The following is a 55810-nucleotide window of genomic DNA, read 5'->3' as shown; positions in this document are numbered from 1 at the left end:
CTCGGCGAAACGAAGAACCTGGAAGCGGAACACCCCGACAAGGTCGAGGAACTGGTGCAGGAGCTCGTCACCCTCATCAACAATGGCCGCACCACCCCCGGCCCGAACCAAGCCAATCATGGCCAGATCCCCTTTCATCCAGGACTGCTTGAGCGCTTCCCCGCCCTCGCCAAATCCGAGGAGGTCAAAGCGCAATGATCACAGGCGTGGGTGGTCCCGACAAGCTGGACGCCGGAGGCGTCGCATGACGGTAGCCGGTGGTTGAGCGAGGAACGAGCGACACCACCGGATTCCCGCCCGCCGGAAAACCGCATGCTGGAGGCATGCCATGGGACCCGGAAATGCCTGCCCTTGGGACTCGAAGCGCCCCCACCATGGCACCCCTCCCGGGGTGCAACTCTACTTTCGACGAATCCGGGGGTGGTCGTCCGCTGCGCGGACTCGACCCCCGGCTGCCATCATGCGACGCCTCCGGCGTCGGCCTCACGTCACCCACGCGAGACAATCACCTGCGACCGATCCACGGGTCCTTCCGACGACACGGTGTCGATGCCCGACTTGCGCACCTCCCGGCCCCCATCAATGATCCACCGCCATGGAAAGTCTCGAGCTGACCCTTACCCGCAGCCGGATCGCGCTGCTGGTCTGCTTCGCGGCCTCGATCATCCTGCTCATTCCCGCCCACCAATTCGTGCTCGGCGGGCTCTTCTTCGTCGCCACGGTCGTGCTGCTGGCGAGGGACCCGGAAAAGCGCCTGCGGCTGCGTCTGGGCGTGCTGCTCGGCTGCGTCCTGCTGCTCGGCATCACCGACATCACACCCGACCTTTCCAACGAGAACTTCATCCGACTCGGCATCGTCTTCATGCTGGTCCTGATCGTTCCCCTGATCGTGCAGCGGTGGGACGACGCCAGGATCATCCGCTACCGCTTCAAGCCGCTGCGCTGGCGCAAGGCGGACATCATCTACACCATTCTCTCCGTCCCCCTCGCGTGGATGGTCCTGCGCGGCTACGAGTGGGGCAACCTCGCACTCTTTGACAACGAGCTGTTCCGCCAGTGGAGCATGCCCGCCGAGGCCGACGACAGCGAAATCCGGCGGCTGTTCATCGGGATCAATCTCGTCGGCATCTGGGATGAGTTGTTCTTCATCAACACCGGCTACGCCCTGCTCCGGAGCCTGTTCTCCTACCGCGTCGCCAATGCCCTGCAGGCCGTGCTCTACACCGCCGTGCTCTACGACATGGCCTTCGTCGGCCTCGGTGTGGCAGTGGTCTATCTCTTCGCCCTCACCCAGGGCGCGATGTACGAAAAATCCGAGGGGCTGCTGTGGGTCCTCATCGTCCACCTCGTCGTCGACTACTTCCTCGTCGCCTTCATCGTCCAGACCTACTACCCGACCTACGGGATGGACTTCCTGTGGCGGAAGGGTTTCTGAGAAAAAGCCCCTTTGGGGCTCTCACCGAGGCGGTGGTGAACCCGCCGGCCCGAGCTCGCCATGACAGCTCCAGCACTGGGCGAAGGTGCCCGGCGATTCCTCGCCACAGGCCGGGCACTTCACCAGTTCGTCGGGATTTCCCGACGGTGCCTCCTCGAACTCCCGGATCAGCTCCAGCGCCCGCTGGTGGTCGCCTTCATCCATGATGCACAGGGCCGGCGAGAAGACCGGCAGGGTCGGCTCGGTCACCGAGACATGCTCGTTGCGGATGAAGGTCCGGATCCCTGCCGCTTCAAGCATCTGGCTCAAGGGGGCAATGCGAATCAGGTCCGGCTCGCGGAGAATCTCAATCATCGGTGAAGACCATCGATCATTTCCCGGGCTCGACAAGAAGGACCTCGTCAGAGCCGGACCTCGTAGGTCTTCCGGGCGGTGAGACCGGAGTCGGGCCGGCGATCCAGTCTCGAGCGGCGATGGATGCCGCAGAGCAGGCCCACGGAAGCCAGCGTGAAGACCAGGTTGGTGCCACCGTAGCTGACGAAGGGCAGCGGCAGACCGGTATTGGGCAGCACCGCCGTGGTCACGGCGATGTTGATCATCGCCGGCACCACGATCACGGCGGTCAGACCGATCGCGAGGCATCGGTTGAAGACGTTCGAGGCATTCAGCGCGATGCCGATGCCGGCCACGGCGATGACGACGTAGCAGAGCACCGTCGCGAGCGTGCCATAGAGTCCGAGTTCCTCGCCGATGTTGGGAAAGATGAAGTCGGTGTGGGCATAGGGCATGTGGCCGAACTTCTCGAAGCCGTTGCCCAGCCCCTGCCCTTTCGTTCCGCCGTTGCCGAAGGCAAGCAGCGCCCGCCACTGCTGCAGGCCCTTGTGCATCTGGTGATAGGGATCCTCCAGATTCAACCACGCCTCGATGCGGCTCCAGCGGTTCTCGTTCGCGCGGACGAGCAGGTAGAACCCGGTCGCTCCGGCGAGGACGGTCGGAATCAGATAGATCAGGCGCACGCCGGCGGTGAAGAGGACCGCAAAGCCGGCCGCACCAAGACCGACGGCCGTGCCCATGTCGGTCTCGAAGAGAATCAGCGCGAAGGGCACTCCCAGCAGGATCCCGGGCACGACGAAGCCTTTCCAGAAGGTCGGGATCTCGGTCTGCCAGCGCGCAAACCACCCGGCGAGGCCGATCATCGTCAGGGCCTTGGCCACCTCGGACGGCTGGAAGCGGTTGACCACCGGAAAGTGGATCCAGCGCCGCTCGCCATTGATATCCGCCGCGACCCCGGGCACGTAGCACAATGCCAGCAGCAGGCAGCCGGCCAGCAGCAGCCACGGCCAGATCTTGCGCAGGTGGTCGGGATTCAGCGTGGCGAGGAAGAACGCGCCGACGACCCCCGCCACCGCCATCCAACTCTGCCGCACGAAGAAGTAGTAGGGTTCCTCCGCCCCCTTCACCCAGGCACTGGTGCTCGCCAGCATCACCAGACCCAGCGCCACCAGCGCCGCCACGGCGGTGCAGAGAGCCAGGTTCAGGTAACGGGTCACGGTCGAGGTTCAGAGTTCAGAGTTCAGAGTTCAGCATTTCAGCTCTTACTCAGGGAAGCTTCAGGTCCATGCCGACGCGCAGGCGCTTCGGATCATCAATACCGTTCAGGGCCATGAGTTTATCAACCGAGGTGCCGTGTTTCTGGGCGATCGCCCAGAAGGTGTCGCCGGGCTTGACCTTGTAGCCCCCGGTAGAAGTCGTGCTGTCCGGAACGTCCTCGCCCGCCGCCCGGGCATCGACCTGGCGCGCGGCATCGGTGACGACCAGTCCGGCTGCCGGAGGCGCGGACGACCCGGTCTCCTGCACGACCGGTGCCACCGGCTCGACGCGGGTCGGCTGCCCACCGGCACGGATCTCGGCAAATTCCGCCGGCTCGACCGCGGTGATGGTCTTCGGCGGGATGCGCAGGTAGCGGCCCTGGCGCAGCGGAATGTTGTCATTGGCCGAACGAAGCTCGGTTTCGTCGATGCCGAAGCGTGAGGCGATGCCTTCATAGGTGTCTCCCGTGCCAACGGTGTAGAGCGAGTCGCCGGAGCGGATCTTCGGCAGGTCGGGCTCATCGGCCACTACGGCGAGAGCCGCCGGCTGGACCGGCTTGGCGGCGGGCTTCTGGATCATCTTGTCGTTCTCCCCCTCGAGCCAGTGGCTGTGGAAGAAGATGCCGGCGATCGCCACCACATGGATGGCAAGGATGACGATCAGGGCACGGGCGATGCCGAGGTTCGGCACGTCGCCCTCGAAATCCGCGCTACTCGCGGTGGTGGCGGCACGATGCCGCTTGTTCCTCTTCCTCGCGACGTTCGCGAAGAGCGTGGTCAGCCCCCTTTTGCGGGCCGAGCGTCGTTTCACGGTCAGGCGTTGTGTTCTCATGATTTCAGGGTGGTTAAAGGAGTTCCTTGACGAGTCTGCAGAAAGTGTCGCCGCGTTCCTCGTAGCCTCCAAACTGGTCGAAGGACGAGGTGCCGGGCGAAAAAAGAACGGTGCCGCCGCGAACGGCGCGGCCGCGGGCGGCGGGAACGGCGTCGGCAAGCGTCGGCACGCATTCGGTCGACACCGCCGAACCGAGGGTCTCGGCAAGCGCCGCCCCGATCTGGCCGAAGGTCACCACCGCCTGCACGCGCTCGCGCAGCATCGGCAGCAGCGGCGTGTAGTCGAGTCCCTTCTCCTTGCCGCCGGCGATCAGGACGAGCGGACGGTCCTGCGAGCGGAGCGCACTCTCCAGCGCGTGCAGGTTCGTCGCCTTCGAGTCGTTGAGCCACTCGACGCCGTCGAGCGTGCGAACCAGCTCGCACCGGTGCCTCGGGGGCGCGTAGCCGTGGAAGGCACGCACCACCGCATCACGATCGGCACCCGCGGCAAGCCCCGCCGCGATCGCCGCCATGGCGTTCTCGGCGTTGTGCATGCCCCGCAGGTGCGTGCCCTCGTGCAGATCCAGAATTTCCTCGCCGCGATGGAGGATGCGCCGGCCATCCGAGAACCAATCCGCATCGCCGGATTCGGTCGAGAAGGTCACCACCTCCGCCGCCAGTTCCGGAAGCGGCTCGCCATGGCGCACCACGGCCAGGTCTCCGGCCCGCTGGTTTTCAAAGATGCGCAGTTTCGCCGCGCGGTAGTCCTCGACGGTTTCGTAGCGGTCCATGTGGTCCGGCGCGAAGTTCAACCACACCGCCACGTCGGGCCGGAACGAGGCGACGGTCTCGAGTTGGAAGGAACTGGCCTCGAGCGAAAGCACCTCCGGTACCGGGTCGCGCATCACCACCTCGCAGACCGGCGTGCCGTAGTTGCCGCAGGCCACGGTGGTGAAACCGGAGGCCTTCACGACCCGTTCGACGAGCTCGGTGGTGGTCGTCTTGCCGTTGGTTCCGGTGATCGCAATGATACGGCCTTCATAGTAGCGGCTCGCCAGCTCGATCTCGCCGATGGTTTCGCCCGCCACCCTCGAAAAGGCCGCCACCAGCTTGCCGAAGGTCGGCACCCCGGGGCTGACGACGAGCAGATCACCCGGCTCCGCCGATTCGGGCGTGGTGCCGGGGTGAAGGGTCGCGCCCTCGACCGGCACATCGATGCTCTCGCGGCCGTCGAACACGTGCACGTCCGCCCCCTCGCGCAGGGCGAGCGCCGCCGCGGCCCGGCCGCTGGAGCCGGCACCGAGGATGTTCACGCGTTTTCCGGAGAGGGTCATCAGACGACTTTGAGAAGGGCGAGGCCGAAGAGGGCGAGCATGATCGAGATGATCCAGAAGCGGATGATCACCTGGCTTTCATGCCAGCCACGCAGCTCGAAATGATGGTGAATCGGCGCCATCGCGAAGATCCGCTTGCGGCGCAGCTTGAAGCTGCCGACCTGGAGCATCACCGAGAGAGCTTCCATGACGAAGACGCCGCCGATGATCACCAGCAGCAGCTCCTGCTTGACGCAGATGGCCGCCGTGCCGAGCGCGCCGCCGATGGCCAGCGAACCGGTGTCCCCCATGAAGACCTTGGCCGGATGGCAGTTGTACCAGAGGAATCCGAATCCGGCACCGGCCAGCGCCATCAGGAACACCGCGAGCTCGCCGACGAATCGATTGTAGGGAATCGTCAGGTAATCGGTGGCCATGAACATGTGACCCGCAAGATAGGCGAGGATGCCGTAGGCGAGCGAAACGGTGATCGTGCACCCGGTCGCGAGCCCGTCGAGCCCGTCGGTGAGGTTCACGGCATTCGAGCAGCCGATGATTATCGCCACGAAGAACGGGATGATGAGCCAGTGGATGTCGATGATCGGCGCCTTGATCAGGGGGAAGGTCACCTCACTGATCCGCAGCGGGAGCTCGCCGAGACGGAAGCCCGGCGCCGTCTTCGGGTCGGCCATCTCCGCCATGGTCGCACCGAAACCCGAGATCTCGGGCTTGAAGAAGATGAAGCACGACGCGACCAGCGCGATCAGGAACTGCCAGAAAAGCTTGGCCCGCGCGCTGATGCCGTCGGAGTTCCTAGCCTTGACCTTGGCGTAGTCGTCGCAGAAGCCGAGCAGTCCCATGGCCCCCATCGTGCAGGCACAGACGGCGACGAAGGGATTCAACGGCCGCGCGCAGACCAGCACGGTGATCAGCACCGAACCGAGGATGAGCACCCCGCCCATGGTCGGGGTTCCCACCTTGCCGCCGTGGAGCTCGGCGAGCTTGTGTACTTCGTCGGCCGTGCGGATCGGCTGGCCGACCTTCAGCGAGATCAGCCGGCGGATGACACGCGGGCCGGCGATCACGCTGAGCACGAAGGCCAGGAGGCAGCCGAAAGCCGCGCGGAAGGTGATGTACTTCAGCAGGTTGAGGAAGCTGAAGGTATGGGCCCAGCCCTCCACATTGGCCTGGTTCTCGGCCTTGAAGGCTTCATGCCACCATTCGTAAATCCAGTAGAGCATCAGTCTTGGGGAGGAAAGGCCTGGTTCATCACTTGTTCCATGGCGGCGCTGCGGCTCGCCTTGAAGAGCACGGCGTCACCCGGCCTCGTGCGACGCGCAATCTCGGTGGCCGCTTCCGCGGGGTCGGCGATCAGATCGGCATTCGCGCCTTCGGCGATACCTGCGGCAGCCTCGCCGACGGCAATCACGATCACCCCGGCCTCGGCGGCGAGCCGGCCGACATCGCGATGGGCGGCGGGGCCGTGGGAACCGAGTTCGCCCATCGGCCCGAGCACCGCGTAGCGATGCCCGCCGTTCGGAAGCGGCGTTTCGGCCAGGGTCTCGATTGCCGCGGCCATCGACTCGGGGTTGGCGTTGTAGGTGTCGTCGAAAACGATGACCCCGCCCGACTCATACTGGCGCAGGCGGCCACTGGTCAGGGAGGCGGACGACAGACCGGCGGCGATTTCCTCCGCATCCATGCCAAGCACCCATCCGCAGCCGGCGGCGAGCAGGGAGTTCTTCACCATGTGGCGTCCGAGGACCGGAAGGTCGACCTCCGCGGCCGAGTCATCCTCGATCACCAGGGTGAAACGGGTGCGGCCGTCGGCCTGCGCCAGGTTCTCGGCACGGATCAACCCCCGACCGTTCCCGACCGGCACCACGCGGGCCTTGGTACGGGATCTGAAGTAGTCGAAGAAATCACAGCCGGCCGGCACAAAGAGGGTGCCATCTCCGGGCAACGCCCGCGCCAGCGCCCCCTTTTCCTCGGCGATGGCCTCGCGGCTGCCGAGGTTCTCGATGTGAGCGGTGCCGATGTTGGTGATGATGCCGAAGCGCGGCATCGCAATCTCGCACAGTGGCGCAATCTCACCGGCATGGTTCATCCCCATCTCGACCACGGCCGCCGTGTGCGAATCGTCGATCGAAAGCACGGTCAGCGGCACCCCGATGTGGTTGTTGAGGTTCCCCTTCGTCGCCAGGACCGGTCCGCGGCGGGAAAGGACCGCCCGGGCGAAGTCCTTGGTGCTGGTCTTGCCGTTTGAGCCGGTGATGCCGAGCACCGGCAGGTCGAGACGGTGGCGATGCCAGTGCGCCAGGCGCTGGAGGGCCAGCAGCCCGTCGGCCACCTGCACCACCGCCGCACTTGCGGGCATCTCACCTTCCCAGCGTTCCACCAGCAGGACCGAGGCTCCGGCGGCCGCCGCTGAGGCGGCGAACTGGTTGCCATCGAAACGCTCCCCGCGCAGGGCGACGAAGAGGTCACCCGGCTGGATCGTGCGGGTATCGGTCGAGACCCCGGAAACCGTGCACGACGGATCCCCGCCGACAAGCGATCCGCCGGTGACCTGTGACAGGGTTGCCGCGTCCACCAGGTTCATGAGCGACTCCTCCTTTCCGGATCCGGACGCTCCTCGAGCGCGATGCGGGCCTGATTGCGGTCGTCGAAGTCGATGGTCCGGTCAGCGAACTGCTGATAGGTCTCGTGGCCCTTGCCGGCGATCAGCACGATGTCTCCCGGTCCGGCCGCGTGGATCGCGATGCGGATCGCCTCGGCACGGTCGGTGACACTGCGATGGCGCGCGCCTCCCATGCCGGCTTCGATTTCACGAATGATGGCCTCGGGATCCTCGCTGCGCGGATTGTCGGAGGTGATCACGCAGGCGTCGCTGTGGCGTGCCGCCGCCTTGGCCATCAGCGGGCGCTTGCCGCGGTCCCGGTCCCCGCCGCAGCCGAAGACGGTCAGCAACCGGCGCGGCTCAAGTTCCTTGAGCGTGCGGCAGGCATGCTCCAACGCGTCCGGCGTGTGGGCATAATCGACGAACACCGTGATCCGGTCGCGGGTGCCGCAGTTCTCCATGCGGCCCGGCACCTGGGGCGCGTCGGCGACCGCGGCGACCGCCGCCCGCATCGAAATTCCCATCGCCCGCGCCGCACCGAGCGTCGCCAGCACGTTGAGCACGTTGAAGCGCCCGATCAGCGGCGCCCGCACCAAATAGCTGCGACCCTTGGCCTCGAGCTTGAACTCCAGACCGCGGGCCGACTGCCGGAAATCGATCGCCCGCAGGTCGTTGTGCAGGCCGAAGCCGAAGCGCACCACCGGCATCCGGCCCTCGAGCCGCTCGGCGAGCTCCACGCCCCGCGGGTCGTCGCCGTTGATCACCGCCACGGGCTTCTTGCCGCGGGGATTCGCCGCGGTGGCCTCGAACCACGAGAACTTCGCCTCGGCATAGGCCTCCATGGTGCCGTGATAGTCGAGGTGGTCCTGCGAGAGATTGGTGAAGACCAGCGCGTCAAAGGCCAGATCGGCAACCCGCTTCTGGTCGATGCCGTGGGACGACACCTCGAGCGCCGCCCCGCGACAGCCGTTGTCGAGCATGCGGCGGACGATTCCCTGCAAGGCGACCGCATCGGGCGTCGTGTGGCTCGCCTCGACATGCCGTTCACCGTCGTCGATGGTCACGGTGCCGAGCATTCCCGCGCGGTGCCACTCGGACTTCATCAGGTGATGGAGGAGGAAGACGGTCGTCGTCTTGCCGTTGGTCCCGGTGACCCCGGCCATCTTCAGATCGGCGGAGGGGTCGCCCTCGAATGCGGCGGCGAGCGCGGAAAGGGCCGCGCGCACATCGGCGACCTGGATCCACACCACACCGGTCGGATCTCCCGTTTCCCGGGCGGCGTCGCTCACCACCACCACCGCCCCGGCATCGACGGCCGGACGAATGAAGCGCCGACCATCCACGCTGCCGCCGCGGATGGCGACGAAGATCGAGCCCTTCTCCGCCGAACGCGAGTCGGCGGTCACCGACGTCACCTCGACCCCGGGGTCGCCATCGACCAACGGACGCTGCAGCCGGGGAATGAGATCGCGCAGGGTCATGGCTCGTGGGTGCCGGCCAGCGACGACTCCTCGTCGTCCTCCTCCAGCGGTTCGGTGGGGGTCAGGTTCAAATGGGTCGCGATGCGTCCGGCGATTTTCGAGAAGATCGGAGCGGCCACCGTTCCTCCGAAGCGGGAGACCTCCTCCGTGAGCGGATCGTCCACCACCACCAGGCAGACGAACCTGGGGTCCTGCGCGGGCATCATGCCGGCGAAGGACACCGTGTAGTGACCATGCTGGTAGTGCCCGTCGACGATCCGGATCGCGGTTCCGGTCTTGCCCGCAACCTTGAACCCGGGGACCGCCGCACGAGTGGCGGTGCCGCCCTCCTCGGTCACCGTCGTCAAGGCCTCGCGAAGCTGCTCGGCCACACTCTCCTTGATGACCCTCCGCTCGACTTCCGGCTTGAAGCGCTCGATGACCGTGCCGTCGCTCGCCACGATCGAGCGGACCACCCGGGGGCGGATCCACTCACCCCCGTTGGCGATCACGCTGTATCCGGCGGCGACCTGCAGGGGCGTCACGTTCAGCGCGTAGCCGTACGACGCCCGGCTGAAATCGACCAGGTTGTTGGTGTTGCGGACGATGCCCGCGGATTCACCGCTGAGGAGGATGCCGGTCTCCTCGCCGAACCCGAAGTCCTCGGCGTAACGGAAGAACCGCCCGGTGCCGAGCTGGCGGGCGACCTTGAAGGCGCCGATGTTGCTCGACTTCTTGAGCACGTCGGAAACCGAAAGCATGCCGTAGGGGTGGTGGTCGGGAATCCTCAAGCTTCCCTCCACGTAGTGTCCCCACTCGCAGTCGATCAAGGTCAGCGGTGACACCAGCCCCTCGTTCAGAGCCCCGGCCACCCCGATCACCTTGAAAGTACTACCAGGCTCGTAGATTCCCTGGAGCGCGTAGTTCATCGCCCCCTGCTCGAGGCCCTTCTTGAAGTTGAGATTGAAATGCGGGCGGTTCACCATCGCCAGCAGCTCGCCGTTGTCCGGGTCGAGCACGACCACGCAACCGCGCCCGCTGATGAACTCCTTGAGTCCGGCATCCAGCTCCTCCTCGACGATCGCCTGGATCCCCATGTCGAGGGTCAGGCGGACGTTCAGCCCGTGCACCGGCGGGACCATGCTGCCTTCCTCACCCGGCATCGGCAGCTTGAGGTGATCCCACACGCCGTCCTGCCCGCGCAGGTATTCCTCCATCGCGGCCTCGACCCCGAACTTTCCGACCTGGCGGAACACCGGCTTGCCTTTCGGGCCCTCGACCTCGGCCTCGCCGGTGTAGCCGATCACATGGGTGGCGAGCTCGGGCGAGGTGTACCAGCGGCGGATCGAATTCTCGAAACGCAGGCCCTTGAGATGGTTCTCCGCGATGAGCCGGCGCAGACGGTCGGCATCATCCTCGGGCAGGTCCTTGGCAATCGCGAAATAGAGCCGGCCCCGGGACATCGGCTCCTCGATCCGCTCCCGCAGATCGACCGTCCTCAGGCCCAGCGGCCGGGCCAGGGTCCGGACCACCTGGTCGAGGTGCCTGGCCACGATGATCTCGGGATCCTCCTCCTCGAGGATCATGCTGCGGTAGGCCTTGAGCTTCCTTTCCCGGGCCGCTTCATCGAGCCCGGCCCAGTCGTCCTCGGTCGAAGCCTCGCGATAAGCCAGGGCCCTCACCACCACGACCGGATCCTCGAGCAGCTTGGCATCCACCATCACGGTGCTCAGCGCGATGCTCTTGGCCAGCACCTCGTCGTGGCGATCGACGATCTTGCCACGGAAGCCCGGCAGGATCTCGCTGCGATCATAGGCCGCCCGGGCCCGCTCGGCATACTTCTTCCGGTCCCAGATCTGGATCTGGATCAGCCTTACCGAAAGCAAACTGAGCCCGGTCACCAGGACCGAGCACAGCAGCAGGCAGCGAAGCTGGAAGGCGCGCGACGACATGGGTCAGGGCCGCAGGGCGACCGGCGGATCTTCGGGCCGGGGAAGCGGATGAACCTTCTCGACGATGCCGTGGCCGACCGCCACCAGCGCCGAGTTGTAGAGTTCCAGCTGGAGGCGGATCTCGTAGCGGTCGAGCTCCCGTTCCTTCCTCACCTCGATCATCTGGATGTCGAGCTGGTGCTCCTCGATGCGCTCGCGGGTCTTGACGATTTCGCGCTCGGCCTTGATCTGGCCGTTGCGATAGATGGCGTGCATCGCACCGCCGAAGGTGCCGACGACGACCATCAGGATCAGCGCGACAAAGGCGGCGGTGTGAGGCTTGGATTCAGAAGAACGGCGGCGGTTCATGGTCGGGGAGTGTCGGGGTCCAGAAGCTCAGCGACCCGCAGTTTTGCACTGCGGGCCCGCGGGTTGACTCGGATTTCTGCGTCGCTGGGTGCGATCGCCTTGCGTTGGGGAAGCCGGAATGCCCAGCGGGGATTGGGTCGTGGCTCGGGCCACTCGGGCCGATCCAGCCATGGCTCCGATCGATCCCGCATGAATTGTTTGACCATCCGGTCTTCGAGGCTGTGAAAGGTGATGACCAGCAGACGTCCGCCGGGCCGGAGACAATCCACGGATCGCTCGAGCGCCTGCCGCAATGATTCCAGCTCATCGTTCACCGCGATCCGGATGGCCTGGAAGGTCCGCGTCGCCGGATGGGTGCGACCCCGGCGCCCGATCTCGCTCTCGATGCAGTCGGCCAGGTCGAGCGTCGTCTCGAAAGGACGCTCCTGACGACGGCGGGTGATCGCCGCCACGATCCGGCGTGTCTGCGGCTCCTCACCGAACTCGCGGAGGATCCGGGTGAGTTCGGCCTCCGGCCATTCGTTGACCACCTCGGCGGCGGTTCGTTCGACGGACGGCCCCATGCGCATGTCGAGCGGCCCGTCCTTCTGGAACGAGAAGCCGCGCTCCGGCGCGTCGAGCTGGTGAGACGACACCCCGAGGTCCAGGAGCAGACCATCGGCCTGCTCTCCCCCCTGGACCCCGGGGTTGTCTCGGAAATAGTCGGCGAAGTTGCCTTCCCACGTCCGGAAGCGCGCACCGAAACGACCGAGCCGCTCCCGCGCATGCGCCAGCGCCTCGGGATCGCGGTCGATCCCCAGCACCTCCGCGCCGGCTTCGAGGAATCGCTCGCTGTGACCGCCGCCGCCGAGGGTGCCGTCGATGATGAAGCGACCAGGACCGGCCGCCATCCATTCGCAGGTCTCCCCGGGCAGCACCGGCACATGATAGCGGTCTCCCTTTTCTGAAAGCCCCGACCGAGGCTCCGCAAACCAGCCATGGAAACCGGAGCGCAAGGTCGTCTGTTGTCCCCCACGCGGCGATGTCCCGAAAGCCGCGCGGAGTCCTGTGTTGAAAATCGATGCGCCCCGTGCCGCAAACCAGCCATGGAAACCGGCACGGAGACGCAGTTTGATCGGCGAAAGGAGCGCTGTCCCGATTTGCTCCCTCCGCTCAGCCTGGAAAAGCCCCGGTCGACGCCCCGCAAACCAGCCATGGAAACCGGAGCGTGCGACCGTCTGATGTTCCCCGTGCCGCGATGTCCCGAAAGCGGCGCGGGGTCCTTTGTTGAAATCCGATGCTGCGTCCCGTGCCGTAAACCAGCCATGGAAACCGGCACGGGAACGCAGTTTGATCGGCGAAAGGAGTACTGTCCCGAGAAACTCCTTCCGCTCAGCCTGGAAAAACAGCGGTCGCCGCTCCGCAAACCAGCCATGGAAACCGGAGCGGACAACCGTTTGTAGCGTGGCGCGGAGCACTGTCCCGAATGCTCCGAACCTCGTGGAAAAAACGCCCAACCCCGACACCGGCGCGATCGCGGCGGTGGGTGCCACCGGATGCGTGGATCCGGATGCCGGGGTTGGTGGGGCGAACAGCATGTCGTCGTTCGTTTGGGTGTAAATTCGTGGGATCAGAGAACGCCGAGTTCGTCGTCGTCCATGTTGAGGTCGGCCTCAACGATGCGCCGGAAGCTGTCTTCCGAGCAGATGATGTAGTAGCTGTCGCGGCCGGCGACCTTGACCGGTCCGTCCGCCTTCAGGCCGATGTCCTCGGCCCAGTCCTTGGGGACGCTCAGCTTCCCCTGGCTGCTGATCGATGCCTCCTTCGAGGTCATCCGCAGCGCACCGGCCAGCCGGGTCTTCTTGGCGCGCGGCATGTCGGCTTCGTCGATCTGGCGGAACTTGTCCTCGAAGGCCGCCACGCTGAACACCTTCACCACCCGCTCCTCATGCTCCTTGGAAACCTGAAGCCGCACCGGCTCGTCCCCGTCGGGACGGAAAGCCACCGGGACGGAAACCCGAAACTTCGGGTCCATCTTGTAGTCGTGGTGACTCTCGTAAATTTTGCCTTGGGCGGACATTGCGGTGCGTCAGTGCGCTGACGTGCCTCGAACTACACCAAAGTACACCCTTATGCGCAAGAGAAATTGAAGTTTTCTTAGTCTTCCTGTTTAATCACTTAAAATCAATGGGTTAACAAGTTTATTGGGGTGTCCTCCGAGAAGATTCTTTAAGATTTTTAAGGCCAAAACGCTCTGATTTTTGAAATTCATGGTGCCTTGAGAGCCCATTTTCGCCATTTTCTCAATCACCTGGTGTACTTTTGAAAGGGCGAGTGTACGGCGGGGTACGATTGGCCTGACTGGCCGGCACTTCTGACGCGTGAGAGATGCATCCGACCGCAGGGCGGGTCCGGACGCCACACTTCAACGGGAAGAACCCCGGATGCAAGAATCGCCCCCCTACCCGGTCCGGACCCCGGGTGACTTCCGGGGCGGATTCCTGCGGTGGCCTGTGGCGGGGTCATCCGCGAGAGCGGGACGCGCCCCCTCCCCGCTCTCGCTTCCGTGGAAGCCGTCAGGTCCACCCACTTCGCGAGAATTCGCGCAGAGTTGACGAGGGAGCGCGGAGCGCCGTGCGGGCGGGATCATCGACAGTGCGAGGCATACTGCCATGCAACAGCGCGTCCTCGATTCCCTCCACCACTGGTTCCTGAATCCCACCCTTTTGGGCTCTCCGTATGTTCTCGTGGATACCGGGGCCACGCCGATTCAGGGCTGCGCCCGGAAGGTTGTGGACCTGCTCAACGAGTTCGACGACGCCGACGACGCCCGCTGGGTCCACATCAATGCCGAGATCGTTCGGGCCGTTTCGTCCAGCAAGGAATATCGGCGCATGCTCGGCATCGACGAGCAGGAACCCTCCTGCGAACCCACCAGCACCTGCGGCATCCGCCGCGTTCTTTCCGCCTTCGCCAAGCGCGGTCGCTTCGTCGTCAACCACCCCGAAGCCACCCGTGTCCTCACCACCGATCCGAAGGGCTTTCGTGCGGCGATCGGCAGCCCGCTGGCGGGCATCGAACCCTTCCACTTGATCCTCAATCCAAATTGCTTCCCGCCGCAGTGCCTCGCCTCGCTGATCGCGGATTCCTACCTCGAATGGGCCGCCACCTCCTGCGCCGCCTGATCGACTCCGCATATTCTCTGATAAAATCCGCACAATCCCCGTCAAAACACGCGGGGACTCCCTTCCCCCTATCCGCTTCCCTCCGCGCAACCGAATGAACGTCCTCGCCCTGACCATTCTTGTCAGCACCTGCCTCGCCGGCATCTTCATCTTCTGCTTCATCGGCGAACTCCGACGTTCCCGCCACTCCTCTCCGGAGCGCGACTCGCTGCTGCCTTTCAGCGACGACGACTCGGACGATCCCTCCTCCTGATTCCTTTTCCAAAAGACCTCGATTCCCATGAGCACACCCGCCACGCAAACCGCGACCATCCAGTACGACGACAAGACCGTCCGGCAATTCATGTTCTTCTCCGTCCTCTGGGGACTGGTCGGCATGCTCGTCGGCGTCATCTGCGCCACCCAGCTCTCGTGGTGGCAGATGAACGGCAAGTTTCTCGAAGCCATCAGCTTCGGCGCGATCCAGGCCGACGGCATTTCCTGGCTCACCTTCGGGCGCCTCCGTCCGCTGCACACCAATGCGGTCATCTTCGCCTTCGTCGGCAACATGATGTTCGCCGGGGTCTACTACTCGACCCAGCGACTGTGCAAGGTGCGCACCGCCTCCGACCTGCTGTCGAAGATCCACATGTGGGGCTGGCAACTGATCATCGTCTCGGCGGCCATCACCCTTCCCGCCGGTCTCACCCGCGGAAAGGAATACGCCGAGCTCATTTGGCCGATCAACATCGCCGTTGCCCTGATCTGGGTCATCTTCGCGATCAACTTCTTCTGGACGCTGGCCAAGCGCAACGAACCGAGCATCTACGTCGCCCTCTGGTTCTACATCGCGACCATCGTCACCGTGGCGATGCTCTACATCGTCAATCACCTCTCGCTGCCCACCTCCCTGACCCACTCCTACCCGATCTTCGGCGGACTCCAGGACGCGCTGGTCCAGTGGTGGTACGGCCACAACGCCGTCGCCTTCTTCCTCACGACCCCGATCCTCGGGATCATGTACTATTTCCTGCCGAAGGCGGCCAACCGCCCGGTTTACAGCTACCGCCTCTCCATCATCCACTTCTGGTCGCTGGTCTTCATCTACATCTGGGCCGGCCCGCACCACCTGCTCAACACCTCCCTGCCGCGCTGGCTGCAGATGCTCGGCATGCTTTTCTCGCTGATGCTCTGGGCTCCCTCATGGGGCGGCATGCTCAACGGACTGCTCACCCTGCGCGGCGCGTGGAACAAGCTCCGCACCGACCCGGTGATCAAGTTCTTCGCCGCCGGCGTGACCTTCTATGGGATGGCCACCTTCGAGGGCCCGCTGCTCTCGATCCGCGCGGTGAACCAGCTCTCCCACTACACCGACTGGACCATCGGCCACGTCCACTCCGGCGCCCTCGGCTGGAACGGCTTCATGGCCGCCGGCATGTTCTACTGGCTCGCGCCGCGCCTGTGGAAAACCAAGCTCTGGTCGGTCAGCCTGGCCAACATGCACTTCTGGATCGGGACGGTGGGCATCCTGCTCTACGTCGCCGCGATGTGGACGGCCGGCGTGATGCAGGGCCTGATGCTCGGCGAGGTCGCGGAAGGCGGCACGACGCTGAAGTATGAGTTCGTCGAAACCCTCAAGGCCATCCAGCCGCAGTACATCCTCCGCTCCATCGGCGGCACGCTGTTCCTCGTCGGATTCGTCCTGTGCGCCATCAACCTGTGGAAGACCGCCCGCTCCGGCCAACCCCACGACGACACCGTCGAGGTTGCGGTCCCGGTCAAGAAACACGACACGATGACGGTCCGCGAGACCCTGATCAACGATCCCGTCGCCTACTCGATCCTCGGCTGCTTCACCCTCTGCCTGTGGTTCTTCCTGCCCCCGCACGCCAACATCGCGGCGCTGATCGTCACGGCCCTGCTCGCCGTCAAGGCCGTGCATGGCTTCCGCACCCGGGGCACCAAGTGGATCGACTGGCATGAACGCCTGCTCCACAACTACCTGCCCTTCACGCTGCTGGTCTTCATCGCGGTGGCGATCGGTGGCGCGGTGCAGATCATTCCCTCGCTCATCGTCAACCGCGACGAGAACGTCGAGGGCCGCCTGCAGGAACTCTACACGCCGCTGGAACTCGCCGGACGCGACATCTACGTCTCCGAAGGTTGCTACAACTGCCACTCGCAGATGATCCGGATGCTCATGCCGGATGTGATGCGCTACGGCCGTGCGGGCGAGAAGGACGACTTCTCGCACCTCGGCGAGTCCATCTACAACCACCCGTTCCAGTGGGGCTCCAAGCGCACCGGCCCGGACCTCGCCCGCGAGGGCGGTGATATCGTCGACGGCCACACCTACATGCGCTCGGGTGCCCGGGACAACGTCTGGCACTACAACCACTTCATGAACCCGCGCCAGACTTCGGAAGGCTCCAACATGCCGGCCTATCCGTGGCTGTTCGAGAAGAAGGCGGACCTCAAGGCACTGCCGACCAAGATCGCCAAACAACGACAACTCGGTGTTCCCTACCCGCCGATGAATCAACACGACATCATCGACAAGGCCCAATTCCAAGCGCTTGAGATCGGCAAGAGCCTGGCCAAGGCCAAGGTGCTGCAACCCGCCGGCCTCGAGATGGGCGAGGACGAGTTCGCCCAATACATTTCCGAGACCGAGGTGGTGGCGCTCATCGCCTACATGCAGAAGCTCGGCACCTACAAGATCGTCGAAAAGGACGGCCCACCGGAGGGCACCCCGCTCGATCCCGATTCCTATCGTGGGGTCACCGTGGCACCTGAAACCGGAGACACCGCCAACATCACCGATTAAGCCATGTCCGAAATGTTCAAACGCGTGGTCCACGAGGACTGGACGACCATCGTCCCGATCATCGCCTTCGGCCTCATGTTCGCCGTCTTCGTGGTCACCACCATCCGCGCCCTGCGTCTCAAGAAGTCTGAACGCGAGTATCTTGCCACCCTGCCCCTCAACGATTCCGACCGCTAAATCCCATGTCCGAAGAAAATTCCGAATCCGAAGTGAAGCGCGGCGCCTTTGCGAAAAAGAAAGGCGAGGTCATCCTGCGCGAGCACGAATACGACGGCATCCAGGAGTTCGACCAGAAACTCCCCAACTGGTGGCTCTTCACCTTCTACTTCGCCATCATCTGGTTCGTCGTCTACTGGGTGATCTACTACCACACCGATGCCTACAAGACGGACTCCGAGAAGATCGTCGAGAAGATGGAGGCCATCCAGGAGCGGAAGGAAGGGGAGTTGGCCGACGCCCTGGCGAGCATCAATGATCAGGTCCTCATCGAGAAATGGGCCACCGACCCGGAAATCGTGGCCACCGGCGAAGCAACCTACATGCAGGTCTGCATCGCCTGCCACGGCACGGGACTCGATGCCAAGATGGGCGACATCCCGCTCTCCGGCCGCCCGCTCAATGATGGCGAATGGCAGTACGGCAAGGCCCCGATGGCGATCTTCGAGATGATCAACAACGGCTCGCCCGAGGGCAGTGGCGGCTACAACGGCGTGCCCATGGTCGCCAAGGGTGGTGCGATGCTCACTCCCGAACAGGTCGCCCAACTGACCGCCTTCCTGATCTCGAAGAACCCCGACGACTACGCCGGCGCCACCTTCGATGAGAACGGCAAGCTCATCGAGTAGGGCCTTCGTTCCGCTTTGATTTGAATCGCCCGCGGTGCCGGAAGGTGCCGCGGGCTTTTTGCAAATCACCGGCCCGTCGGCAGCACCGGCTTCGGGCCTGATCCCGGGATCGAAAAAGGCGGCGCCCGGAGAACCGGGAGCCGCCTGGGAAAGTGAGCCTGAGGGATCAGCGGCGTCCGCCGTAGCCACCACGACCACCGCCGCCGCCACCGCGGTCTTCGCGGGGCTTGGCTTCGTTGACCTTGAGGTTGCGGCCACCGAACTCGGTGCCGTCGAGGGCCTTGATCGCATCCTCCATGGCGGACTTGCTGTCCATGGTGATGAACGCGAATCCACGGGGCCGACCGGTCTCGCGATCCTCGGGGAGGTGCGCGTCGGTGACGGTTCCGTACTGGGAGAACAGGTCTTCGAGTTCCTGCTTGGTCGTCTGAAACGACAGGTTGCCTACATACATTTTCATATTCATTCGGTGGTTCGCGCGCTGCGCCGTCGCATCGGACTGATCCCGGGAATCGGGTCGCTCGCGCACCACCGGATGCGGGCATCCATGGGATTGAACTTCAGGCCTTGATCGAGCCTGAAGCACGAACCAGAACAGCCCCATAACCCTCCGCAGGACTTCAAGCGATAAGATTCTCAGAAATTATTCCCGCCCAGCACCTTCTGCAGCCTCAGGCGGTTGTGACGCTGCAGGACGATGCAGGGGAGATTCGAAAGGGCGGCATACACCGGGAGCACCAGCGCCCACGGCCAGGGAGTCCAGGCGACGAAGGCGCTGATGACGATCCACTGGGCCCAGTGGGCCGCCTCACCGCGACAGGTCTCGATCCGGAAGACAGCCAGGTATTCAGGATCCCGGCCGCGCAGGCTGCGCTTGGCAAAGCCCCCGAACCAACCCGCCGCATCCGGCAGCAGGTGCTTCCACGCCTTCACCCGGAAGACCCGCTCGTGGAACCCGGTGGATTCCCCAGGCCACGCGCGGAACATCATGCTGTCGGGCCGGAACCAGCCGGCGGGCATCCTGGTGAACGCCCACGACAGCCCGAAGTGGGCGGCGGGAATGCCGGTGACGTTCAGGATCGCCACCCAGAAGTTGGAAAGCTCAAGCCACATCGCGCCCCTTCCATCGGGTAATGGCTCCGCGCCGCTGACGGATGATCGACCGGAACAACAGCCCCTGATAGAAAAGCAGGCCCACCGGGAACGCCAGCGCGCTCCACCAGGAAAAACCCCCGGCCTTTCGCATGAGCGGCAGCAGACCGATGGCCAGCACCAGATAGGCGAGACCCACCAGTGAACGATGCAGCCCCTCGGCCAGCGGCATCAACCCGGTCGACACCAGGTTGATCATCATCCCCGTGATCCAGGTCGAGGACAGCACGATGGCCCGGGGCGAAGACAACCCGGCCCCGGACGCGGACCCCTTGCTCCAGCTCTCGACCAATTGCCCGAAACCCGCGGGAAACATCCGCATGGCGATGGTGCCTCGCCCGACCCGGCAGATCCTCCGGATGCCCCGCTCCTCGAGTTGCTTCGAAAGGTGGAGGTTCTCGAGCACCGCCTTCCGCACCGCGGCATGACCGCCGACTTCACGATACAGGCCGCGCGGCAAGAGCAGGGTTTGACCGAAGAGCCCGATCCCCCGCGCCTCGTCGCCCTCCCAGGTCGAGGCCCCGATCCCACCGATCATCAGCAGGTTGAAGAACACGGAAAGCTCCTCGTAGGGACGCTCGATGCGGTGCCACGGACAGACCGACACCACCGTCCGTTCGTCCATCAGGGCCGCAAAACGCTCCAGCGCATCGGGCTCGGGTTCGACGTCGGCATCGAGGAAACACAGCCAATCGCCGCTCGCGGCATCGGCCCCTTGCTGGCAGGCCCAGGGCTTCCCGAACCATCCCTCCGGAAGCGGCTGTCCCTCGATCACCCGTGCCCCGGCGGCCCGGGCGATCTCCCCCGTGCGATCCTCGGATTGATCATCGACCACGAGGATTTCATGCGGAGCAAGCGACTGGGCATTCAGGGCCGGCAGCAGCTTGGACAGGTTCGACTCCTCGTCGCGGGCCGGGATGATCACCGAAACCTTCGGCACATCGTCGCGGCGGCCCGCCTTCGGCAGGCCGCGCATCCTGGCAAAAAGCAAGGCCGCCGACCCGAGCGCGACGAGCGTGCCGACCCACGCGGTAATCGCGATGGCCACACTCATCACCCGCCGTCGTGGGCGACCAGCCGGTCGCAGACCTTCTGGCCGCAGAGCACCGCCATCGGCATGCCGCCGCCGGGATTCACGCTGCCGCCGGTGAAGTAGAGATTCGCATACTTCTTGCTCCGTTTCGGCGCCTTGAACCCCTTGTTCTTCTTCCAGTCGCTCACCACTCCGTAGATCGAGCCCCGGTTGGAAAGATACATCTTCTCGATGTCCACCGGCGTGAGCATGTCGCGCACCACCGTGTGCTTGCGCAGGTCCGTGAGGCCCATCCGCTCGAGCTTCTCGAGCACCCGCTCGGCAAAGGCCTCGTAGTCGGACTCGGACAGCGGGCGTTCCGGATCGATGGGCGGGATGTGCGGCAGGATCTTGATGTTGTCGCAACCCTCCGGCGCCTTGCTCGGATCGGTGCGGGTCGGCGCCACGAGGTAGATGGTGGGATCGGGTGGCAGTTCGCCCTTCTGGAAGACGGTGTCGAAGTGGTTCGACTGGTCCTTCGAATAGAAGAAGTTGTGGTGCGCCAGCTGCGGGTAGATGCGGTCGGTGCCGAGATGCAGGACGATGCCCGAGCACGCCGGAGCGAACCGATCCAACTTCTTCATGAAGCGGTCGTCCTCCTTGAGCAGGTGCTTGTAGGCGGGGATCACCTCCATGTTGCAGACCACGTGGCCGGCGGAGAGCACGGAACCGTCGTCGAGCACCACCCCGGTGACGCGCTTGCCCTCCTTGGCGATCTCGCGGACCGGAGTATTCAGCCGGATCTTGATCCCGACATCCGCGGCAAGTCGTTCGAGTCCGCGGGCGAGTTCATACATGCCTCCCTTCACATACCAGAGCCCGTGGTCGAACTGGATGAGCGACATCATGTTCATGTAGCCGGGCGCATCCTTGGCCGACGAGCCGACATACTTGATGAAATACTCGAAGATCCATCGCAGGTGCTGGCTGCGGAAATGCCGGGCCACCGATTCCGACATCGAGTGCTTCCAGTCCATCCCGTTGAACAGGCCGAACAGCCCGTAGTGGCGGATCATCTCCCAGGTCGAGTCGAGGCCGGCGTCGAAGTAGCCCTCGTCGATGATCCGGTATTGGTTCCGCCCGTAGGCGAGGAAGCTCTGGAAATCCTTCCAGTGATCCTCGGCCCGTCCGTCGAGCTTGCCGAGTTCCTTGCGCATCTCTTCGGGATCCTCGAGCAGGTCGAGCACGAGTCCGTCCTCGAAGAAGTTCCGCCAGTGCGGGGTGACCGACGTCAACTCGACATAGTCGCTCATCTTCTTCCCGGCCCGCTGGAAGAGATCCTCGAAAATCTGCGGCAAGGTGAAGATCGAGGGACCCAGGTCGAAGGTGAAGCCGTCGATCTCCTGGACGTTCAGCTTTCCGCCGACCTGCGCGTTCTTCTCGACGATCTCGATCTCGTATCCCTTCGCGCGCAGCGAAATGGCTGCCGAAAGGCCTCCGAGGCCCGCCCCGATCACCACGATGTTCCCCTTGTCCGTCTTCATCAGATTTCTTCGGCAAGGGCGTGCTCCCTCGCGCCGACATGCTAGATTCGACGCATGTCGGAGGAACGCAAGACAGGAGATTGGGCCGCGCTGGCCTTGTCGACCCGGCGCCGTCAGCGGGCCCACTTCGACCGCGGGGCCACGCGTCCCCTGGACGCCCGTCTCGACACGCTGAAATCCCTGCTGGCGGCTCTCGAAAAACGCGAAAACGAGCTTCTCGACGCCCTCCGGGCGGACCTTGGCAAGCCCCCCGTCGAGGCCTGGCTCGCGGAGTTCCAGTTCCTCCGCTCCGATCTGCGCCTGGCCATCAAGAAGCTTCCCTCGTGGTCCAGACCCCGGCGGGCCGGACACCCCTTCTATTTCCTTCCGGCAAGCAGCCGCATCCACCGCGAGCCCTTCGGCACGGCGCTGATCATGGCGCCGTGGAACTACCCGCTCCAGCTCGCCCTGAGCCCCGCCATCGCCGCGATCGCCGCCGGGAACTGCGTGACGATCAAGCCCTCCGAACTCAGCCCCGCCACCTCGTCGCTGCTGTCGGGGCTGGTCGCCGAGGCCTGCGACCCGGCCCTGATGACCGTCGTCGAGGGCGAAGCCGAACTTGGTGCGGCGCTGCTCGACCAGCCGTGGGACATCTTCTTCTTCACCGGCGGCGAAACGGTCGGCACCAAGGTGGCCGCCGCCGCCGCCCGCCACCTCGCGCCCTGCGTCCTTGAGTTGGGCGGCAAGTGCCCGGCGGTGATCGATTCGACCGCCGACCTGAAGCTTGCCGCGGAGCGGATCGGCAACGGCAAGTTCCTCAATGCCGGCCAGACCTGCATCGCGCCGGACTTCGTCGCCGTGCCGGAGGATCGATACGACGAGTTCATCGAGCACCTCGACGGCTTCATGGCCAGTGCCTGCTCCTCGATGAAAAGCGACCTGGCACGTCTTCCCAACCGGCATCACTTCGACCGGGTGCGGGGCCTCGCGACCGGCGAGGTGAAAGCCTTCGGGGAGGACGATGAAGACGCCCTTCGACTGGCGCTGCGCCGCGTGCGGGTCGACTGGGATCATCCCGCGATGCAGGAGGAGGTGTTCGGTCCCCTGCTGCCCGTCCTGCCCTACTCCGACCGGGCGACTTTGGTTGACCGGCTCTCACAATTGCCCTCGCCCCTCGCGCTCTACATTTTCTCCGGCGACCGGGAGTTCTCCGACGAACTGATGGTCCGCGTGCGCTCGGGATCGGCCTGCATCAACGACGTGATGAAGCAGGCGCTCAATCACGAGCTGCCCTTCGGCGGCGTGGGGTCCAGTGGCCACGGGCGCTACCGCGGCCGGGCCGGCTTCGAAGCCTTCGGTCTCACCCGCCCGGTGATGCGGCGGCCGCAGTGGAAGGACCCCTTTTTCCAGCCTCCTCCGTACGGCAACCTGCTGGATCGACTCCGGCGATTTCTTCGCTAGCATCGCTGCATGAAATCCCCCCTGCTTCTCGCCCTCGCCTCCCTTTTTCTTTGCCAATGCGGCAACGTCGGCGGCGAACAAACGCTCCGCGGCTACAAGTTGGGAGTCATGAAGGGCGGTGCCGACGCCGCTGCCGGCCTGTCGTGCACCCCGTCCCGCTACGAGGCCGAGTATTCCGGCGGAGAGGCCGAAGACTTCGCCCGCGGCTACCGGAAGGGGTATGAGTGGGAGCGACGGTAAAATATCACGCCGCCCCGACTTACAGCCGGAGCGGCGGTGAGTTTCCGGAAGCATCTAACAGTGTTCTGAATGACTCGCCACCCCGGAGCCTGCTCCGTGACCCGTGTGAGAATCGCGAAAAAGGTGAACACCACCGGCGGAACGAGCATGCAGAGGTAGTAAAACAGGTATTGGCCCGTAAACGGGCGCACGTAGATCCAGGCCACGGCACCCTTGCCGAGTTTGGAGTCGTCGTAGTCGGGCTTCGACGCCCTGAAAGAGGCGAAGTCAATGTCCTCGTGGTTTTGGCGTAGGCTGGGCCTCGCCCGCAGCACTCGGCATCTTGCCGGAAGTTTCTTCGAGCATTGAACATGGCGGAAAACCATCTCCGTTTTCCCGGTCCATACTGACTGCCAGGGAATCCTCGGACCTCCGAAACTCGCCCCCCTCCGAGGTTCGTCACTTCGATTGCAACCGATGGCCGAATCTCACGAAAACGCCCCCTGTCGGATCTGATGGACCATCTGCCAGATGACGTCGGATTCGCCGTCCGTGATCAGTTTCAAGGGCGGGCGCTTGCCGAAAGCGGGGTTCGGGCGCTCAAGCCAGTCCCTGAGCGTGGCATCGTCGTCGGCCAGTTCGCGCAGCGCTTGGATCAAGCGGACCGTCTCCTTGATCGGACGGCGCACGGGCTGGGGAATGGTCAGGGCCTTCTCATAGGTCGCCAGCTTGCGTTCTGAAAAGTCGGCCATCTTCGCAAACAGCGGTCGGGGGATTCCCTGCGCCTGACGCCACTTCATCAGAGCCGGACCGCTCTCGACCCGCAGCTCCTTGTCGGTCGCTCTTCGCTTGATGGACATCGTGCTCATATCCTCAAGCTACGAGCATGCCTCGGGCGCGACAAGCGGAATCCTGCAATATTGCAGCTTTTCATCGAGGCCATTCCACCTCATTCAGCACCCTGACCCGCGAGCCTGCGCGCAGATTCTCCGGAAACACGATCAGGTTGGATCCGCCCCGAGCCGCGGCACTTCGGCACAGGAAGCCTTCGACTCCCCACTCGCCAAACGCCCATCCCCAGGCCTCGGTCATGGATTCTTGGCCCCTTAGGTTGTCCGCCCGCCAATCCGTTTCGATGATCGTCGCTTCCGAGAGTCGGAGCCGTTGACGAACCGACCCGTTCCGGAGATCCACCACATTCCGGAGCCTCACCTCCGCCGTCACGAAAACGAGAGGTGCGGCCCGCTCGTCGGGAAAGCCATAGTAGCGGTTCGCCGCCAGTGCTTCGGACAGTGCGGTCTCTGGCAAGAGCGAGGTGTAGGTTACCAGTCTTCCGCCGTGCAAAAGCCACCTGCCATCGGCAAACCTCGCCCCCATACCCGCGAACTGATCCGCAGTGCTGGTGTACTGCGGTTTCACAAAACGATAGACGCGACGTTCGACGCGGGTCTGAAGCGCCGCTCCACAGCTTCTGAGTCGGTCCAACAGTTTCCGGCGATCAGGAAAAAACTTCACGGTTCAGCGATCATCGAAGTTCAGTCCGGGCATCTCGTCGCGTACCCCGGCAAAGCGCAGACTCTCATGATGAAAAGAAAACGACACACCTCGGAACAGATTTTCAAGAAGCTGAGGGCCGCGAGTGCGGATCAAGCCCGCGGAGTGAGAATTGAGTAAGTCTGCCGCAAGCTTGAGATCAGAGTGGCAACCTCCCACCTCTGGAACAAGGAATACGGCGGAGCGAAGATGATGACGGCCAAGCGCCTCCAGGAGCTTGAGAAAGAGAACGCCATGCGGAAAAGGCTCGTTGCCGTCCTGGCACCAGCAACGTGCATTCAACCAGACCTCTTCAGGCGACTTGTTGCTTGATAAACGGACCCAAGTGAAACATTCACTTGGTCCGCCAGATCCTTGATCTCCTTCGTGGCGAACTCCTGGCACAGGCGATACAGCTTCTCAGATTGATTTCGAATGACATCCTTGTTCTCCATATTCCACGAGATGACGGATTTGTAGCGATCCCGAAAACCCGAGATCCTCGTCCGAATCATGAACAGATACTCCACTCGACTCTGGCTCTCCGGAAACTTGCCAGCCCAGAACGCGCAGGTCTTACACGTTGTTTTACACCTTGTTTCGTCATGGGACAGGAACGACATCCACCCCGAACCCGGATGTATCAAATCTTTCGCTTGATCGTCGCGTCTCTTCTCGCTGTTGCACTTTCGACAAGAAACCGCCACGTTTCCAGGTATGTGAAGGCCTGCCCTCATCCTGTTCATCCCATCCAGGTGCTCAACCGCCAACTTATCTTTCTCCAACAAATCCTGGCAATAGATGCACTTGTCTTTGAATACCGAAGACACGTGTTCCGTGTAAGCCTGATCGCCTACAGTCAGCCCGAACTCCGCACACACCTTCTTGCTGAGAGTGTGCAGAAACATACTAACAATTTTGTTTGCTACATCTGATTTGGATCGACTTGTAGCCATTCGAAGAGCCCTTGAGGAATCGAACGTCATTTTTCACCCCCTTCCCCATGACAAGCCCCTCTTTGGGATTCCGCTCCGAGAAGCCATAGGACATCAACCTTCAGCACGCTCGCGATCGGAATGATTTCATAGTCATAAACGTGTCGAAGCCCGAGTTCGATTTTCGCAATCGCAGCCCTGTCAAGCTGGGTGCCGATTGCCGCAAGCCGCCCGGAGAGTTCGTCCTGAGTCACCTTCCCCCTGAGCGCCCGACGAGCCAGCCTCACCCGTTCACCCACCAGATTCTTTGAATGACCGCGCTCTGGTTCCGGACCTGCTCTGCCTGACTCCATCCGGGCTTCTTATCATTCCGAGTCTAGAGAAATGTTCCATACTGGAACATTTTGATTGCAAACTCGACCTTCGCGGAAGATCCTTCTCGGCGCGATGGACAAGCCGATTCGCCACTTCTTGGTGCAGGGAAGGATCCCGGGGCAGACCGAGGACACTGTCGATTGCGTGGCCACAGTGGGTCCCCTCGATTGCCCGGTGGATTCGTTCATCACTCATACGCTGTATGGTGATTCACTCCCTGTGGATTGGAGATCAAGGCCTCCAAGGTTTGGCGAGAACCCGTATGGCGAGTGGGCGTATATTGGGCGTGTTGTCGAGCTTTCAGGTCCTCCGCTTGAACAGGTGCAGTACCCCTAGTGTAGCACGCCCTACAGACGAGCGATTATCTCGAAGGGCCAGGCGGGGCCATTCGTTTCGAATTATGGGGATTCAATGGATTACGCGGATTTTCCTGAGTCTTTGGGATCGGAGAGATCCCGAAGAGTCTGCGGTTCTCAAAATGACCAATCTCCTGCAAGGACGACAGTGGCATCCATACGGTTGCCGGAACTTTGGTCGTCGGGTGCGGGCAGTGAACGAACCCGAGCCCGCCATGAGCGTATCCCGCGCGCGATGGTCAGCCAACTTCCGGCCGAACTGGCGGAAACTCGGCATGCGCTGTCGGAGGCTTTGCTTGGGCCGGGATGGGGCTTTGCAGCGCTGCGTAGGGGCTTTGCAGAGCTGTGCGGGGCCTTTGCAGCGGTCCGCGGGGGCTTCGCGGGTCGTTGGGTGACCGTTGCCGGGCACTCGCACCTACTCCCGCAGCAGTTTCCAGACCCGGATCGGCAGCATCCAGCCGGTGACGAGCAGGATCGAAGCGGCCATCGCGAGCAGCATCGCGTCCATGCCGCCCTGCCACAGCGCCACCGCCGCCGCGGTGGCGAGAACCGGGGTCTCGATGAGCTGGATCCTCGCCAATCGCGTGACCTGGCCGGTGCCGATCATCAGCATGTGGTTGAGATGTCGCCAGACGTGGGCGACGAAGTAGCAGGCGTAGGCCGCCAGCAAGCCGCGCTCGACCCCGCCGAATTCCTCACCCAGCCAGATGCGGAATCCCCACGGCCCGACCACGATCATGCCGGTCGCCGCCGCCAGCGCGAAACAACAGCCATACAGATAGAGCTTCTTCGAGGCCGTGCGCGCCCAGTCCCGGTCGCCGCGGGCGAGCGCATCTGCCACCGCCGGCCAGGTCGGCGTGCTCACCATCATCACGAAGCCGAGCTGCATCACGGTCAGCGCGGTCAGCGGACCATAAAGAGCGACCTGCCCGGGACCTTCGATGCGCCCGACCAGCCAGCCGCAGAAATTGTACTCCACCACGCCGGTGAGCAGCATCGCCGAGGCAAACGCCAGACCGTCGCCGAAAAGATGCCGGGCGGTCGCCGCGTCGAACGACCGGGGTCTCGGAATCAGATCCGGATACTTCCGCCAAAGCGCCACGGTATTGCCCACCTTGGCGATGACGACCGAGCCATGAATGGCCACCACGAGGTACCAGATCTCGGGGAAAAACCAGATGCCCCCTGCAACCGCAATGGCTGCCAGAACATTCCCCGCCGCCCCCCAGACGTTGGTGATGGCCACCTCGAGCAGACCCTCGCGCATGCGGTCGGTCAGATTCAGGAGAAACAACGCGGTGAAAGTGGCCAGCCCGATCCACAGAGCCGGACGCATCACCTGCTCGCGCCCGGCGAAGTCGTCGCCGAACAGGGTTGGAATCGGCACCGAGAGCAGCACCGCCGCCAGGCCCATCGCGGTGGCGAGGGCCAGGCCAAGCATCAGCAAAAACGAGGTCGAGGCCAGCACCCGGCGGCGCCTGCCATCGCCCTCAGCTCCGGCCTTCGAGATGCCGTGGGCCAGTGCCGGGCCGATGCCGACCTCGAGCAGCGCGACGGTTGAAAGCGCCAGGCTGATGCTGGTGTAGATCCCGAATTCCTCGCGGCCCATCACCCGCACGGCGATCGGGATCGCCAGCAACTGGAGCAATCCAGTGCCGGCTTTCGAAAGGAACGAGGTCACCACCGCCAAACGGATCGACCGATTCCGGCGGGTGCCTTGTTCCTGCCGCTCGGCGGTGTCCACGACGGCGATGCTACTCAGTTTTCCCCCGAAGGACAGGCCGGATGCGCCCGGACAGGAAGCGATGCCTCAACAGCCCGCGCCCGCTCAGAGCTTCTTCTCTTGCATGAAGCGTTCGACCCAGCCGATGTCGTAGTTGCCGGCGACGAAGTCGGGGTGGTTGAGGATCTCCTGCTGGAAGGGAATGGTGGTCTTGATGCCGCGGATCATGAACTCGCCGAGGGCGCGCTTCATGCGCGAAATGGCGATCTCGCGGGTGGCGGCGGTGACGATGAGCTTGGCGATCATCGAGTCGTAGTAGGGCGGCACGCTGTAGCCGGAATAGACGTGGGTGTCGACGCGCACCCCCTTGCCGCCGGGGGCGTACCAGAGGTCGATGGTTCCCGGGCTCGGGGCGAAATTGTTGTAGGGATCCTCGGCGTTGATCCGGCACTCGATCGCATGGCCGCGCGGCTGGGCGGCCAGCACATGATCGGAAAGCGGCTCGCCGGCGGCGATGCGGATCTGCTCCTTGATCAGCTCGCAGCCCATCACTTCCTCGGTCACGGGATGCTCCACCTGGATCCGGGTGTTCATCTCCATGAAGTAGAAATTCTCTGCCTTGTCATCGACGAGATACTCGATGGTCCCGGCGTTCTCGTAGCCGATCGCCTCGATCAACTTCACCGAGGCCTCGGCCATGCGGCTCCGCAGCTCGGGCGTGAGCAGCGGCGACGGGCATTCCTCGATGATCTTCTGGTTGCGGCGCTGCATCGAACAGTCGCGCTCGCCGAGCTGGAGGAAATTGCCGTGCTGGTCGGCGATGATCTGGAATTCGACGTGGTGGGGGTTGAGGACCAGCTTCTCAAGGTAGCAGTCTCCGTTGCCGAAGGCCGCCTGGGCTTCGTTCGAAGCCGCCTCGAAAAGCTTCAGGAAATCCGCCTCCTCGAGGCAGGGCCGCATGCCCTTTCCACCGCCGCCCGCGGTGGCCTTGATCATCACGGGAAAGCCGATTTCGCGGGCCTTTTCCAGTGCCTCGTACGGGTCGAGGATGATGCCGCTGCCGGGCGTGATCGGCACGCCGTTCTCGACGGCGGTGGCGCGGGCGGTGGCCTTGTCGCCCATGCGGGTGATCACCTCCGGCGAGGGACCGATGAAACGGACGTTGCAGCTCTGGCAGATCTCGGCGAAGCGCGCGTTTTCCGAGAGGAATCCGTAGCCGGGATGGATGGCCTCGGCCTCGGTGATCTCGGCGGCGGCCATGATCCGGTCGGCCTTCAGGTAGCTGTCCTTGCCGGCCGCCTTGCCGATGCACACCGCCTCGTCGGCGAGCTGGACGTGCATCGAATCGACGTCGGCCTCCGAATAGACGGCGACCGATTCGACGTCGAGTTCGCGGCAGGCACGGATGATCCGCAGGGCGATTTCACCACGGTTGGCGACAAGGACGCGTTTGAACATGGGTGGGAGCGCGGAGTTGGAAACGGGTGTCCGTCTCCTCCGGGGACGGGGTGGACGGCACGCGGAATGAGCTTACTTGATGCGGAAGAGTTCGTCGCCGAACTGCACCGGCTCACCGTCCTCGGCGACGGTGGCGGTGATCGTGCCGGAGCGCTCGGCCTTGATCTCGTTCATCACCTTCATGGCCTCGATGATGCACAGCACCTGGCCCTCGCTGACGGCATCGCCGACGTTCACGAAGTCCGCCGCATCCGGGGAGGGCTTGCGGTAGAAGGTCCCGACCATCGGCGACAGGATGGATTCGCCGTCGGCAGCGGCAACCGCCTCGGGGGCGGCCGGCACCGCAGCGGCGGAAGCCGGGGCGGGGGCTGCCTGGGCAGGCATCAAGGCCATCAGGTCGCGCAGCGAGTCGAGGTCCTGACCCTTCTTCAGCTTGAGGTGGAAGCCGTCCTTCGACATGTCGAAATGGGTGAGCCCGTGCTCGTTCATGAGCTCGACGATTCTGCGAATTTCTTTGAGGTCCACGGTTCTGGGAAGGTTGGGAGTGAAGGGAGGTCTTGCGTTTGGCAAGGCTAGGGAGCCGTTTGAAATTGCGTCAAGCGCATTGCGGATTGCGTTTCGGCCCCGGAACGCTTCGCTGGGGCCCGTGAGCGAGCCTGTCAGCGCCCCCCGCCAACCCGAAGCGCACGAGTTCATGCCGGACGATTACTTCCGGCAGGTGGAGAAATCCGAGATCTTTGCCGACGAACGTCCGCTGGAAGTCGATCTCGGCTGTGGTGACGGCTCCTTTCTCGTCGAAATGGCCCGCGAGCACCCCGGGCGGAGCTTCCTCGGCGTCGAACGACTGCTCGGCCGCGTCCGCAAGGTCTGCCGCAAGGCCGAGCGCGAGGGGCTGGCCAATCTGAAAGTGCTGCGTCTTGAAAGTCGCTACACCGTGGAATGGCTGCTGGGTCCGGCGAGCGTTTCGCGGCTGCACTTGCTTTGTCCCGACCCGTGGCCGAAGGCGCGGCATCACCGGCGGCGGCTGGTCCAGCGCAACTTCCTGGAGGCCGTCGAGCGGGTCCTTGAGCCGGGTGGCGAGTTACTCTTCAAGACCGACCACGGGGAGTATTTCGAATGGGCCGAGGAGGAAGTCGCCGCCTTCGGACGCCTCGAGCGGCTCGACTGGCCGGACGATGCCTTCTTCTACCCGAAGACCGACTTCCAGGTTCAATGGGAGAGCGAGGGCAAGGTGCTCCAGTCGATGCGCCTGCGGAAGGTGGAATGAGCCGATCGGAACGCTCTACGCCATCAACGCTCCAATTCCACCACCCGCCCGTCGACGAAGCCCTCCAGGCGCAGCAGGTCGCCGAGGATCGTGAAGCTCACCGCGCCACTCTCACCCTGATGGAATACCGCGATGCCCCGGTCCTCGCAGGCGGCCCGCCAAGTCGGCGGGATCCGCTGGTCCGGCGGAAAATCCGCGTGTGAGGCGACGATCGCCCGCGCCCCGCTTGCTTCGAGAAAGGCCGAGCCGAGCGCGAGATCATGACCGTGCCGGCCGGCGACGATCACGTCGGTACCGAAGTCGATTCCGGCACGCTGCATCCGCCGTTCGGTCGTCCATCCGGCGTCGCCCATGAAGAGAATTCGCCAGCCCCGCCAGTGGAGGCGCACCGGCATGGTCCGGTTGTCCGCCAGGTCGTGCCAGTTCCAGGGATCGGGAGCGTGGATGACTTCCAGGGACGCCGCGTCGGAAAGTGGATAGCTCATCCCCGCCTGCCCGAGCACCAGCGGCACGTCGCGCCCGTCCGCCGCCTCGATCCAGTCGCGGTAGTTCGTCCCCAGCGCCCGCTGCACCGGGACCAGACCCCGGCGCACGGGGAAGGCATCGAGCATGTCGATGAACCCACCGACGTGTCCTCCGTCGGGATGGGTCGCCACCACCGAGCCGGGCCGGAGCGCCATGTGCCGGAGAGCGGGCATCACCACGAACCCGAAACTCCGCCGCGAGCCTCCGTCGATCATCACCGAGCCCCCCTCGCCGTGCCAGCAGGCCGCGCCGTCGTCCTCAAGGTCGAAGACGATCAGAAACTCGTCCGCCGGCCGATCCCGGGGAATTTCCAGGTGACCGCCGGGAATCTCCGAACCCATCCCCGCCAGGTCCATCAGCCCACCGGCAAACACGGCATTGAGACGGTTGATGGCCTCCGGCACCGCGGGGACCGGTGAAAGGGCGCCGGAAACGAGCGCCATGCCGAGCATCGGCAGCACCAGCAGCGAGAGCACCACGCTGGCGATGACGGAGATCGGCGTCACGATGCCGAAATGCCAGACCGTCAGCGGGGCCGACCCGGCCCACGCCGAGGTCGAGACGGTCAGCGAGTCCGCCGTCCCCCTCCGGAGCTTCAGCCAGCGCTCGCGCCATGGACCATAGAGCGAGCGCGGCAGATAGGGTTCCTCCCGGCGCATCCAGGCCCAGAGTTTCGAGACCGGCCGGTGCCCGAGCCCGATCGCTCCGACCACGATGAACGAAAGTTGCACACCGGCGGTGAAGACGAGATCGCCATCGGTCACCAGGACCAGCAACGCCGCCAGTCCGAGGGCATTGGCGACATCGGGCCGCCGCCGGAACCAGAAGGCCCCCAGCACGACCGACGCCATCCACGCGGCGCGGACCGCCGGTGGCTTGAAGCCCGTGAGCCAGGCGTAGCCGAACATCATCAGCACCAGCGGGATCAAGGCCGCGCGCCGCGGCACGCCGAGCAGGCGCAGGATACCCCACCCGAGCAGTCCGACCATTCCGACGTGCAGGCCACTGACCGCGAACACGTGCAACGTTCCCGTGAAGCGGAACGGCTCGATGAGCATCTCGTCGCCCGGGCGATCCCCGAGCACCACCGCCCGGATCACCGCCGCCTCGCGGGACAAGGGATCCAGCCCGCGGATGACCGCTTCGCGAAATCCGCTTCGCGCTCCCTCCGCGGCCCGCCGCCAGGCGGGGGGATCCCGAACCAGCTCGACCGCTCCACCGCCCTCCATTTCCGCGAACACCCCGCGCCGATCGAGCCACTGCCGCCGGTCGAACTCGCCCGGATTCCGCGGGCCACCGGGCGGCACCAGCCGACCCGAAGCCCGCACCACCGCCCCCCGGGCCGGTGCCACGCCGCCCGCCCGGAGCCGCACCCGGCCCGGCCCATCGACGACCCCGGCCACCGCCGCCCAGCCGCGACCGGCCGCAGCGGGCTCCTCCAGCAGTCGAAGTTCAAGCTCCGCATGGCGGCCGGAGCCAAGCGCCGAAGCCATGGCCCGCCTCTGGCTGAGGTCGTGATGGTGCCAGCATCCCGCGCCCGCCGCGACCACCAGGGCACCCGCCAGCAGGCGACGCTTTCCCGCCACCATCAGCACAACCACGACCAGCCCCGCGAGAGCCAACCCCGGTGCCACCATTCCATCGGCCATCAGCACCGCGCCCAGCGCCAGACAGGCCAGCCACAGGAGTGGCCGCCGCTCGACCCAGCGGCGCACGCGCTCAGGCCAGGCCCCACTCGTGAAGCTTGTGGCGGGCATTCGCCGAATGGCGGGTCTCCGGGAATTGATCGACCACCTGCTGCATGATCGCCGCAGCCGAAGCGCGGTCCTCCATGGCCTGGTCGTAAACCTCGGCGAGGCGGAACATCAGGAAGGCGGCATCGCTCACCTGCCACTCCTGACCTTCAATCGCTTGCCTCAGAGTGTCGATCGCGGCCTGCGGGTCATGCAGGTGGTCGCGCTGGATCTTCGAAATCTCCACATAGGGCAGCCGGTTCAGCGGATCCTCGGCCGCCGCATCGCGAAATGCCCCGATCGCCGCCTCATACTCACCCTGGGCGAGAAGTGCCCTCGCATCGTGCATCGGATCCTCTTCCAGCTCCTCACCGCTGTCATAGACGGCGTGGGTGAACTTGTGGGCGATCGTCGGCAGGATATCGATGACAAACACGATGCCCACCAGCCCCGCCGTGAGGAAGGCCATCAGGATGCCGGTCAGCACCTTGCCGCCCTGAACCTCTTCGATCTGATCCTTCAGCGAGGGGATTGCCTCCATGTCCTCCTGATACCCGAGCCTTTCGATCTCGGCGATCCTCTGCTGGAGCTCGTCGATCTTGTCATCCCCTTGGTGCATGAAAAGCACCCAGCCGATGGCGATCAGGGCCCCGAAGGTGACGTAGAAGATCCACTTCATGCTGGCGGGGTTCTAGCAGCTGCAAAGGAACCGACGAAACCGAAAAAGTCCGGACTCACACCCGTCGGGCCGCACGGCCCTCATCGATCAGTTTCCAGAAATGCTTCGACTCCGCCAGTTCCTCGTCCTCGGCGAGCGGAATGTTCGAGCGGAAGACGAAATCGGAGAAGGTCCCCCTGTGGAGCACGCGGTGGACGACCACGGCCTCGTCCTTGACCTCGAAATAGAGTCGCCAGTCCTTGGTCCGGAACCGGTAGAGCGTCTTGCCGTCGCGCTCGATCTTGCCGAATCGGTCGCCATCCAAGGAATCCAGGTCCGTCTGGCTCACCTTGAATTCATCGAAGAGTTCCAACTGCTCGAGGGTGTCGAGCTGCGAAATCTCCGCGGCGCTGATCTCGTTGAAGACGATCTGGAACACGGGCAGGAGGCTAGGTTCCCGGCCCAAGCTGCCAAGTGCCAAGTTGCGCATGGAGCGCCGGTTATGAAACCGGCAGCGCCCAGCCCTCCGCCCCGTGCTTCCCAGATGGAAAGCCCCGGCTCCAGGCATTCCAAGCTCCCGACCTGGAACCTCCCGGGACTTGCCGATTTCATAATCGGCGCTCCTCGCTCCCTCACCCCAGCGGATCCGGGCAGCGATCGCGGAGTCGGCAGTTACCGCAAAAATCCCCGAGAAAGAGTTCGTCGGCCCAGTTCATCATCCGCCGCACATCCGCCCTCTCATCACTGATGAAGCCCGCCTCGAAGTTCCGGCGGTCCGGATGCTTCGCCCCCATCCCCGCGCCGGTCAGGTTCGGCGAGCCCACGAAGACCTGAGTTCCATCCACGATCACCGCCTTGGTGTGCACCCGAGGACAAAGCGCCCGCTCGAACAGGTCGCTCTCGACCAGCACCGGAAAACGATCGAAGTCCTCGCGGAAGCGCGGGCCCGGCTCCTTGGCGTGGATCAGGCGCACCGCCACCCCGCTCTCGACGAGGTCGGCGAGCACGGCGAGCAGCGGGACCGAGCGCCGCCCCCGGACCACGTGCAGGTCCTTGATGTCGGCGGTCACGATCCAGACGAAGCGCCGCGCCCCGGGCACCATCTCCTCGATCACCCGACTGTGGATCTCCTCGTTCAGCAGCAGCTCGCGCACGGTGGGATCCATAGCGCCCCGACCGATCCACCGAAACACCGAAGAGCCGACCTGCCCGCCAAAGCCTTGGCGGCGGCGGAAACACCGGCTCTTTGCCACTTTCCCCCTCGACAAAGCGTCTCCCGTCGCGCATCCCTCGCGCCGATGAGTTTCATCCTCCGCGGCCGTCTTCTGCTTCCCGCCCTCCTTCTAGGGCTGGCCACCCGCTGAGTTTTCTTTTTTCCTAACCGCCGTTTCCCCGGCCGCCGCTCTTCCCGCGGCCTCCTTCCTGTTTCGTCATTCGAAAATCCCTCATTCGTCATTTTCCCAAGATGCACCCGTCATCCCTGAAAAAATACCGCCCTTTCCCCACGGTCGACCTGCCCGACCGCACCTGGCCGGACGCCGTGATCGACCACGCCCCCGTCTGGTGCTCGGTCGACCTCCGCGACGGCAACCAGGCACTGCCCCAGCCCATGTCGGTCGAGGAGAAGCTGGAATTCTTCGACCTGCTCTGCCGCGTCGGCTTCAAGCAGATCGAGATCGGATTCCCCTCCGCCGCCGACACCGAGTTCAACTTCTGCCGCCGCCTCATCGAGGAAGGCCGGATCCCCGACGACGTCACCATCCAGATCCTCGTCCAGACCCGCGAGCACCTGATCCGCCGGTCCTTCGAGGCGATCGCCGGGGCGAAGCAGGCCATCGTCCACATCTACAACTCGACCTCGCCGCTGCAGCGACGCGTCACCTTCAACGACGCCTCCCGCGACCAGATCCGCGACATCGCCGTCGCCGGGGCAAGGCTGGTGAAGGAACTCGTCCCGAGCATTCCCGACACCCGGGTCACGCTCCAGTACTCGCCCGAATCCTTCTCCGACACCGAGCTCGACTTCTCGCTCGAGTGCTGCGACGCGGTCGCCGAGGTCTGGCAACCGACCCCGGACAACAAGCTCATCGTCAACCTGCCGGCGACCGTCGAGTGGACCACCCCCAACGTCCACGCCGACCAGATCGAGTGGATGTGCCGCCACCTGAAGACCCGGGAACTGCTGCTGGTCTCGCTGCACACCCACAACGACCGCGGCACCGGCACCGCCGCCACCGAGCTGGCACTGATGGCCGGCGCCGACCGCGTCGAGGGCACGCTCTTCGGAAATGGCGAGCGCACCGGCAACCTCGACATCGTCAACGTCGCGCTGAACATGAACAGCCACGGCATCGACACCGGCCTCGATTTCTCCGACCTGCCGCGCCTGCGCGAGGCCTACGAGCGCGTCACCCGCATGAGCGTGCCCGACCGCCTGCCCTACGCCGGCGAGCTCGTCTTCACCGCCTTTTCCGGCTCCCACCAGGATGCCATCAAGAAGGGCCTCGACCGCCGCGCCAAGGAAGCGGAAGTCGATCCCGGCCTCGCCTGGGGCGTGCCCTACATGACCATCGACCCGCGGGACATCGGGCGCTCCTACGAAGCGATCATCCGCATCAACTCGCAGTCGGGCAAGGGCGGCGTCGCCTACATCCTCGACCGCGAGCACGGTCTCGACCTGCCGAAGACCATGCACCCGCAGGTCGGCAAGAAGATCTACGACCTCGCCGACGAACGCGGTCGCGAGCTCACCATCGACGAGATCCGCGACGCCTTCCACGAGTTCTTCGCCAACGTCGAGACCCCGCTCAGCGTGACCGACTACGAGCTGATCCACCACAGCGTGGAAAAGGGCCGGGTCGACTGCACCGCCGCCATCGTCATCGACGGCGAGGAGAAGCGGATCTCCGGCAACGGCAACGGGCCGATCAACGCCTTCGTCCACGCCCTCGAGAACGCCGGACTGAAGGACCTCAAGGTCACCGACTACCGCTCCCACGCGGTGCGTGGCGGCTCCGACGCCACCGCCGCCTCCTACGTCCAGGTCCAGCACGACGACGGCCGCATCCTGTGGGGCTGCGGCATTGATCCCTCGATCGAAATGGCCGGCCTCAAGGCCCTCGTCACCGCCTGGAACCTGCTGCGCTAGCCAGGTGGAGCGCGCGACGCTGTCGCGCATCGCCGAGTTCTGCAGCCCGGTCCATCCGGAACCACTGCTTGCGCCTTTCCGCTCCCGATCTTTATTCATCATTTCCAACCTCAAACGACTTCCACCATGACCGTCACCGAAGCCATCGAAGCCCGCCGCTCCATCAAGCACTACGATCCGAAGCACGTGATGCCCGAAGCCGACCTCGCCAGGCTCATCGAGCTGACCAAGCTCGCACCCTCGTCCTTCAACATGCAGAACTACCGGCTCGTGGTCGTCCGCGATCCGGAACTGCGCAAGCAGCTGCGCGCGGTCGCCTGGGACCAGGCGCAGGTCACCGATGCCTCGGTGCTCTTCATCATGTGCGCGGACCTCAGTGCCCACCGCGCCGATCCGGCGAAGTACTGGTCCCACGCCCCGCAGGAGGTGCAGGACATCCTCGGGCCCGCCATCCTGCCCTTCTACGACGGCAAGGATCAACTCATCCGCGACGAAGGCATCCGCTCGAGCGCCCTCGCCGGCATGACCCTGATGCTCGCGGCCAAGGACCTCGGCTACGATTCCTGCCCGATGGTCGGCTTCGATGCCGAGGCCGTGGCCAAGCTCATCCGGCTTCCCGACGACCACGCGCTGAGCTTCATGATCGCCGTCGGCAAGCAAACCCAGGACGCCTGGCCCCGTGGCGAGCGCCTGCCCGACTCGGAAGTGGTCATCCACGACCGATTCGGGAGCTGAAGTCCGAGCTTCCTCGCTCGCTTGGGGTTGGTGCTATGCCGGGAAAAAGATCCCAAGGCATCGTTCCATGATCTGCTGCCGGAACTCCGGCGGGAACACCCAGCCGACCGGCAGGGCGACAACGACCAGCGTTGGGAGGGCACCAAGAGCGCGACCCGAGCGGCGCTCGGCAACGGTCACCAGACCTTGCACCGCGAAATAAGCGGTCGGCCACCCGAAATGGAAGGCGAGGCTCATCGGCACGAACATGACGAGAGCCTGCCTCCAGCCGCAGAACCACACCCACCCGCAGGCCAGCGCTCCGACGAGGAAGAGGATGCCCCCCATCACCGCGTCCTCTTTCCACTGGAGCCCGGCGAGCCGCTTGCGGAAGTCCCCCGGATTCATTCCCAACCAGAGGCTGGCGAAGGCAAGATAGCGCATGAAGGACAGCCGCTGCTTCTGCGCCCACTCGGCGTACACCATGCCCTTCATCCCGCCGAGGAGCACCAGGCAGATGCCGACCATCCGCTCAAGCGCATCCAAGTCAGCCAGCACAGAATGGGTGGCCGCCACCAAGGCGACGACCCCGCCCCATCCCGCCGCCCGCCGGAAAGCGGCACCGCGAACCCCCGCAAGAAGCGGCCCGGCACAAACGTCGGCCACCCACAATACCGCCACGATGCCCATCATTTTGCCAGCCAGCCCAGGTTCCACGCCACCAGCGCCAGGTTCAGGATCACGAGGCAGACGAAAAGCAGCGTCAGCACATGCTTGGCGAGACGCTTGCGCCCATCGCCGTCGGTCTCGGTCAGATCGAAGCCGAAGAACTGCAACCAAAGCCGGACCGACCACCACAGGGCCATGAAACATGTCATCGCCGTCGCCGCCCCGCTGCCCTGCATCAGCCAGTCACCGAAGGCCAGCGCCAGCAGTGCGAAAAAGGCATGAGACATTTGACAACCAACTAGTCGTCTGGTTGGTTTGTGAGGTGGAATCCATCGGCATCTTCGAGGCCAAGACCAAGTTGAGCAGCATCTGCGAAAGGGTCGCCCGCACGGGTGCTCCGGTGCTGGTGTGCCGACGCGGAAAACCGCTGGTGGTCATTTCGCCCCCGGAGCCGGTCGAGAGACCCGCCCAGGACGTCCTTGCGGCGTGGAAAGCGTGGACGGCCGGGGAACCAGAGGAGGGGCCGGATTTCCCGGAGGTCTGGAAGGAGCGCAGCACGAGCGTGGATCATCCCTTTGAAGACGATGACCTGGCTTCTTGATACTTCGGTTTACTCGCAACTGCTCCGGAGGAAGGCCGTTCTTCCCGCCCTTGAGCGCTGGCAGGCCAACGGCGACGAGGCCTGCCGGATCTCCGCCGCGACCCGGGCGGAAGTCGAATGGGGCCTGCATTTCGAGGGCAATCCGAAGCGCTGGAAACTCTATCGCGAGCAACTGAGGAGCCGCCTCGAATGCCTGCCAACGGACGAAGCCGTGTGGTCGCAGTTCTCGGTGATCAAGGCCCGGCAGCGCCAACTCGGCCAGGTGGTCTCCGATCTCGACATGATCATCGCCGCCACCGCGATCCGCCACGAACTGATCGTTGCCACGCTCAACACCCGCGACTTCTCCCGGATCGAGGGTCTGCGGTGGGAAGATTGGAACGAGTGAGATCTACTCCTGCCCTCCCCGGTGCCTTCGCTGCTCCTGCCGGGGTGAATGGTCGTCGTGATCATCCGGTCCATGCTTCACCGGGAGAAAGACCATGGCGACGATGAGGGCGAGCCCCCCTCCGACGCCCAGAAGCAGCGGCCAGCGGCGCTTGCGGGCGGCGATCTGCCAGAACCAGCGCCAGTGAAGCGCGAGGTGGACGACGATCAGCGCGAGGAAGGCGTAGGCCAGCCAGGTGTGGAGGTCGCCCCAGTCGTGGCGCCCCCAGCCCAGCGCCGAAAGACCGCGGCCTCCCCGGGATCCGGGCGGCAGACGCCACGCCAGCAGGAGTCCGGTGCCGGCCAGGGCACAGAAGTTCAGCCAAATCAGCCCATTGAACACCTTCGGCACCCGCGTCCGTGGAGACGGTTTCGCACTCATCGTATCCGACCCTCGCACCACCCGACTCTCCCTTGCTGCGCACCGGTCCGCCGAAAGCCCGCATTTCCGATGCCGCCAACCTTCAAGCCGTCAGAGGACCCCCAGCGCCCCCAGCTGCTTCTCCGCCGCCCCGGCCCAGCCGCGGTTGGCCGCGGGTGACGCGGGCGAGGGATGCAGTACCCGCCCGATGATGGAATCGGCACCCACCGCTTCCGCCGCCTCCGCCAGCTTGCCCTCGGCGTAGGCACCCACACCGATCAAATACTGCGGACGCAGTAGCTTGAGCACCGTGGCCAGGTGCGCCATGCACGCCTCTTCCACCGGCTCCATCTCCGGCTTCGGCAGCTTGTCCGGCGTGATGTTCGCCCCGCTCCCGCTCATCCAGACCAGCGGGCAGTAGTTGGCCACGAAGTGGTCCGCGAAGAAATCCTCCGCCTTCGGATAGCGCTCCGCGAAGTATCCCCACAAGCGCCGGCCGCTCACTTCGGAGCGCTCGCAGTCGAAGCCCGTGATCGGCCGCTTCGGGTGCTCCGGGTCGGGCTTGCCGACCGGTTCGTCGATTCCCATCCAGTCGCGCACCGCCGGGATTTCGCCGAAAGGAACCCCCGTCTGGGCCATCCCCCAGGGGCCGGGATTCATGCCGAGAAAGAGCACCCGTTTCGGGCCCTTGCCGAAGCGCCGCAAATACGCCTCATGCGGCTTGCGGGCGTAGTCGGTCGGCAGATAGACGTGGCTCGCCGTGGAAAACCGCAGTGGCTTCAACGCGGCGGTCAACTCGCGCGAGACTTCGATCAGTTTCCGGCTCACGCCGGCACTCAAGCCGACCGACGCCGGCGAAGCAATCCGATCGCACCGGCGAGGACGAGAAATCCGGTGCCGGGCTCGGGAATGGCGGTGATGCTGACCGCCAGCGAACTGGTCACGGGGGGCTGTCCCGAAACCGAGGTCACCACCCAGGCATTGTCAAAAACTCCTTCGCTTCGGCTGTAGAGCCGACTCGGATCGGTTTCGGATCCCGGAACCGTGAGGCTTCCGGCATTCCCGAGGAAGGGTCCGAAAAGTCCGGAGCCGGAGAGATTGGAAACCTCTTCGAACTCAACCGCCCAGAAGATGTCGTCGCCGACCAGGGTGTCGATTCCGGAAAAGACCACCTCGGTCGAAACGCCGCCGGCAAACACGAAGTCCTCGAGCGTGACCGATGCCAGCGGGTTGACGTCCGGTTGGAAGGCCGCCAGGTCACCCGGGATCACCCCGGGCTGTCCGGGCTGGATCGAGCTCACGGGGATGGCGGCGTAGATCGAAAAGGTCACATCGCCCGTTCGTCCCAGATTCGAGAACACGAAGAGCGAGGCTTCGGTGACAAAGCGGTCCGTGCCTCCAAGCGTGGCGCTGTCGGCGTATTCCGTGCCTTCGGTAATCTGAAAGTAGGTGCCCCGGGCGGGCATTTCGTAGACGAGATTCTGGGCGTCGAGGGTTGCGACCAGGGCCGACACCTGAACGCCGAGAACGAAGTTCATCAGCTTCATGGGGGGATGGGGGGTGAGGGTTCTTAAACCTAACCGCCGTCTTCACCCGTCGTCCAGACAAAGCCCCGAGCTTCGCTGTCCCGAACTTTCAACACAGTCGAAAATCCCGACAGACTCCTAGCGCCCCTCCAGCGCTTCCAGACGCCGCCTCTGCTCCGCCTCCGGCGTGCCATCCGGCAGCATCGCGCCCTTGGTATGAACCCGTGCCAGACCTTCCTTCACCAACCATTCGTGCAGCCATGCCCCGTCCGGGGTCTTCACGAACGCGTGATAGCGCCGGTCGTTGAAGGGATCATCCCACTCGGTGAAGAGGGTGATCGACCGGCCCTCGAACATCGATGCCACCCGCTGCTTGGCTTCCTTGCCGATCTCCACGACCTCCGTGTCACCGACGCCGAAATCCACGGCCTGGTCGTGGATGCGCTCGTGGTTGTTCCGGCCGCCACCGTAGCTCCGGAACTTGCTCTCCGGACAATCGGCAAAGTAGAGCCGGAACTCCTCGACCCGGCCGTCCGGCAGCCGCAGCCTGAAGCTGTCGCCATCGTTGCCACCATGATCGACCCACGTGCAGCCCTCGATTTTTTCGTATCCGCCGACCACCGCGGGTTCCCCCGTTTCGACGTCGGCCGGCTGGTCGCGGAGGCCGCGGAGCAGGCCGGGCTTCCATCGCTCGACGCCCCACACCGCCAGCGCGATGACCATCAGCGCGACGAACGGCCAGCTCGGTGACTTCGCCCGGATCGCCATGTCTCAGAGCCCGCGGAATCCCTTGTATTCCTTGAAGGTGCCGGTCGGCACCGCCTGCTTGCCCCATTCCCGGTTGAGACGCCGGTACTTGTTGATGAACGCCGTCGGATCGGCCCAGTTGTCGAAGGTGCTGGCCACGCTGTTGCGGTGCATGCCGATGCTCAGATTGTGCCGGATCTCGAAGTGCAGGTGCGCGGCATACATCCCGCGGTTCGACCCGATGGTGCCGATCTGGTCGCCCCGCTTCACCTCCTGACCCACCTTCACGTTCATATCCCGCAAATGGCCGTAGAGCGAGTCGCAGTAGCGCACCTGGCCGGTCTTCGGCTCGCGATAGGCATGGCGGATGATCGCCACCCGGCCCCATCCGCCGCGCAGGTCGTAGGCCCAGACGACGATCCCGTTTGCAACCGAATACACCGGATCGCCCAGATCGGTGTTCCCCCCGCCCCTGCCGTTCCAGTCATCGCCGAAATGCGTGGGCGAGCGCAGCCTCAGCCCCCGCGCCTTGTAGTAGCCCGCGGCATCCGGTTTCCCGACCGGGAAGTCGAAACCATCGGCAATCGGAATCCGCACGGTCTTGGCCGCGGCCGAGCCTGCGGAGAGCGCCAGCATGAGAACGAGGGCGATCCCGGTTTTCCTGAGGGAAATCACCCCGCAAGTCCACGCCCCCACCGCGCCCCGGGCAAGCGAAATCCCCTCACCTCAAATGCTGCCAAAACCGTGGAAATCGGTGAAAATCAGGATGCCCACGGCAATTCCGACCGCGATCCGGTACCAACCGAAGACCCCGAGGCCCCGGCGATTGAGGTAGCCGACCATCCATTTCACCGCGACCGCGGCCGACACCGTGGCCGCGACGACCCCGATCAGGAGCGGGAGAAATCCGTAGCTTTCCCACATCAGCAGCGCACCCCCGAAGGCCGTGTCGTATTTCGCATCGATCCCCTCGATCGGCCACACCGCCTTCTTCGCCGTCGCCGCCGTCAGGGTCACGACGCCCAGCAGGAACGAAAACTCCACCGCTGCGGCCAACCTCAGGCCGACGAGCACGCCGCCGAGGATGGTCATCAGGCTGCGGCTGGTGCCCGGCCACATCGCCACGCACTGGGCGAAGCCGATCACCAGCGCCATCTTCCAGGTGATCTCGGCGAGATCGACCCCTTTCGATCCGCCGCCGCGCTTCATCCAGCGGTCGACGAAGAGGATCGCCACGCCGCCGACCAGCCAGGCCCCGACCACGGGTTTCAGGCCGAAAAGTTTCGCCTCGATGGCGTCGTTGAGGAGGATCCCGATCACCGCCGCCGGCAGGAAGCCGGCAATCATCGCACCGACAAGCTTCAGCCCTTCGGCATCCTTGCCGAGCAGACCTTTGAGCATCTGCTGCACGCGTGGCCAGTAAAGCCCGAGCACCGCCAGGATCGCCCCGGCCTGGATGCAGATTGCGAAGCAATCGGCCGCCTGCTTCGCCTGCCCCTCCATCCCGATGCCCATGAATCGCTGGGCGACGATCAGGTGCCCGGTCGAGCTGACCGGCAGGTATTCCGTGAGACCCTCGACGACTCCGAGGATGAAGGCTTGAAGCGGATTCATGTGCGCGGGGCGCAGCATGCGGCGCGCATCGCCGGGGGCAAGGCATTTGCCATTGATTCCGGACATGGATGGAGGGACTCTCTCCCATGCCGCCCCGGATCTGGAAAGTCCGCTACCTGCGCCTTGTCCGGAAGGTGCACCGGCTCATTCGGCACCGGCGGCTGCGGCGCTTCGAGTGGTGGAACGGCATCCGCAACCGCCTGCTCGACCGCTCCCTGTGGCACCCCTGCCGCGACACCGTGGCCGGCGGCATGGCGATCGGCTTCTTCTTCGCCATGATGCCGATGCCCATGCAGACGCTCGCGGCCGCGGCCATCGCCGTCCGCTCGCGCGTGAACGTCCCCTTCGCCGTGGCGGCCTGCTTCGTCAGCAACCCGCTGACCGAGCCCTTCATCCGCATCTCCCAGTTCCGCCTCGGCGGCTGGCTGCGGGAAAACCTCGATGTCACGGTTCCCCGGGTCGGCCAGCTCAGCCTGCCCCAGGGAGTCGCCGACTTCATCATCGGATTCCTCCTGGCCGGTATCTTCCTGGCATTCATCGCCTACCCGCTGGTGCACGCGTTTTCCGCGATCCTTCCGGACACCCTGCCGATCCGTCCCCCGGCGCTCAGGAGGAAGGCCCGAAAGTCCGCGAACTGACGACCCCACCGCCACGCGGTGCCTTGAGGCGCTCGCCGACCTCGATCTCGGGGAAATAAAGGCGGTCCTCCGCCCGCCGGTCGGCGCGCCGCACCGAAGCGGCAATCAGCATCGCCAGCAGCAGCAGCGACGCCGCCAGGCCCACCCCCAGCAGGATCAAGCGGCCGAAATGCCGGCGCGGCAGGGGCAACTCGACCGTCGACCCCTCAAGCGAGCTCAGAAGCGTGGCGACCAACTGCTCGGCGTCTTCCCGCGAACGCACGGTCGGCTCCGGCAGCGCCTTGAGCCGACTCATGATGGCCACCCGTTTCCGCGGCCCGACTTCCGAAGGCCCGCTGGCGGGCAGCTCCAGCCCTTCGGCCCGGATCGAGCGGTCCGTCCAGCTGATTTCCCACTTTCCGCTGTCGACCTCATAGACCAGCACCAGGCCGGGATCCTCTTCGAGCCACGAGTCCCGCAATCGCAGGGACTCCTCGAAAACGGTCCGGCCGATCAGGCTGTCGACAAAGACGAGATACACGTTGAAGCCGCTCGACTCGCGAAGGGCTCGGACCCGTTGCTCGAGCGCCTCACGACGCTCCGGCACCGGGTCGAACAAGCGCGCCTCGTCGAGCACCCCGCCTACGGGCCGCGGAGGGACGGGAATCCCGAGCTCCTGGGCACCCGACACGCCCAACAGCAGGATCAGCGCAAGTAACCCGCTCCTCACGGCTCGCATCCTTCCCAATCCCCCGGCACCGTGGCAAGCCTGCCGTCAGCGCTTCGACTCTTCTTTCCAGCCGACGATGAAGAGCAGGACGGCGGCGATGCAGATGCACGAGTCCGCCACGTTGAAGGAAGGCCAATGCCAGCCACCGGTGAACGGCACGACCACGTCGACGAAATCGACCACGTAGCCCTCCTTCAGGCGCTCCCACAGCGGCGCCCCCTCCATTTCCTCCAGCAGCGATCCCTGGATCAGGCGGTCGGTCAGGTTCCCGCAGATGCCCGTGATCAGCAGCGAAACCGCCAGCATGCCGAGCTTGCCGACAAAAAACCGCGTCTTCAGCCCGATGGTAATCAGCACGAAGGCGACCAGCGAGACGAAGGGAAACACCAGCGGCGCCCACTCGGTACCGTTGCCCATGCCGAAGGCGACTCCCTGGTTGTGCACCCGCACCCAGTTGAGAAATCCCGGGATGACCTCGATCCGGCGTTCGTCCAGCGGCGCGTCGGCCCACGGCACCGGAAAGGTCCGGATCACCCAGAACTTCGTCACCTGGTCGAGGATGTAGAGCGGCAGGGTCAGCCCCACCAGCCACGGCCAGAGCCTCATCCTCCCCTCCCCAGCCTCCGGCTGCACTTCGTTTGGCACTTGGAACTTCTAACTTGGAACTTCAGGCGCGAGCCACCACTCCGGCGCAGCGCTCGCAGACTTCATCGACCAGCGGCTCGTAGCGCCGGCAGCGCGGGCACATCCCGTGGTCGGCCTTCTCGACCTTGACCGAGAACTCGCCCCCCACCGTCACCTCGAATCCTGCGACGATGAAGAACTCCTTGGCGAAGGTTTCGTCGTTGAGCAGGTCGTAGGCGGGTTCTCCCTCCTTCACGACCAGCTTCACCGAAGCCTCGTTGTTCTTCTTGAAGGCCTTGGCCTTGACCCGCTCCTCGATCGCCTGCTGGACGTCGTGACGGATCTCGAGAAGGCGCGCGATTTTCTTCGTCGCCTCGCCCCCCGCGAAGGCCGGATCCGGCTCGGGAAAGTCCTGTTCGTGCACGCTGCCCTCGGTGAAGGGGGCGAATTCCCAGGCCTCGTCGGCCGTGAACGCCAGGATCGGCGCCAGCAGCCGGGTCAGGCTACTAAAGATGTCGTACATCGCCGTCTGCGTGGCGCGGCGTCGCACCGACTTGGCGGCGTCGCAATACATCCGGTCCTTGGTGGCATCGATGTAAACGGCGGAGAGGTCCGTCGCGCAAAACTGGTTCAGCTCGTTGAAGACCTTGCGGAATTCGTAGCGCTCGTAGGCCTTGCGGCATTCGCCCACGACGTCGTGCAGGCGCTCGAGGATCCACTTGTCCAGCGCCGGCATGTGGCTGGCGGCCACCCGGTCGTCCCCGGGGTCGAAACCCTCCAGGTTCCCGAGCAGGATGCGGAGCGTGTTGCGCAGGCGCCGGTAGGGCTCGGCGACCTGCTTGAAGAGATCCTCGCCGAATGGCACCTCGTTCTGCCAGTCGACCGACGACACCCACAGGCGCACGATGTCCGAGCCGTACTTGTTGTAGAAGTGCGCCGCATCGATCGGCTTGCCGCTTTTCTCGGCCTCGCTCTTGGACAGCTTCTTCTTGTCCTTGTCCACGACGAAGCCGTGCGTGAGCACCGACTTGTAGGGAGCGCAGCCACGCCAGGCGACGCTCATCATCAAGGAGCTCTGGAACCAACCGCGGTGCTGGTCGGTCGCCTCGAGATAGAGGTCGGCCGGCGCATCCAGCTGCGGATGCTTCTCGAGCACCGCCACATGCGAGCATCCGGAATCGATCCACACGTCGAGCGTGTCGCGGCACTTCGTCAGGCCTTTCTCGAGGCCCAGCCGCTCGCACATCTCCTCGTCGGAAAGCTCGAACCAGACGTTGGTGCCCTCCTTCTCGACGAGATCGGCCACCTTGCGCGCGGTGTCGGCGCAAAGCACCGCCTGGCCGTCCTTGAAGAACACCGGCAGTGGCACCCCCCAGGTGCGCTGGCGCGAGATGCACCAGTCGGGCCGCGCCTCGACGGTGCCATGGATCCGGTTGCGACCCCAGGAGGGCAGCCACTCGGTCTTGCCGATCTCCGCCAGCGCGGTGTCGCGCAGCGTGTCGATGGAAATGAAGAACTGCTCGACCGCACGGAAGATGATCGGCGTCTTGGAGCGCCAGCAGTGCGGATAGCTGTGATGGTAGTCCTCCCGCGCCAGCAGCACGCCCTTTTCGGTGAGGATCTCGATCACCCGCTCGTTGCTCTCGAAGACGTGCTTGCCGACCAGGTCCGGCACGCCGCACTCGTCGGTGAAGTTGCCGTCGTCATCGACCGGGGAAAGCACGCCGAGGTCATACTGACGCCCGACCGCGTAGTCGTCCGCGCCGTGACCCGGGGCGATGTGCACCGCGCCGGTGCCGGTTTCGGTCGTGACGAAGTTGCCGAGGATGATCTTCGAGGGCCGGTCGAGGAAGGGATGGCGTGCCTCCAGATTTTCCAGCTCACGGCCTTTCAGCTCCTTGAGGGTGGTGACCAGGCGCATGCCGGTCTTCTCGCAGAGCTCGTCGACCAGCTCGCGGACGACCACGAGGATCTCCTTGCGGCCGTTGCCGTCGAACTGCCCGACGACGTAGGTGAACTCCGGGTGCACCGCCACGGCCAGGTTGGCCGGCAGCGTCCACGGGGTGGTCGTCCAGATCGCGATCGAGGCATTGCCGATGCCGAGCTTCGACGCCGCCATCGGCGTCAGCGCGAACTTCACGAAGATCGAGGGGCTGATCTTGTCCTGGTACTCGACCTCGGCCTCGGCCAGGGCGGTGTGGGCCCCGTAGCTCCACTGCACCGGCTTCTTCGACTGATACACCACGCCATCCTCCACCAGCTTGGCGAAGACGCGCACGACCTCGGCCTCGTAGGCCGGATCCATGGTCAGGTAGGGATTCTCCCAGTCGCCGAAGACGCCGAGCCGCTTGAAGGACCCGCGCTGGATCTCGATGAACTTCTCGGCGAACTCGGTCGAGCGGCGACGGATCTCGGCGGGCTCCAGCCCCTGGGTCTGCTGCACCACCTTGAACTCGATCGGCAGCCCGTGGCAGTCCCAGCCGGGGATGAAGGGCACCTCGTGGCCGGCCATCGTCTTCGACTTCACCACCAGGTCCTTGAGCACCTTGTTGAGCGCCGTGCCCATGTGCACATCGCCGTTGGCGAAGGGCGGGCCGTCGTGGAGGACGAACTTCGGCGCGTCTTGCTTGCGACGCCGGGCGATAATTCGCTCGTAAAGACTTTCGGATTCCCAGCGGGCGAGTCGCTCCGGCTCACGCTTCACCAGATCCCCCCGCATGGGGAAATCCGTGCGCGGCAGCAGGATCGTGTCTTTGTAGTCGGCGCTCATGGGACTGTGGAAAAGGGCGCGGACGCTAGCAACCCGCCCCCCGGGGGTCAACCATCGGGGCTGAGGGCGGTTTTCCCCTCGTCCACAAGGGCTTGAAGGGGTTTCAATGCCCCCATGACCCCTGCCAAACGCCGGATCAAGCGGGTGGAGGTCGTGGTGTTTTGCCTGGTCCTCGCCATCGTGGTGATGGTCTCGGTTCCGTTGATCACAGGGCAACAGAAGTCGGCCAACTACACTGAAGCTCTGAGCAACACCCGCTCACTCTCCTGCGCTTTTCTTGAGTTCGACCAGGAATTTGGAAGCTTCCCTACCAAAGAAACCCGATCGCTCGTGATGGACGCGACCGGGACGGATCCCGGCCCACCGACCGGTTCGGCCAACGACTGCTTCCGCCAACTCATCGCCTACGGAATTCAGAGCGAAGACATCTTCTTCGCCACCCATCCCGAAGGCAGCAGCAAGCCCGACAATCTCACCCAACCTTTCGCCACCGAGGCCCTCAAGCCCGGCGAAGCTGGCCTGAGCTACGTTTACGGCCTGAACACCTCGCTCGATCCAGAGTATCCCCTGCTCATCGCGCCAATGAGGACCGGCTCCCACCTCGCCCATCGGACCTATGGAGGAAAGGTGGTGGTTCGTTTCATCGACAGCTCGACCCTGCCCTGCACCGTCAACCGCCACGGCGAGATCCTCCTCCCCGACGGCACACTGCTCTTCGACCCCGCCCGTCCCATCTGGCAAAATCGCCCCATCGACATCCGGCATCCGGAGTTTCCGAATTGAACGCCGGGGGCCGCCCAAGGAGGGAGCCTCGGCGAGCCAACCCACCGGCACACGTTCTTCCTCCATCGATATGGATTCGTGATGGATGCAAAGGCTCGAAGGCACTTGAGAACAGGCACCCGGGCTCCAGCCGGGTAAACCCGGCGCTCCATCCCATGACTCCATCACAATTGCTTTGCACCCGGGCCCTCTGGCGGTTCCCCTAGGTCCAAGCAAGCGATGCCCGCCCCCTCACCTCCCCGCGCCTGGGCCGAGATCGACCTCGATGCCCTTCGCCACAATCTCGCCATCGCCCGCGAGATTTCCGGCTGTCGTGTCATGGCGGTGGTCAAGGCCGGCGCCTACGGCCACGGCCTCGAGGAGATCGCCCGGACCCTCGCCGGCGAAGAGATCGCCTTCTTCGGGGTCGCCAATGTCGGCGAGGCCCGCCGGATCGCGGATGCCGGCGTGACCACCCGCCTCTATCTGCTCGGTGCGACCTGGGAAGCCGAGCGCGCCGAGGTCGTCGCCCGCCGCTGGACGCCCTGTCTTTCCAGTCTGGAAGAGGCCCGCCATTTTTCCGAACTCGCCACCGCTGACGGGACCCGCCTGAAGTGCCACCTCGCCGTCGACACCGGCATGGGCCGTGGCGGCTTTGTCCCCGACGTCCTGCCCGGCATCCTGCCGCAGCTCGAGGCGCTGGGCGGCATCGAGATCGAGGGCATCGGGTCCCACCTGCCGAGCGCCGACGAGGACGAGACCTTCACCCGCGACCAGTTCGAGCGCTTCGCGGAAATCGTCGGGCAGCTCGGCGGTCGCGAGCGCTTCGAGTGGATCCACCTTTCCAACAGCGCCGGCCTGCTCGGCTACGACAACTCACCGTGCAACCTGGTCCGCCCGGGCCTCATGCTCTACGGCATCTCGCCCCTGCCCGGCCACCAGGACCGCCTGCGCAACGTGATGAGCCTGAAATCGCGGGTCACCCTGATCCGCGAACTGCCAGCCGGCCACGGCGTTTCCTACGGCCGCACCTTTGTCACCCGGCGGCCGACCACCGTCGCCACTATCGGCATCGGCTACGGCGACGGCTACCCGCGCTCGCTTTCGGACAAGGGCACGGAGGTGGTCGTCGGCGGCAAGCGCCTGCCGGTGATCGGCCGGGTGACGATGGACCAGATCATGGTCGATGCCACCGACGCCGGCATCGCGGTTGGCGACGAAGTGGAACTCTTCGGCACCAACCTGCGGGTCGATGAACTCGCCGCCAAGGCCGGCACGATTGCCTGGGAGATCCTCACCGGCATCACCCCCCGAGTGACCCGGGTGCATCATCCACTGATCACTGATCACTGATCACCCGGCACTGCCGCCGCAGGCGGCTCAACACTCCACCACGTTCACGGCCAGCCCGCCGCGAGAGGTCTCCTTGTACTTCCTCTTCATGTCGCGGCCGGTGTCGCGCATGGTCTTGATGACCTTGTCCAGGGTGACGTGGTGCTTGCCGTCGCCGCTCATCGCGAGTCGTGCCGCATTGATCGCCTTCACCGATCCCATCGCGTTGCGCTCGATGCAGGGGATCTGGACGAGGCCACCCACCGGGTCGCAGGTCAGGCCCAGGTTGTGCTCCATCCCGATCTCCGCGGCATTCTCGCACTGCAGCGGCGTGCCCCCCAGATACTCGACCAAGCCGGCCGCCGCCATCGAACACGCCACCCCCACCTCACCCTGGCATCCCGCCTCGGCACCGGAAATCGAGGCGTTCCGCTTGTAGAGCATGCCGATCGCCGCAGCCGCCAGCAGAAACCGGTGCACCCCGTCGGCATGCGGCGAGTGCTTGAACCTCACCGCGTAGTGAAGCACGGCGGGAATGATCCCCGCGGCCCCGTTGGTCGGAGCGGTCACGACCCGACCACCCGCCGCATTCTCCTCGTTGACCGCCAGCGCGTAGAGATTCACCCAGTCCAGCACCGACAGCGGGTCCGACAGGGCGGACTCCTGCTTGCTGCGGAGCGTCTTGTAGATCTTCTTCGCCCGCCGGGCCACGGCGAGGCCGCCCGGCAGGGTGCCGGAAACGCTGCATCCACGCTTCACGCAGGCCTGCATGGTCTTCCAGATCCGGTCGAGTCGTTCGCGGGTCTCCGCCTCCGGCCGGAAGGCCTCCTCGTTGGCGAGAATCAATTCACTGATGGACAATCTTGTGGAGCGGCAGTTCTCGAGCAGCTCGGCCGCCGAGGCGAAAGTATGGATCACCTTCAGGCCCGGGACCGGCCCGGCCTCCATCTCGGCTTCGGTGGCGACAAACCCGCCTCCCAGCGAATAGAACACCTCCTCGACCAGAATGGCCCCCTCCGCATCGAGGGCGACGAAATGCATGCCGTTGGGATGCGCCGGAAGCGGCCGGAGACGCTTGAACGACAGGTCCTGCTTCTCATCCAGACAAATCTCCCGCCCGTCCGGCAGGATCAACCGCCCGGTTTCACGGATCCGCCCGAGCAGCGCCGGCACCGCGTCCACATCCACGTCTTCGGGCGTCTCTCCCATCAGCCCGAGAAGCGTCGCCCCATCCGTCCCGTGCCCCCTTCCCGTCGCCGCCAGCGAGCCATGAAAATCACAGCGCACCCGCGCGACGGCCAGACCCTCGAGCGACCGGGCAAAGCGCGCCGCCGCACGCATCGGCCCCACGGTGTGGGACGATGACGGACCGATCCCGATTGTGAACAGTTCGAGGGCGGAAATCACGGCTCGCAACCCATCCGGATTCCACCCCGATGTCAATTCCCTGCGGACGAGTCGCGCCGCTACGATTCCAACTCGGTGAACACCATCACCCCGTTGGCCGTCTGCAAGGTGCTGACGACCCGCACGTCGCAGCTGCTGCCGATCCTGTCGACGGCATGATTGACCACGATCATCGTCCCGTCGGAAAGATAGCCGACCGCCTGATGATCGTCCTTGCCCGGGCGCACCAGGGCGATGCGGATCTTCTCGCCGACGACCACCTGCGGGCGCAGCGCCTCGAGAAGCTCCTCGAGGTTGAGCACCTCGACGCCGCGCAGCCGGGCGACCTTGCTCAGGCTCTCGTCGGAAGTCATCAGGCGCGCGCCATACAACTGGGCGCTTTGGAGCAATCGCGACTGGATGGTTTCGTCGTCGGAAATCCCGACGGCATCCTCGATCGAGATCGGCACCTCCTTGGAAGACTGCATGCTCTCGAGCAGGTCGAGTCCCCGCTGCGCACGCTGGCGGTTGTTCTGCGAGGGCGACTCCGCCAGCACCTGCAGTTCATCGAGCACGAAACGCGGCACGATCAGTCGCCCGGCGAGAAACCCGGATCGCACCAGAACGGGCACGCGGCCGTCCATGATCGCCTCGCCATCGAGGACGACCGGCTGGCCGGTGGTGCCGTCCTGACGGAAGCGCACATACGGCAGGATGAAGGCGAAGTCATCGCGACTGCTGCGCAGCGCGAGCACCGCGCCGAGAAAGCCGAGGCTGGCATAGAGCAGCGAGCTGACTCCCAGCGAGATCGTCGTCGCCACGTCGGGCCCCACGATCACCGCGCCGCTGTCGAGCTCGAAGTTGCGGTTGAGCGCCGCGGCGAGCACGTCGGAAAACCCGATCCGTGTCAGCAGGAAGGAGCAGAACAAACCCACCAGCAGACCGAAGGTCGCCGTGGAGAAGCCACGCAGGGTGAAGCTCTTGATCAGCGTCTCGACGAAAATGAAGAAGGCCGCGACCACCAACCCGCCCAGCAGGCCGGCCCACATCGGAATCTCCCAACCGGTCCCGCTGGTACTGAATGCCAGCACCAGCCCGGCCGCCTCGCAGACCAGCAGGTAGATCAGGCGGGCGATGTTGACGGAGGAGGGAGTGGTCATCGTCGGGAAACAATCTCCCCCGGCTCGTCCGGCCCCTGCAAGCAAAAGCCTCAGCAGTCACGCCGGTCTTGGCTCCCGCATGCATTCTGGCAGGCTTCCGCGTCACCCGGAGTCGGACGAAAGCCGGCGCGGATGGCTCCGTAGAATCCACCTTCATGCGCCTGCTCCCCTACCTGGCCCTCGCCGGCATCCTCCACGCCGAACCGGATCTCCCGGACCGCGACGATTCCTGGAAACTCGTCTGGTCGGAGGAATTCGACACCGTGGAAGGCCTCGACCCGGCCATCTGGGAGCTCGAGACGGGATTCAAGCGCAACCGCGAACTCCAGTGGTACCGGCAGGACAACGTCTCGTGCCGCAACGGCAAGCTGATCATCGAGGGCCGGCGCGAGCAGGTCTCGAACCCGGGTTTTGAAAAAGGCCACCGGTCGTGGCGCAAGGCCCGCCGGTTTGCCCGCTACACCTCGGGATCGCTGATCACCCGCCCCGAGCACTCGTGGAAATTCGGCCGCTGGGAAATCCGCGCCCGCTTCCCGGCGAAGGCCGGACTCTGGCCCGCGATCTGGAGCACCGGCCACGGCAAGTGGCCGGGCGCCGGGGAAATCGACATCATGGAATTCTACCGCGGCCTGATCCTCGCCAATACCGTTCACGCGGGAAAATCGGGCGAACAGGTCTGGAACAGCTCACGCACACCCATCGACGAATTCAACGTCGAGACCTGGGACGCGGAGTTCCACGAATGGGTGATGCTGTGGGACGAAAAACGCATCGCCTTCTACCTCGATGGACGCCTGCTCAACGAGGTCGACCTCACCCCCATCCCGAAGACCGGCCCCGGCGAAACCCATCCGTTTCACGAACCCCACCGGATGCGCCTGAACCTTGCCATCGGCTCGAATGGTGGCGATCCCTCGGAAACCGACTTTCCCCAGATCTACGAAGTCGACTACGTGCGCATCTATCAGCAGCGGTAGGGTCACAGCTTCCAAGCTGCCGTCTTGTGGCCGGACCGGGAATCATCGAGGCTCGAACCCATGGTCATGGAACCCCAGCCACCCCCCGATCTCGAGCCCCAGCCGGTGGCCGCCGAGCGACGCCTGACCCGCGGCGAGCGGATGCTTTTCTGGATCGGCCTGCTGATGCCGGCTCTCACCTCCCCGGCCGCGGTCTTCGGTTTCATCATGTTCAGCTACTCGGCCGGCAGCGACGTCGCGCCCTCGTCCATCGCCGTCGCTGCCGTGTGGCTTGCCTTCGTCGTCGGCTGCTGCTGGCTGTGCGGATGGATCAATGCGGTCAAACAAGGCCCGGAAGGACGGAATGCCCGGGCCTGGAAGCAGGCGGGCTTCTTCTTCCTCGGCCAGCTCCTGCTCACGCCCACCCTCGGCTTCGGCACTTGCATGGCCATCGCCGGGGTTTCCAGCCTCTGACAAGAATCCTCCCTCACCATCCCATGATCGCCAAATTCCTCCTCGCCCTGGTCCTGGCCGCTCCCGTCCTCGCCGCCAAACGGCCCAACCTGCTGCTGATCACGGTCGACGACATGAACCGCGACTCGGTCGGCGCCTACGGCTGCCCGATTCCGGACATCACCCCGAACATCGACCGCCTCGCCAGCCAGGGCATCCAGTTCGACCGCGGCTTTGTCAACGTCGCCATCTGCCAACCCTGCCGCGCCGTCCTGATGACCGGACGCTACCCGCAGACCAGCGGCGCGCTCGGCTTCGACAAGATCAAGCCGGGAGTCCCCACCCTCCCCGAGGCCCTGAAGAAGGCCGGCTACTACAACAGCCTGATCGCCAAGGAAGCCCACGTCGTCCCCTCGCGCCATGCGGCCTTCGACCGGATCGACAAGCAGCGCGATCTCGGCGGTGGCCGGAGTGCCGGGGCCTATGCCAAAGCCGTCCGCAGCGCCATCCGCGAGGCCGGCGAGGCCAACAAGCCCTTCTTCATCACGGCCAACGCCGCCGACCCCCACCGGCCCTTCGCCGGGTCCAGCGGCGACGCCTTCAAGAAAGTCCCGTATCCGCGGGAGATCGATCCGAAGGATGTGCCCGTCCCCGGCTTTCTCCCGGACCTGCCCGACATCCGCACCGAGCTTGCGACCTACTTCCAGTCCGTCGCCCGCGCCGACCAGGTCGTCGGCACGATCCTCGATGAGTTGGAAAAGAGCGGCGAGGCCGGCAACACCCTGGTCCTCTTCCTCAGCGACCACGGCATGCCGCTGCCCTTCGCCAAGACCAACTGCTACCTCACCTCGAACATCACGCCCTGGATCCTGCGCTGGCCCGGCCACATCGATCCCGGCTCGAGCGACAAGAAGCACTTCGTCAGCGGCATCGACGTCGCCC

Annotated in this window: 58 protein-coding genes (2 of these 58 only partly in view); 20 read left to right on the top strand and 38 right to left on the bottom strand. The window is 64.8% G+C overall.

What is annotated here, in order from left to right:
* On the top strand, nt 1-198 hold the final stretch of the coding sequence (locus tag ACG2LG_RS08565; protein ID WP_396258122.1) for an arylsulfatase. 1353 nt of this gene lie to the left of the window's left edge; only the last 198 of its 1551 coding nucleotides appear in the window; its start codon lies beyond the left edge, outside the window; it ends in the stop codon at nt 196-198.
* A gap of 397 nt (nt 199-595) precedes the next feature.
* Entirely contained in the window at nt 596-1435 is an 840-nt protein-coding gene (locus tag ACG2LG_RS08560) for a type II CAAX prenyl endopeptidase Rce1 family protein (RefSeq protein ID WP_396258120.1), read from the top strand.
* A gap of 21 nt (nt 1436-1456) precedes the next feature.
* On the opposite strand, the gene ACG2LG_RS08555 is transcribed toward ACG2LG_RS08560, so the two are convergent.
* The 11 genes from ACG2LG_RS08555 to ACG2LG_RS08505 form a co-directional block, all read right to left on the bottom strand.
* Nucleotides 1457-1789, bottom strand: a complete 333-nt coding sequence (locus ACG2LG_RS08555; RefSeq protein ID WP_396258118.1) for a DUF2007 domain-containing protein — start codon at nt 1787-1789, stop codon at nt 1457-1459.
* A 47-nt stretch (nt 1790-1836) separates the two neighbouring features.
* Entirely contained in the window at nt 1837-2985 is a 1149-nt protein-coding gene (locus ACG2LG_RS08550) for an FtsW/RodA/SpoVE family cell cycle protein (RefSeq protein WP_396258116.1), read from the bottom strand.
* A 49-nt stretch (nt 2986-3034) separates the two neighbouring features.
* Nucleotides 3035-3856, bottom strand: coding sequence for a LysM peptidoglycan-binding domain-containing protein (locus ACG2LG_RS08545; RefSeq protein ID WP_396258114.1), 822 nt, complete (start codon nt 3854-3856; stop codon nt 3035-3037).
* Nucleotides 3857-3869: 13 nt separating this feature from the next.
* The gene (gene murD / locus ACG2LG_RS08540; protein WP_396258112.1) at nt 3870-5168 is read right to left on the bottom strand and encodes a UDP-N-acetylmuramoyl-L-alanine--D-glutamate ligase; all 1299 of its coding nucleotides are present in this window, start codon (nt 5166-5168) and stop codon (nt 3870-3872) included.
* On the bottom strand, nt 5168-6388 hold the full coding sequence (gene mraY / locus ACG2LG_RS08535; protein ID WP_396258110.1) for a phospho-N-acetylmuramoyl-pentapeptide-transferase: 1221 nt from the start codon (nt 6386-6388) through the stop codon (nt 5168-5170). Before mraY ends, murD begins: the two co-directional genes overlap by 1 nt.
* On the bottom strand, nt 6388-7749 hold the full coding sequence (gene murF, locus ACG2LG_RS08530) for a UDP-N-acetylmuramoyl-tripeptide--D-alanyl-D-alanine ligase (protein ID WP_396258108.1): 1362 nt from the start codon (nt 7747-7749) through the stop codon (nt 6388-6390). Before murF ends, mraY begins: the two co-directional genes overlap by 1 nt.
* Complete coding sequence (locus ACG2LG_RS08525) at nt 7746-9248, bottom strand: UDP-N-acetylmuramoyl-L-alanyl-D-glutamate--2,6-diaminopimelate ligase (protein ID WP_396258106.1); 1503 nt, start codon at nt 9246-9248, stop codon at nt 7746-7748. The genes murF and ACG2LG_RS08525 overlap by 4 nt, the downstream gene beginning before the upstream one ends.
* Nucleotides 9245-11179 carry a peptidoglycan D,D-transpeptidase FtsI family protein gene (locus ACG2LG_RS08520; protein ID WP_396258105.1) on the bottom strand — a complete coding sequence of 645 codons (1935 nt, stop codon included), beginning with the start codon at nt 11177-11179 and terminating at the stop codon, nt 9245-9247. Before ACG2LG_RS08520 ends, ACG2LG_RS08525 begins: the two co-directional genes overlap by 4 nt.
* 3 nt (nt 11180-11182) lie before the next feature.
* The gene (locus ACG2LG_RS08515) at nt 11183-11527 is read right to left on the bottom strand and encodes a hypothetical protein (protein WP_396258103.1); all 345 of its coding nucleotides are present in this window, start codon (nt 11525-11527) and stop codon (nt 11183-11185) included.
* Nucleotides 11524-12444, bottom strand: coding sequence for a 16S rRNA (cytosine(1402)-N(4))-methyltransferase RsmH (rsmH, locus tag ACG2LG_RS08510; RefSeq protein WP_396258101.1), 921 nt, complete (start codon nt 12442-12444; stop codon nt 11524-11526). Before rsmH ends, ACG2LG_RS08515 begins: the two co-directional genes overlap by 4 nt.
* A gap of 692 nt (nt 12445-13136) precedes the next feature.
* A complete protein-coding gene (locus ACG2LG_RS08505) occupies nt 13137-13541 on the bottom strand; it encodes a hypothetical protein (RefSeq protein WP_396258099.1) in 405 nt (134 codons plus the stop codon).
* Nucleotides 13542-14178: 637 nt separating this feature from the next.
* On the opposite strand from ACG2LG_RS08505, the gene ACG2LG_RS08500 reads away from it, so the two are divergent.
* From ACG2LG_RS08500 to ACG2LG_RS08480, 5 genes are all read left to right on the top strand, one after another.
* The gene (locus ACG2LG_RS08500; RefSeq protein ID WP_396258097.1) at nt 14179-14691 is read left to right on the top strand and encodes a hypothetical protein; all 513 of its coding nucleotides are present in this window, start codon (nt 14179-14181) and stop codon (nt 14689-14691) included.
* Between the two features lie 94 nt (nt 14692-14785).
* A complete protein-coding gene (locus ACG2LG_RS08495; protein WP_396258096.1) occupies nt 14786-14944 on the top strand; it encodes a hypothetical protein in 159 nt (52 codons plus the stop codon).
* A 27-nt stretch (nt 14945-14971) separates the two neighbouring features.
* Nucleotides 14972-17497 carry a cytochrome-c oxidase, cbb3-type subunit I gene (ccoN, locus tag ACG2LG_RS08490; protein ID WP_396258094.1) on the top strand — a complete coding sequence of 842 codons (2526 nt, stop codon included), beginning with the start codon at nt 14972-14974 and terminating at the stop codon, nt 17495-17497.
* Nucleotides 17498-17500: 3 nt separating this feature from the next.
* A complete protein-coding gene (locus ACG2LG_RS08485) occupies nt 17501-17674 on the top strand; it encodes a hypothetical protein (RefSeq protein ID WP_396258092.1) in 174 nt (57 codons plus the stop codon).
* Between the two features lie 5 nt (nt 17675-17679).
* Nucleotides 17680-18342, top strand: coding sequence for a cbb3-type cytochrome c oxidase N-terminal domain-containing protein (locus ACG2LG_RS08480; RefSeq protein ID WP_396258090.1), 663 nt, complete (start codon nt 17680-17682; stop codon nt 18340-18342).
* Between the two features lie 166 nt (nt 18343-18508).
* On the opposite strand, the gene ACG2LG_RS08475 is transcribed toward ACG2LG_RS08480, so the two are convergent.
* The 4 genes from ACG2LG_RS08475 to ACG2LG_RS08460 form a co-directional block, all read right to left on the bottom strand.
* Nucleotides 18509-18802: an RNA recognition motif domain-containing protein gene (locus tag ACG2LG_RS08475; protein WP_396258089.1), complete on the bottom strand. Its 294-nt coding sequence runs from the start codon at nt 18800-18802 to the stop codon at nt 18509-18511.
* A gap of 176 nt (nt 18803-18978) precedes the next feature.
* The gene (locus tag ACG2LG_RS08470) at nt 18979-19455 is read right to left on the bottom strand and encodes a hypothetical protein (RefSeq protein WP_396258087.1); all 477 of its coding nucleotides are present in this window, start codon (nt 19453-19455) and stop codon (nt 18979-18981) included.
* Entirely contained in the window at nt 19445-20548 is a 1104-nt protein-coding gene (locus ACG2LG_RS08465; RefSeq protein ID WP_396258085.1) for a glycosyltransferase, read from the bottom strand. The genes ACG2LG_RS08470 and ACG2LG_RS08465 overlap by 11 nt, the downstream gene beginning before the upstream one ends.
* Nucleotides 20548-22050, bottom strand: a complete 1503-nt coding sequence (locus tag ACG2LG_RS08460) for a phytoene desaturase family protein (protein ID WP_396258083.1) — start codon at nt 22048-22050, stop codon at nt 20548-20550. The genes ACG2LG_RS08465 and ACG2LG_RS08460 overlap by 1 nt, the downstream gene beginning before the upstream one ends.
* 54 nt (nt 22051-22104) lie before the next feature.
* Here ACG2LG_RS08460 and ACG2LG_RS08455 point away from each other — a divergent pair, with 54 nt between their 5' ends.
* Nucleotides 22105-23490, top strand: coding sequence for an aldehyde dehydrogenase family protein (locus ACG2LG_RS08455; RefSeq protein ID WP_396258081.1), 1386 nt, complete (start codon nt 22105-22107; stop codon nt 23488-23490).
* Between the two features lie 9 nt (nt 23491-23499).
* On the top strand, nt 23500-23730 hold the full coding sequence (locus ACG2LG_RS08450) for a hypothetical protein (protein ID WP_396258080.1): 231 nt from the start codon (nt 23500-23502) through the stop codon (nt 23728-23730).
* A 467-nt stretch (nt 23731-24197) separates the two neighbouring features.
* On the opposite strand, the gene ACG2LG_RS08445 is transcribed toward ACG2LG_RS08450, so the two are convergent.
* The 6 genes from ACG2LG_RS08445 to accB form a co-directional block, all read right to left on the bottom strand.
* A complete protein-coding gene (locus ACG2LG_RS08445) occupies nt 24198-24578 on the bottom strand; it encodes an MbcA/ParS/Xre antitoxin family protein (RefSeq protein ID WP_396258078.1) in 381 nt (126 codons plus the stop codon).
* A gap of 61 nt (nt 24579-24639) precedes the next feature.
* Nucleotides 24640-25224, bottom strand: a complete 585-nt coding sequence (locus ACG2LG_RS08440) for an RES domain-containing protein (protein ID WP_396258076.1) — start codon at nt 25222-25224, stop codon at nt 24640-24642.
* 317 nt (nt 25225-25541) lie between these two features.
* A complete protein-coding gene (locus ACG2LG_RS08435; protein ID WP_396258074.1) occupies nt 25542-26150 on the bottom strand; it encodes an HNH endonuclease in 609 nt (202 codons plus the stop codon).
* Between the two features lie 1173 nt (nt 26151-27323).
* The gene (locus ACG2LG_RS08430) at nt 27324-28652 is read right to left on the bottom strand and encodes a lipopolysaccharide biosynthesis protein (protein WP_396258072.1); all 1329 of its coding nucleotides are present in this window, start codon (nt 28650-28652) and stop codon (nt 27324-27326) included.
* Between the two features lie 84 nt (nt 28653-28736).
* Complete coding sequence (gene accC, locus ACG2LG_RS08425) at nt 28737-30089, bottom strand: acetyl-CoA carboxylase biotin carboxylase subunit (RefSeq protein ID WP_396258071.1); 1353 nt, start codon at nt 30087-30089, stop codon at nt 28737-28739.
* Nucleotides 30090-30161: 72 nt separating this feature from the next.
* Entirely contained in the window at nt 30162-30614 is a 453-nt protein-coding gene (gene accB / locus ACG2LG_RS08420) for an acetyl-CoA carboxylase biotin carboxyl carrier protein (protein WP_396258069.1), read from the bottom strand.
* Between the two features lie 121 nt (nt 30615-30735).
* On the opposite strand from accB, the gene trmB reads away from it, so the two are divergent.
* Nucleotides 30736-31356 carry a tRNA (guanosine(46)-N7)-methyltransferase TrmB gene (gene trmB / locus ACG2LG_RS08415; RefSeq protein WP_396258067.1) on the top strand — a complete coding sequence of 207 codons (621 nt, stop codon included), beginning with the start codon at nt 30736-30738 and terminating at the stop codon, nt 31354-31356.
* Nucleotides 31357-31379: 23 nt separating this feature from the next.
* Here the strand turns inward: trmB and ACG2LG_RS08410 are convergent, their stop codons facing one another.
* From ACG2LG_RS08410 to ACG2LG_RS08395, 4 genes are all read right to left on the bottom strand, one after another.
* Nucleotides 31380-33638, bottom strand: a complete 2259-nt coding sequence (locus ACG2LG_RS08410; RefSeq protein ID WP_396258065.1) for a ComEC/Rec2 family competence protein — start codon at nt 33636-33638, stop codon at nt 31380-31382.
* A complete protein-coding gene (locus ACG2LG_RS08405) occupies nt 33601-34293 on the bottom strand; it encodes a tol-pal system YbgF family protein (protein WP_396258063.1) in 693 nt (230 codons plus the stop codon). Before ACG2LG_RS08405 ends, ACG2LG_RS08410 begins: the two co-directional genes overlap by 38 nt.
* Before the next feature lie 55 nt (nt 34294-34348).
* Nucleotides 34349-34711 (bottom strand): type II toxin-antitoxin system RelE/ParE family toxin, encoded by a 363-nt coding sequence (locus ACG2LG_RS08400; RefSeq protein WP_396258061.1) that lies wholly within the window; start codon nt 34709-34711, stop codon nt 34349-34351.
* 193 nt (nt 34712-34904) lie between these two features.
* The gene (locus tag ACG2LG_RS08395) at nt 34905-35426 is read right to left on the bottom strand and encodes a phospholipase D-like domain-containing protein (RefSeq protein ID WP_396258059.1); all 522 of its coding nucleotides are present in this window, start codon (nt 35424-35426) and stop codon (nt 34905-34907) included.
* 311 nt (nt 35427-35737) lie between these two features.
* Between ACG2LG_RS08395 and leuA the strand changes: the two genes are divergently transcribed.
* Nucleotides 35738-37420 (top strand): 2-isopropylmalate synthase, encoded by a 1683-nt coding sequence (gene leuA / locus ACG2LG_RS08390; RefSeq protein ID WP_396258057.1) that lies wholly within the window; start codon nt 35738-35740, stop codon nt 37418-37420.
* Nucleotides 37421-37546: 126 nt separating this feature from the next.
* Entirely contained in the window at nt 37547-38155 is a 609-nt protein-coding gene (locus ACG2LG_RS08385) for a nitroreductase family protein (protein WP_396258055.1), read from the top strand.
* Between the two features lie 33 nt (nt 38156-38188).
* Here the strand turns inward: ACG2LG_RS08385 and ACG2LG_RS08380 are convergent, their stop codons facing one another.
* Both ACG2LG_RS08380 and ACG2LG_RS08375 read right to left on the bottom strand, forming a co-directional pair.
* A complete protein-coding gene (locus ACG2LG_RS08380; protein WP_396258053.1) occupies nt 38189-38827 on the bottom strand; it encodes a hypothetical protein in 639 nt (212 codons plus the stop codon).
* Nucleotides 38824-39090, bottom strand: coding sequence for a hypothetical protein (locus tag ACG2LG_RS08375; RefSeq protein ID WP_396258051.1), 267 nt, complete (start codon nt 39088-39090; stop codon nt 38824-38826). The genes ACG2LG_RS08380 and ACG2LG_RS08375 overlap by 4 nt, the downstream gene beginning before the upstream one ends.
* A gap of 35 nt (nt 39091-39125) precedes the next feature.
* On the opposite strand from ACG2LG_RS08375, the gene ACG2LG_RS08370 reads away from it, so the two are divergent.
* Together ACG2LG_RS08370 and ACG2LG_RS08365 are read left to right on the top strand one after the other, a co-directional pair.
* On the top strand, nt 39126-39404 hold the full coding sequence (locus tag ACG2LG_RS08370; protein WP_396258049.1) for a type II toxin-antitoxin system Phd/YefM family antitoxin: 279 nt from the start codon (nt 39126-39128) through the stop codon (nt 39402-39404).
* Nucleotides 39388-39792 (top strand): type II toxin-antitoxin system VapC family toxin, encoded by a 405-nt coding sequence (locus tag ACG2LG_RS08365; protein ID WP_396258047.1) that lies wholly within the window; start codon nt 39388-39390, stop codon nt 39790-39792. Before ACG2LG_RS08370 ends, ACG2LG_RS08365 begins: the two co-directional genes overlap by 17 nt.
* A 3-nt stretch (nt 39793-39795) precedes the next feature.
* Here ACG2LG_RS08365 and ACG2LG_RS08360 read toward each other — a convergent pair whose 3' ends face one another.
* From ACG2LG_RS08360 to ACG2LG_RS08335, 6 genes are all read right to left on the bottom strand, one after another.
* Nucleotides 39796-40212, bottom strand: coding sequence for a DUF4405 domain-containing protein (locus tag ACG2LG_RS08360; protein WP_396258045.1), 417 nt, complete (start codon nt 40210-40212; stop codon nt 39796-39798).
* 90 nt (nt 40213-40302) lie between these two features.
* Nucleotides 40303-41019 (bottom strand): uracil-DNA glycosylase family protein, encoded by a 717-nt coding sequence (locus tag ACG2LG_RS08355; RefSeq protein WP_396258043.1) that lies wholly within the window; start codon nt 41017-41019, stop codon nt 40303-40305.
* 8 nt (nt 41020-41027) lie between these two features.
* The gene (locus ACG2LG_RS08350; protein ID WP_396258041.1) at nt 41028-41738 is read right to left on the bottom strand and encodes a PEP-CTERM sorting domain-containing protein; all 711 of its coding nucleotides are present in this window, start codon (nt 41736-41738) and stop codon (nt 41028-41030) included.
* Between the two features lie 117 nt (nt 41739-41855).
* Entirely contained in the window at nt 41856-42485 is a 630-nt protein-coding gene (locus ACG2LG_RS08345) for a hypothetical protein (RefSeq protein WP_396258039.1), read from the bottom strand.
* 3 nt (nt 42486-42488) lie between these two features.
* Entirely contained in the window at nt 42489-43139 is a 651-nt protein-coding gene (locus ACG2LG_RS08340) for a murein hydrolase activator EnvC family protein (protein WP_396258037.1), read from the bottom strand.
* A 51-nt stretch (nt 43140-43190) separates the two neighbouring features.
* Complete coding sequence (locus tag ACG2LG_RS08335) at nt 43191-44144, bottom strand: undecaprenyl-diphosphate phosphatase (protein ID WP_396258035.1); 954 nt, start codon at nt 44142-44144, stop codon at nt 43191-43193.
* A 20-nt stretch (nt 44145-44164) separates the two neighbouring features.
* Here ACG2LG_RS08335 and ACG2LG_RS08330 point away from each other — a divergent pair, with 20 nt between their 5' ends.
* Entirely contained in the window at nt 44165-44716 is a 552-nt protein-coding gene (locus ACG2LG_RS08330; RefSeq protein ID WP_396258033.1) for a DUF2062 domain-containing protein, read from the top strand.
* Here the strand turns inward: ACG2LG_RS08330 and ACG2LG_RS08325 are convergent.
* From ACG2LG_RS08325 to ileS, 3 genes are all read right to left on the bottom strand, one after another.
* Entirely contained in the window at nt 44685-45425 is a 741-nt protein-coding gene (locus tag ACG2LG_RS08325) for a hypothetical protein (RefSeq protein WP_396258031.1), read from the bottom strand. The two genes, ACG2LG_RS08330 and ACG2LG_RS08325, sit on opposite strands and share 32 nt — an antisense overlap.
* Nucleotides 45426-45470: 45 nt before the next feature.
* Nucleotides 45471-46031, bottom strand: a complete 561-nt coding sequence (locus tag ACG2LG_RS08320) for a signal peptidase II (protein ID WP_396258029.1) — start codon at nt 46029-46031, stop codon at nt 45471-45473.
* Between the two features lie 61 nt (nt 46032-46092).
* The gene (ileS, locus tag ACG2LG_RS08315; RefSeq protein ID WP_396258027.1) at nt 46093-48819 is read right to left on the bottom strand and encodes an isoleucine--tRNA ligase; all 2727 of its coding nucleotides are present in this window, start codon (nt 48817-48819) and stop codon (nt 46093-46095) included.
* 114 nt (nt 48820-48933) lie between these two features.
* Here ileS and ACG2LG_RS08310 point away from each other — a divergent pair, with 114 nt between their 5' ends.
* Together ACG2LG_RS08310 and alr are read left to right on the top strand one after the other, a co-directional pair.
* On the top strand, nt 48934-49602 hold the full coding sequence (locus tag ACG2LG_RS08310; protein ID WP_396258026.1) for a hypothetical protein: 669 nt from the start codon (nt 48934-48936) through the stop codon (nt 49600-49602).
* Between the two features lie 219 nt (nt 49603-49821).
* Nucleotides 49822-50934 carry an alanine racemase gene (gene alr / locus ACG2LG_RS08305; protein ID WP_396258024.1) on the top strand — a complete coding sequence of 371 codons (1113 nt, stop codon included), beginning with the start codon at nt 49822-49824 and terminating at the stop codon, nt 50932-50934.
* A 27-nt stretch (nt 50935-50961) separates the two neighbouring features.
* Here the strand turns inward: alr and ACG2LG_RS08300 are convergent, their stop codons facing one another.
* Together ACG2LG_RS08300 and ACG2LG_RS08295 are read right to left on the bottom strand one after the other, a co-directional pair.
* On the bottom strand, nt 50962-52320 hold the full coding sequence (locus ACG2LG_RS08300) for an L-serine ammonia-lyase (protein WP_396258022.1): 1359 nt from the start codon (nt 52318-52320) through the stop codon (nt 50962-50964).
* Nucleotides 52321-52379: 59 nt separating this feature from the next.
* The gene (locus ACG2LG_RS08295; RefSeq protein WP_396258020.1) at nt 52380-53459 is read right to left on the bottom strand and encodes a hypothetical protein; all 1080 of its coding nucleotides are present in this window, start codon (nt 53457-53459) and stop codon (nt 52380-52382) included.
* A 155-nt stretch (nt 53460-53614) separates the two neighbouring features.
* Between ACG2LG_RS08295 and ACG2LG_RS08290 the strand changes: the two genes are divergently transcribed.
* The 3 genes in view from ACG2LG_RS08290 to ACG2LG_RS08280 are tightly spaced (at most 60 nt apart) and all read left to right on the top strand, a layout consistent with a single transcriptional unit that may run on beyond the window.
* Complete coding sequence (locus ACG2LG_RS08290) at nt 53615-54436, top strand: family 16 glycosylhydrolase (RefSeq protein ID WP_396258018.1); 822 nt, start codon at nt 53615-53617, stop codon at nt 54434-54436.
* A gap of 60 nt (nt 54437-54496) precedes the next feature.
* Entirely contained in the window at nt 54497-54889 is a 393-nt protein-coding gene (locus ACG2LG_RS08285) for a hypothetical protein (protein WP_396258016.1), read from the top strand.
* 23 nt (nt 54890-54912) lie between these two features.
* Nucleotides 54913-55810, top strand: partial view of a sulfatase gene (locus ACG2LG_RS08280; protein WP_396258014.1) — the 5' portion only. The gene runs 494 nt beyond the window's last position; the window shows 898 of its 1392 coding nt (coding positions 1-898); its start codon is at nt 54913-54915; the stop codon falls past the right edge of the window.

The organism is Haloferula sp. A504 (assembly GCF_044385805.1).
Taxonomy (GTDB): domain Bacteria; phylum Verrucomicrobiota; class Verrucomicrobiia; order Verrucomicrobiales; family Akkermansiaceae; genus Haloferula.
This window is presented reverse-complemented; position numbering and strand designations above follow the sequence as displayed.

Coding starts and splice junctions, on each gene's coding strand:
- ACG2LG_RS08560 (WP_396258120.1), top strand. CDS start 596: ATGGAAAGTCTCGAGCTGACCCTTACCCGCAGCCGGATCGCGCTGCTG.
- ACG2LG_RS08555 (WP_396258118.1), bottom strand. CDS start 1,789: ATGATTGAGATTCTCCGCGAGCCGGACCTGATTCGCATTGCCCCCTTG.
- ACG2LG_RS08545 (WP_396258114.1), bottom strand. CDS start 3,856: ATGAGAACACAACGCCTGACCGTGAAACGACGCTCGGCCCGCAAAAGG.
- murD (WP_396258112.1), bottom strand. CDS start 5,168: ATGACCCTCTCCGGAAAACGCGTGAACATCCTCGGTGCCGGCTCCAGC.
- mraY (WP_396258110.1), bottom strand. CDS start 6,388: ATGCTCTACTGGATTTACGAATGGTGGCATGAAGCCTTCAAGGCCGAG.
- murF (WP_396258108.1), bottom strand. CDS start 7,749: ATGAACCTGGTGGACGCGGCAACCCTGTCACAGGTCACCGGCGGATCG.
- ACG2LG_RS08525 (WP_396258106.1), bottom strand. CDS start 9,248: ATGACCCTGCGCGATCTCATTCCCCGGCTGCAGCGTCCGTTGGTCGAT.
- ACG2LG_RS08520 (WP_396258105.1), bottom strand. CDS start 11,179: ATGTCGTCGCGCGCCTTCCAGCTTCGCTGCCTGCTGCTGTGCTCGGTC.
- ACG2LG_RS08515 (WP_396258103.1), bottom strand. CDS start 11,527: ATGAACCGCCGCCGTTCTTCTGAATCCAAGCCTCACACCGCCGCCTTT.
- ACG2LG_RS08505 (WP_396258099.1), bottom strand. CDS start 13,541: ATGGACCCGAAGTTTCGGGTTTCCGTCCCGGTGGCTTTCCGTCCCGAC.
- ACG2LG_RS08500 (WP_396258097.1), top strand. CDS start 14,179: ATGCAACAGCGCGTCCTCGATTCCCTCCACCACTGGTTCCTGAATCCC.
- ACG2LG_RS08495 (WP_396258096.1), top strand. CDS start 14,786: ATGAACGTCCTCGCCCTGACCATTCTTGTCAGCACCTGCCTCGCCGGC.
- ccoN (WP_396258094.1), top strand. CDS start 14,972: ATGAGCACACCCGCCACGCAAACCGCGACCATCCAGTACGACGACAAG.
- ACG2LG_RS08485 (WP_396258092.1), top strand. CDS start 17,501: ATGTCCGAAATGTTCAAACGCGTGGTCCACGAGGACTGGACGACCATC.
- ACG2LG_RS08480 (WP_396258090.1), top strand. CDS start 17,680: ATGTCCGAAGAAAATTCCGAATCCGAAGTGAAGCGCGGCGCCTTTGCG.
- ACG2LG_RS08475 (WP_396258089.1), bottom strand. CDS start 18,802: ATGAAAATGTATGTAGGCAACCTGTCGTTTCAGACGACCAAGCAGGAA.
- ACG2LG_RS08470 (WP_396258087.1), bottom strand. CDS start 19,455: ATGTGGCTTGAGCTTTCCAACTTCTGGGTGGCGATCCTGAACGTCACC.
- ACG2LG_RS08465 (WP_396258085.1), bottom strand. CDS start 20,548: ATGAGTGTGGCCATCGCGATTACCGCGTGGGTCGGCACGCTCGTCGCG.
- ACG2LG_RS08460 (WP_396258083.1), bottom strand. CDS start 22,050: ATGAAGACGGACAAGGGGAACATCGTGGTGATCGGGGCGGGCCTCGGA.
- ACG2LG_RS08455 (WP_396258081.1), top strand. CDS start 22,105: ATGTCGGAGGAACGCAAGACAGGAGATTGGGCCGCGCTGGCCTTGTCG.
- ACG2LG_RS08450 (WP_396258080.1), top strand. CDS start 23,500: ATGAAATCCCCCCTGCTTCTCGCCCTCGCCTCCCTTTTTCTTTGCCAA.
- ACG2LG_RS08445 (WP_396258078.1), bottom strand. CDS start 24,578: ATGAGCACGATGTCCATCAAGCGAAGAGCGACCGACAAGGAGCTGCGG.
- ACG2LG_RS08435 (WP_396258074.1), bottom strand. CDS start 26,150: ATGTTTCTGCACACTCTCAGCAAGAAGGTGTGTGCGGAGTTCGGGCTG.
- accC (WP_396258071.1), bottom strand. CDS start 30,089: ATGTTCAAACGCGTCCTTGTCGCCAACCGTGGTGAAATCGCCCTGCGG.
- ACG2LG_RS08410 (WP_396258065.1), bottom strand. CDS start 33,638: ATGCCCGCCACAAGCTTCACGAGTGGGGCCTGGCCTGAGCGCGTGCGC.
- ACG2LG_RS08405 (WP_396258063.1), bottom strand. CDS start 34,293: ATGAAGTGGATCTTCTACGTCACCTTCGGGGCCCTGATCGCCATCGGC.
- leuA (WP_396258057.1), top strand. CDS start 35,738: ATGCACCCGTCATCCCTGAAAAAATACCGCCCTTTCCCCACGGTCGAC.
- ACG2LG_RS08385 (WP_396258055.1), top strand. CDS start 37,547: ATGACCGTCACCGAAGCCATCGAAGCCCGCCGCTCCATCAAGCACTAC.
- ACG2LG_RS08380 (WP_396258053.1), bottom strand. CDS start 38,827: ATGATGGGCATCGTGGCGGTATTGTGGGTGGCCGACGTTTGTGCCGGG.
- ACG2LG_RS08375 (WP_396258051.1), bottom strand. CDS start 39,090: ATGTCTCATGCCTTTTTCGCACTGCTGGCGCTGGCCTTCGGTGACTGG.
- ACG2LG_RS08365 (WP_396258047.1), top strand. CDS start 39,388: ATGACCTGGCTTCTTGATACTTCGGTTTACTCGCAACTGCTCCGGAGG.
- ACG2LG_RS08360 (WP_396258045.1), bottom strand. CDS start 40,212: ATGAGTGCGAAACCGTCTCCACGGACGCGGGTGCCGAAGGTGTTCAAT.
- ACG2LG_RS08350 (WP_396258041.1), bottom strand. CDS start 41,738: ATGAAGCTGATGAACTTCGTTCTCGGCGTTCAGGTGTCGGCCCTGGTC.
- ACG2LG_RS08345 (WP_396258039.1), bottom strand. CDS start 42,485: ATGGCGATCCGGGCGAAGTCACCGAGCTGGCCGTTCGTCGCGCTGATG.
- ACG2LG_RS08335 (WP_396258035.1), bottom strand. CDS start 44,144: ATGTCCGGAATCAATGGCAAATGCCTTGCCCCCGGCGATGCGCGCCGC.
- ACG2LG_RS08330 (WP_396258033.1), top strand. CDS start 44,165: ATGCCGCCCCGGATCTGGAAAGTCCGCTACCTGCGCCTTGTCCGGAAG.
- ACG2LG_RS08320 (WP_396258029.1), bottom strand. CDS start 46,031: ATGAGGCTCTGGCCGTGGCTGGTGGGGCTGACCCTGCCGCTCTACATC.
- ileS (WP_396258027.1), bottom strand. CDS start 48,819: ATGAGCGCCGACTACAAAGACACGATCCTGCTGCCGCGCACGGATTTC.
- ACG2LG_RS08310 (WP_396258026.1), top strand. CDS start 48,934: ATGACCCCTGCCAAACGCCGGATCAAGCGGGTGGAGGTCGTGGTGTTT.
- alr (WP_396258024.1), top strand. CDS start 49,822: ATGCCCGCCCCCTCACCTCCCCGCGCCTGGGCCGAGATCGACCTCGAT.
- ACG2LG_RS08295 (WP_396258020.1), bottom strand. CDS start 53,459: ATGACCACTCCCTCCTCCGTCAACATCGCCCGCCTGATCTACCTGCTG.
- ACG2LG_RS08290 (WP_396258018.1), top strand. CDS start 53,615: ATGCGCCTGCTCCCCTACCTGGCCCTCGCCGGCATCCTCCACGCCGAA.
- ACG2LG_RS08285 (WP_396258016.1), top strand. CDS start 54,497: ATGGTCATGGAACCCCAGCCACCCCCCGATCTCGAGCCCCAGCCGGTG.